Raw genomic sequence first — 55912 nt, forward strand, 5'->3', positions numbered from 1 at the left:
CCGACCTGCGGCGGCGCGGCGAAGCGTGAAACCGACACGATGGACACCTTCGTCGATTCGTCCTGGTACTTCTACCGCTACGCGTCGCCGGATGCGAAGACCATGGTCGACGAGCGCACCGACTACTGGGCGCCGATGGACCAGTACATCGGCGGTATCGAGCACGCGATTCTGCACCTGCTGTACTCGCGTTTCTGGGCGAAAGTGATGCGTGACCTCGGCCTCGTCAAGTTCGGCGAGCCGGCGAAGAACCTGCTCACGCAGGGCATGGTGCTCAACGAAACGTATTACCGCGAAAACGAAGCGGGCAAGAAGACCTGGTACAACCCGGCCGACGTCACCGTGTCTTTCGACGACAAGGGCCGTCCGGTCGGCGCGATCCTGAACGCGGATGGCCAGCCGGTGGTGCTCGGCGGCGTGGAGAAGATGTCGAAGTCGAAGAACAACGGCGTCGATCCGCAATTGCTGATCGATCAGCACGGCGCGGACACCGCGCGTCTGTTCGTGATGTTCGCGGCTCCGCCCGAGCAACAGCTCGAGTGGTCCGGTTCAGGCGTGGAAGGCGCGAGCCGCTTCCTGCGCCGCGTGTGGAATTTCGGTCACACGAACGAAGCCGCGTTGCGTGCGGGCGGCCAGCTCGACGCCGCACAATTCGGCGAGGCCGACAAGCTGCTGTGCCGCGAGATCTACAGCGTGCTGAAGCAGGCCGACTTCGACTATCAGCGTCTGCAATACAACACGGTGGTATCGGCTGCGATGAAGATGCTCAACGCGCTCGACAGCGCGAAGAGCGCCCAGCCGGCCGTGCTGCGCGAAACCTACAGCGTGATGCTGCGCGTGCTGTACCCGGTGGTGCCGCACCTGACGTTCCAACTGTGGCAGGAACTCGGTTACGCCGACGAATTCGGCTCGCTGCTCGACGCGGCATGGCCGAAGGTCGACGAGAAGGCGCTGGAGCAGGCCGAGATCGAACTCGTGCTGCAGGTGAACGGCAAGGTGCGCGGCGCGATCACCGTGGCGAAAGAGGCGACTCGTGAAGCGATCGAGCAGCTCGCGGCCGCGCATGAGATGGTCGCGAAGTTCAGCGAAGGCAAGGCCCCGAAGAAGATCGTTGTGGTGCCGGGTCGTCTCGTGAACGTGGTCGTTTGACGGTCCACGAAAACATGTTGGCAGACAGGACGCCGCCGCGCGCGGCGGCGTTTGTCTGCGCTGCGGAATCTACTGCGAACCGGGAGCCAATGTGACTCGCAGATCGTTTTTGACGCTGGCTTGCAGCGTGATGATGTTGTCGGCCTGCGGCTTCCAGTTGCGCGGCCAGCAGGACTACGCGTTCAAGCGCCTCTATGTTTCGGGCGGTTCCCCGGCCGCCGTCGCGCGGCTCACACGCATGGTGCAGGGCGGTAGCGACACGGTCATGGTCAACTCGCCGGCCAATGCCGACGCGCTGCTGCAGATCACTCAAGGCCGCAGCACGAGCACGCTGACGCTGAACTCGCTGGGCGTCGTCGCGGAGTATCAACTGAATCTGTCGATGGGCTACACGCTGACCGGCAAGGACGGCACCGTGCTGATTCCGCCGAGCGTGATCGCGCTGAATCGCGCGATGACCTATAGCGACCAGTTCTCGCAAGCGAAGGCCGCCGAGTCCGACATCCTCTTCGCCGATATGGAAAACGACGCGATCGACCAGTTGATCCGCCGTCTCGGGGTTGTGCGCTCGCTGCATCCGGCGCCGGGCGAAGGTGTGCCGGCCGTCGCGCCGCGTGCGCCGTTGCCGCCGCCGCCGCTGTGAGCGTGATGCCGTATCCGCTGCTGTGTATGATTCACCGCACCTGTTCAACCTCGCCGACCAGTAGCCATGCAACTGCGACTTGACGCGCTAGACGCGCATCTTGCGAAGGGACTCGCCGGACTGTACGTCGTGTACGGCGACGAGCATCTGCTCGCGCAGGAAGCGTGCGACCGGATTCGCGCGACGGCGCGCGCGGCCGGGTTCACCGACCGCTCGGTGTTCACGGTCGAGCGCGGTTTCGACTGGAGTTCGCTGCTCGGCGCGAGCCAGTCGATGTCGCTGTTCGGCGACCGCCAGCTTGTCGAGTTGCGCATTCCTTCGGGCAAGCCCGGCAAGGAAGGCGCGGATGCGCTGAAGGCGCTCGCCGCGGCCGTCAACGACGACGTGCTGACGATGGTCACGCTGCCGCGGCTCGACGCGGCCACGCAAAAGTCCGGGTGGTTCACGGCGCTCGCCGATGCGGGCGTCGCGTTGAAGATCGACCCGGTCGAGCGCGCGCAGTTGCCGAACTGGGTCGGGCAGCGGCTCGCGGCCCAAGGTCAGCGCGTCGCGGCCGGCGAAGAAGGGCGGCGCGCGCTCGCGTTCATCGCCGAGCGGGTGGAAGGCAATCTGCTCGCCGCCCATCAGGAAATCCAGAAGCTCGGGCTGTTGTATCCGGCCGGCACGCTCAGCTTCGAACAGATTCATGACGCCGTGCTCAACGTCGCGCGTTACGACGTGTTCAAGCTGAACGAAGCGATGCTGGCAGGCGACGTCGGCCGCCTCGCGCGCATGCTCGATGGCCTGCGCGGCGAGGGCGAGGCGTCGGTGCTGGTGTTGTGGGCGGTCGTCGAAGAAGTGCGCACGCTGCTGCGGATCAAGCGCGGTGTCGCCGCCGGCAAGCCGCTCGCGATGCTGGTGCGCGAGAACCGCGTGTGGGGTCCGCGCGAGCGGTTGATCGGGCCGGCGCTGTCGCGCGTCACCGAAGGCGCGCTGGAGAAGGCGCTCGCTTTGGCGGCGCGGCTGGATCGGCAGGTGAAGGGTTTGTCCGGCAGCACGCCGGGCAATCATCGCAACGATCCGCCGCCCGATCCGTGGGACGGTCTCTTCGAACTCGCCATGACGGTGGCCGCGCCGAAAACCGTGCCGGTGCCGCCGCCGCGACCTCGGGCTGGCGCCCTGACGCCGGCGCGAAGGCCGGCGTGAACCGAGGCGTGAAGGTCGCGTAGCGGCATTGGATCGCTTCGCGGAAGCTTGGGCAAATGCGGCGCCGTTAGCGTGTCGCGATGTGCTCCTCGTGTACCGCGTTTGCCGTCCTGTTCGCCACCGTGTCGGCCAGGGCATTTGCCCGTTCAGGCGCGCGCAGGTTCGACGCCGCTTACGCCGCCCACGCCGTTGTGCCGAGCAAAGCACCTGGACCGGACTTACAATCGTTTCTTCTTTCGCCAATCCTGCCAGTCCGCCGCACATCGACGTGCGCGGCACCACGAGAATGACCATGGATATCGACCAGTACATGACCGACCTCGGCCGACGCGCGCGCCAGGCTTCGCGCGCGATGGCGCGAGCCTCGACGGCGGCGAAGAACGCCGCTCTCGCGTCCGTCGCGCAGGCTATCGAGCGCGATGCCGCGCTGCTCAAGGAGGCCAATGCGCGTGACCTCGCGCGCGCCCGCGACAAAGGACACGACGCCGCGTTCATCGACCGTCTCACGCTGTCGGACAAAGCGCTGAGCACGATGGTGGAAGGCTTGCGGCAGGTCGCGTCGCTGGCCGATCCGATCGGCGAGATCAGCAATCTGAAGTACCGGCCGAGCGGCATCCAGGTCGGCCAGATGCGTGTGCCGCTGGGAGTGATTGGCATCATCTACGAATCGCGTCCGAACGTGACGATCGACGCCGCGGCGCTGTGCCTCAAATCCGGCAACGCGACGATTCTGCGCGGCGGCTCGGAAGCGCTCGAATGCAACACCGCGCTGGCCAGGCTGATCGGCGAAGGGCTGCAAGCCGCCGGTTTGCCGCAGGACGCCGTGCAGGTGGTCGCCACGTCGGATCGCGCGGCGGTCGGCAAGCTGATCACGATGACCGAGTATGTCGACGTGATCGTGCCGCGCGGCGGCAAGAGCCTGATCGAGCGATTGATCAAGGAAGCGCGCGTGCCGATGATCAAGCACCTCGATGGCATCTGCCACGTGTATGTCGACGATCGCGCGGATCTCACCAAGGCGCTGAACGTCTGCGACAACGCGAAGACGCACCGCTACGGCACCTGCAATACGATGGAAACGCTGCTGGTCGCGCGCGGCATCGCCGCAGACGTGCTGCCGCCGCTCGGCAAGCTGTATCGCGGCAAGGACGTCGAACTGCGCGTGGACGCGGCGGCGCGCGCGGTGCTCGCGGACGCGGGTGTGGGCCCGCTCGTCGATGCCACCGAGGAAGACTGGCGCACCGAATACCTCGCGCCGGTGCTCGCGATCAAGGTGGTCGACGGTCTCGACGCGGCGATCGATCACATCAACACCTACAGCTCGCACCACACCGACGCGATCGTCACGGAAGACCACGATCGCGCGATGCGCTTCCTGCGCGAAGTGGATTCGGCGAGCGTGATGGTCAACGCGTCGACGCGCTTTGCCGACGGCTTCGAGTTCGGTCTGGGCGCGGAAATCGGCATTTCGAACGACAAGCTGCATGCGCGCGGCCCGGTCGGCCTGGAAGGCCTGACCTCGCTCAAATACGTCGTGCTGGGTCACGGCGAAGGCCGTCAGTAAGGCGGCATCATTTCTGGGCGCGGTCATAGGCAAGTGTGCCTGGCAGCGCCAGCCACCACGTTGCACGAGGACCGCTGATGCTTTGGGTAAAAACGTTTCACATCGTCCTGGTTGCCTCCTGGTTTGCCGGCCTGTTCTATTTGCCGCGCATCTTCGTCAATCTGGCGATGGAAACGGAACCCGCCGCTACCGCGCGCCTGCTGATCATGGGGCGCAAGCTGTTCCGCTTCATGACGCTCATCGCGGTGCCGGCGCTGGTGTGCGGGCTGTGGCTGTGGCTCGTGGTCGGCATCGGCAGCGGGCAGGGCTGGATTCACGCGAAGGTCGGTGTGGTCGCGCTGCTGGTCATCTATCACGCGTATTGCGGCGTGCTGCTGCGGACTTTCGAGCGCGGCGAGAATCGTCGCTCGGACAAGTGGTATCGGATGTTCAATGAGTTGCCGGTGTTGGGGATGCTCGCGGCGGTCGCGTTGGTCGTGATCAAGCCGTTCTGAACCGGCGGTTTTCATACGCGGCAGTGAACAACAAAGAAGGGCGGTTTGCCGGCTGATCGGCAAACCGCCCTTGTCGTTTCTGGCGTGCTGCTTGCGAAGGCACCGCCGCGTTTTACCCGTGCGAATCCACTCTGCGCCGGTGAATCACCTCCTTGGTCTGCGCGAGCTTTTCCAGCAGTTCCGGTCCACGGCTGAGCGCCACGCCCACCGCCAGAATGTCGCCGATCGCCAGATGCGACACGCGCGAAGTCATCGGCGAAAAGATGTCCGTGTCCTCGTCGACGTTCGCGAAGAGGCCGACTGTCGCGAGGCGCGCCAGCGGCGAATTGCCGTGCGTAATCGCGATGACCTTCGCGCCAGCGTTGAGCGCAGCCTTCGCGGCGTCGATGATGTCGCGCGTGCGGCCGGTGTTCGAAATCGCGACCACGACGTCGCCTTCGGCCAATAGCGCCGCCGACATCAGAAACGTGTGCGGGTCCGAATACGCGACGCTCGGCATGCCGAGCCGGAAGAACTTGTGCTGCACGTCGAGCGCGGCGATGCCCGAGCCGCCCGCGCCGTAAAACTCGATGCGCCGCGCTTGCGCCAGCATTTCGATCGCCGCCGCCACGCTGTCCGACGACAGATTATTGCGCACCTGGATCAGCGCGCCGATGGTCCGGTCGAGCACCTTCGCGGCGACGCCCGGCGTCGGCTCGTCGGGGCGCACGTCGCGATAGACGGCGGGCACCTCGGCGGCAATGCCCTGCGCGAGCCGGATCTTGAACTCACGAAATCCCGAAAAACCGAGCGCATGACAGAACCGCGCGATGGTCGGCTGGCTCACGCCCGCACGGGCGGCGACTTCGGTCATCGACAGGTCGAGCACCTCGCGCGGCGCTTCGATCACGTAATCGGCCAGCTTGCGCTCGGAGGGGCGCAACTGCTCCCGCATCTCTTCCACTTGGGACAGCATCATTGGAAAACTCGCACTATGCTGAAGAATGCGTGGACTATATCTGATTGCACGAGAAGGTACAAAAACTACATATCCGGCTCTAGGTGTATTCCCTAGGTTTTTGCCGCTCAGCGCTTACCGGCTTCCAGTAAGGCGCGGTGGGACATGACCCAATGCCGCGGCGCAACAGGAAACGGCGTTGCGATCGTGTAGTTTTTCTACTAAGATGGCGTCGTCGGTTGATCCGACGCCCCCGCGATACCTACCTGGCAAAGTGCGCGCGCGCCTGGCGCCAGCGACGAAGGAGCTCCGATGGTTTCCCCGCATTCGCAATTGTTGAAAGTCACGCGGCGCGTGATCGAGCGCAGCAAGCCCACCCGTGACGCGTATCTGGCCCGCATCCATCATGCGCAAGGCAAGTTCCCGGCGCGCGGCGCGCTCTCGTGCGCCAACCTGGCTCACGGTTTCGCCGGCCTGGAGGGCAACGACAAGCTCGTCATCAAGCAGATCCGCGAACCGAACATCGGCATTGTGTCCTCGTACAACGAGATGCTGTCGGCCCACGCGCCGTACAAAAACTACCCGGACATCATCAAGCAGGCCGCGCGTGAAAACGGCGGCGTCGCGCAATTCGCGGGCGGCGTGCCGGCCATGTGCGACGGCATCACGCAGGGCAATGCGGGCATGGAACTGTCCCTGTTCTCGCGCGAAGTCATCGCGATGAGCACGGCGGTCGCGCTCACGCACAACATGTTCGACGCCGCGCTGTGTCTCGGCATCTGCGACAAGATCGTGCCGGGTCTGCTGATCGGCGCGCTGCAATTCGGCCATCTGCCGACCATCTTCGTGCCGGCCGGCCCGATGGCGAGCGGCCTGTCCAACGACGACAAAGCGAAGACGCGCCAGCAGTTCGCCACCGGCCAATGCGGCCGCGACGCGCTGCTCGAAGCGGAAGCGGCGGCCTACCACAGCCACGGCACCTGCACGTTCTACGGCACCGCGAACAGCAACCAGATGCTGATGGAAGTGATGGGCCTGCATCTGCCGGGTTCGGCCTTCGTGCATCCGCATACGCCGCTGCGCGACGCGCTGACCGCGCAGGCCGCGCGCCGCGTGCTCGATCTGACGGTGGAGCGCGGCAACTACATGCCGATCGGCCACGTGGTCGACGAGAAGGCGGTGGTCAACGGCATCGTCGCGTTGCTCGCGACGGGCGGCTCGACCAATCACACGCTGCATCTGGTCGCGATTGCGCGCGCGGCGGGCATCGTGATCGACTGGGACGACTTCGACACGCTGTCGCAAGTGGTGCCGCTGCTCGCGAAGATCTACCCGAACGGCAAGGCCGACGTGAATCACTTCCACGCGGCCGGCGGCGTCGCGTTCCTCGTGCGCAATCTGCTGGAAGGCGGTTTGCTGCACGACGACGTGAACACGGTCGCGGGCAAGGGACTCGCGCATTACACCGAAGAGCCGAAGCTGCTCGACGGCAAGCTGCAATGGGTGCCGGCCGTCGAGGCGAGCGCCGATACGGCGGTGCTTCGCGGCATCGACGAGCCGTTCCAGCCGGACGGCGGCTTGCGTCTGATGCAGGGCAAGCTCGGCCGCGGCGTAATCAAGATTTCGGCGGTGGCGGCGGCGCATCGCAAGGTGAAGGCGCCGGCGATCGTGTTCGATTCGCAGGAGGCGGTGCAGGAGGCGTTCGACAAAGGCGAGCTGAAGCGCGATTTCATCGCCGTGGTGCGCTTCCAGGGCGCGCGCGCAAACGGTATGCCCGAGCTGCATCGTTTGACGCCGCTGCTCGGTGTGTTGCAGGATCAGGGTTTCCATGTCGCATTGGTGACGGACGGCCGCATGTCCGGCGCGTCGGGCAAGGTGCCGGCGGTGATCCATCTGTCGCCGGAAGCATTGCTGCAAGGCCCCATCGGCAAGGTGCGCACGGGCGACATGCTGGTGATCGACGCCGAAGCGGGCGTGCTCGACATCGAGATCGACGCGGCCGAATGGGCGGCGCGCCCGAACGCCGAGCCGCTGCATCAGGCGGAAAACGAAGTCGGCTTCGGCCGCGAGCTGTTTGGCGTCTTCCGCGCGGCGGCGGCGCCAGCGGAGCAGGGCGCGTCGGTGTTCGGCAAGATGGTGGGTGAAGACGCAATCTCGCAGGCTACCCCGCACGCAGATCGGCATGCAACGCATCACGGTGCCGCGGCCAAAGCGCATACCGACAAACACACAAGCACCACGCAAGCCAGCTAAGTGCTGCAGAAACAAGGAGTCTGACTATGACGTCGAAAACAGTAAGCGATATCGTGCGCCTCGGCCCGGTGATTCCGGTGCTTGCGTTCGACTCGGTCGAACAGGGCGAACACGTGTCGCGCGCGCTGCATGCGGGCGGCGTGAAGGTGCTGGAAATCACCTTGCGCACGGCGGCCGGCCTCGAAGCGATCGAGCGCGCGAGCCAGTTGGCCGAGGACATCGTGGTCGGCGTCGGCACGATCACGAAGCCCGAGCACTGCGCGCAGGCGAAGAAAGCGGGCGCACAGTTCGGCGTGTCGCCGGGTTTGACGAAGGACATGCACAAGGCCGCGCAGGATGCGGGCTTGCCGCTGCTGCCGGGCGTGATGACGCCCACCGACATCATCGCGGCGCTGGAGCTCGGCTACGAGATCGTGAAGTTTTTCCCGGCGCAGCAAGCCGGCGGCGTGCCGATGCTGCAGGCATTCCACGGCCCGTTCCCGACGCTGAAGTTCTGCCCGACCGGTGGCATCACGGCCGAAACGGCGACGCATTTCCTGTCGCTGCCGAACGTGGTGTGCGTCGGCGGTTCGTGGCTCACGCCGAAGGCCGCGCTGGCGGCGCAGAACTGGGACGAAGTCACGCGTCTCGCGCGAGCCGCCAGCCAGCTCGCCGCGCCGGCCCACTAAAAGCCGCGCGCACTTCAAGCCGCCTCATCAAGGTCTGGCGCAAAGGAGCCTCGTCGATACAGCCGCTCGGGCTGTCGCGCCGGGGCTCCTTTGTGATTGCTTACCGGATTCACGCGCGCTTTCCGGAAACAAACAGTAAAATTCAGCGTCCACGCGGTCAGCCGGGTTTTCAGGCGCCGCGCAGGTCGCCACAAGACGAAGTGCTGGCCGTGTTCCGCACTCAGAATCAATAACGCAAAGGAGGAGCTTCATGGAAGCTGTCCACGGCAGCATGCTGCTGGTTTACGCGGTGGTCGCCATCGCATTGCTGATCTTGCTGATCACGCGCTACAAGGTTTATCCGTTCCTCGTTCTCATCATGGTGTCGCTGCTGCTGGGTCTCGTAGCCGGCATGCCTATGGCCACCATCGTCAAATCGTTCGAAACGGGTAACGGCAACACACTTGGGCACATCGCGGTCGTGGTCGGTCTCGGCACGATGCTCGGCAAGATGATGGCCGAATCGGGCGGCGCCGAGCGCATCGCCACCACGTTGATCAACTTCTTTGGCGAGAAGAACATCCACTGGGCGATGATGGTCGTCGCGATCATCGTCGGGTTGCCGGTGTTCTTCGAGGTCGGCTTCGTGCTGCTGATTCCGATCGCGTTCAACGTCGCGAGGCGCACCAACAAATCGCTGCTGCTGGTCGGCTTGCCGATGGTCGCGGGTCTGTCCGTCGTGCACGGACTGCTCCCGCCGCATCCGGCCGCGATGCTCGCCGTACAGGCGTATCACGCGGATATCGGCAGGACGATCGCCTACGGGCTGATCGTCGGCGTGCCGACCGCGATCATCGCCGGTCCGCTGTTCGCGCTGCTGGTCAGCCGCTATATCAAGCTGCCGAAGGAAAATGCGCTCGCCGCGCAATTTCTCGGCCATGACAATGGCGGCAACGGCGCCAACGCGAAAGCCGGCGCGGCGCCGAAGCGCGAATTGCCGAGCTTCGGCATCACGCTGTTCACGATCTTGCTGCCGGTGCTTCTGATGCTGATCGGCAGCTGGGCCGATCTGATCTCCACGCCGAAGACCCTGCCGAACGATCTGCTGCGCTTCTTCGGCAACTCGGACGTCGCGCTGTTGACGGCCGTGCTCGTCAGCTTCTGGACCTTCGGCGCGAGCCGCGGCTTTACGCGTGAACAGATCCAGAAGTTCTGCGGCGAATGTCTCGCGCCGATCGCGGGCATCACGCTGATCGTCGGCGCGGGCGGCGGTTTCGGCCGCGTGCTGATGGATAGCGGCATTTCGAAGGAAATCGTCAATGTGGCAACTTCCGTGCATATGTCGCCGCTGCTGTTCGGCTGGCTGGTCGCGGCGCTGATCCGTCTCGCGACCGGTTCTGCCACGGTGGCGATGACCACCGCCTGCGGCATCGTCGCGCCGATCGCGGCGGCGGGCGCGGTGCAGGTCAAGCCGGAATTGCTGGTGCTCGCCACCGGTTCGGGCTCGCTGATCTTCTCGCACGTGAACGACGGCGGCTTCTGGCTGATCAAGGAGTACTTCGGTATGACGGTGGGGCAGACCTTCAAGACATGGTCGCTCCTCGAGACCATCATCTCGCTGATGGGTTTGGGCTTGACCTTCGCGCTCGCGGCGGTCCTGTAAGGAAGTAAGGAGTCTTTGATGATTTTGATCGCAATGGGCGTGTCGGGCGCCGGCAAGACGAGAATTGGCGAAATGCTGGCGGAGCGCCTGCACTGCGCGTTCACCGACGGCGACGCGTTCCACAGCGCCGCCAATAAGGAGAAGATGCACCACGGCATTGCGCTCACCGACGAAGACCGTTGGCCGTGGCTGAAAACCATCCGCGCCGCGATCGAAGACAAGCAGAAGGCAGGCGAGACGGCGGTGTTCACGTGTTCGTCGCTCAAGCGCTCGTATCGCGACATCCTGCGCGACGGCGACAAGGACGTGTGCTTCGTCTACCTGAAGGGCTCGCGCCAGGTGCTCGAAGAGCGTCTGACCACGCGCACCGGGCACTTCTTCGATCCGTCGCTGCTGCAAAGCCAGCTCGATACGCTCGAAGAGCCGGGCGCGGACGAGGCGATCACGGTGAGCATCGAACTGTCGCCGGAAGAGATCGTCGACGACGTGTTGAAGCAGGTCGAGGCGCGGTGAGCTTGCGCTAGCCCATTCGCTCGTCGTTGTAGAGACGAAAAAAAGCCGCTCCTCGGAGCGGCTTTTTTATGCCCGCCTCGCGCGTCACGAGGCAGGCTTGCATCGAGCGGCGAATCAGCCGATGCGCTTCGCCAGTTCGACCGCTTTGCCGATATACGAACCCGGCGTCATCGCGAGCAGGCGGTCTTTCGCGTCCTGCGCAATCGCGAGGCCGCTCACGAAGGTTTGCAGCGCTTCACGCGTGATGCCCTTGCCGCGCGTCAGTTCCTTCAACTGCTCGTACGGGTTCTCGATGCCGTAGCGGCGCATCACCGTTTGCACCGGCTCGGCCAGCACTTCCCAGCAGTTGTCGAGGTCTTCGTTCAGACGCTGCGCGTTCACTTCGAGCTTGTCGAGGCCGCGAATCAGCGAGTCGTACGCGAGCAGCGAGTAACCGAACGCGACGCCGATGTTGCGCAGCACCGTCGAATCGGTCAAATCGCGCTGCCAGCGCGACACCGGCAGCTTGTCGGCCAGATGGCGCAGCGTGGCGTTCGCGAGACCGAGGTTGCCTTCGGAGTTTTCGAAGTCGATCGGGTTGACCTTGTGCGGCATCGTCGACGAACCGATTTCGCCGGCCTTGGTGCGCTGCTTGAAGTAGCCGACCGAGATGTAGCCCCACACGTCGCGGTCCAGATCCAGCAGGATCGTGTTCGCGCGCGAGACGGCGTCGAACAGTTCGGCCATATAGTCGTGCGGCTCGATCTGGATCGTGTACGGATTGAACGTGAGCTTCAGGCGCTGCTCGACCACTTCGCGCGAGAACGCTTCCCAGTCGAACTCCGGATACGCGGACAGGTGCGCATTGAAGTTGCCGACCGCGCCGTTCATCTTGCCGAGCAGTTCGACCTTCGCGATACGGTCGATCGCACGTTCGAGGCGCGCGGCGACGTTGGCCATTTCCTTGCCGAGCGTGGTCGGGCTGGCCGGCTGGCCGTGCGTGCGCGACAGCATCGGTTGAGCGGCGTGAGCATGTGCCAGCGCGACGAGGCGCTGATGCACCGAACGCAGCGCCGGCAGGATCACGTGTTCGCGCGCGCCGGCCAGCATCAGGCCGTGCGACGTGTTGTTGATGTCTTCCGAGGTGCACGCGAAGTGGATGAACTCGCTCGCGCGTTCCAGTTCTTCCTGACCCTTGACCGATTCCTTCAGCCAGTACTCGACCGCTTTCACGTCGTGATTCGTGACGCGTTCGATGTCCTTGATGCGCGCGGCGTCGTGCGCGGTGAAGCGCTCGGCCAGTTGCAGCAGGAATTGCTCGGACGCTTCGGAAAAGCGCGGCACTTCGGCGAAGCCGGCGCGCGACAGCGCGATCAGCCAGTGAATTTCAACCGTCACGCGATTGCGCATGAAGGCGGCTTCCGAGAGCCAGTCGCGCAGGGCTTCGGTTTTCGACGCATAGCGGCCGTCGAGCGGGGAGAGCGCGTTGAGCGCGAACAGGGTGTCGGGGCGGGTGTCGGACATGATGGGGACCGGGTCGAAGCGTTGAGCGCTCAGAGAGCGGATCGGGAACGGAGGGAACCGCGAATTTTACCACTGTGCGGGTGGCTGGCCGTTGGCGGCCGCGAATTTGCCGCGCGCGAGGCTGTGAGGCGCGGGGCGCGGCGCGCGGCGCCTTTTGCATGCTGGTCGCTATCTTCCGCTGTGTGAGCGCGGCATGCCGCCCCGCGACCTGGCTCGTCACGCTAGAGGCAGACCCGAAGCAAAAGCCAATGCCGCGCCTCGCCCCCCGCAGCGCCACGCTGCGCCCGCGCCGCTAGAATGCTGTCTTCTTCCTCCCGCCCGGCAGCACACTTCGCATGGAACTGAAATGGCTCGAAGACTTCGTTTCGCTCGCGGAAACGCGTAGTTTCAGCCGCTCGGCCGAACTGCGCCACGTCACGCAACCGGCGTTTTCACGGCGCATCCAGGCGCTCGAAGGCTGGCTCGGCACGGAACTGATCGACCGTTCGGTTTATCCGACGCGGCTCACGGCGGCCGGCCAGGTGTTCAATGAGCAGGCGCTCGCGATGCTGTCGCAATTCCACGAGGCGCGCGCACTGCTGCGCGGCCATACGGCGACGCCTCAGGCGACCATCGAGTTTGCCGTGCCGCATACGCTGTCGCTCACCTATTTCCCGCGCTGGCTGCAACGCATCGAAGCGCAGATGGGCCCGATCCATACGCGGCTGCGGGCGTTGAACGTGCACGACGCGGCGTTGTCGCTGGTGGAAGGCGGCTGCGATCTGATGATGGGTTACCACCATCCGAGCCATCCGGTCGCGCTCGATCCGGCCCGCTACGACATGCTCACGCTCGGCAACGAGCCGATCAGCCCGTTCTCGGCGCCGGGCCGCGCCGGCCGGCCGCGGCACACGTTGCCGGGCACGGCCGAGGCGCCTGCGCCGTATCTGTCCTACACACCGAACGCGTATCTGGGACGCATGACCGAAGTGATCCTCGCGAACGCGCCCGAGCGTCTCTATCTGGACCGGCTGTACGAGACCGACATGGCCGAAGGGCTCAAGGCGATGGCGTTGGCCGGCCACGGCATCGCGTTTCTGCCGCACAGCGCGGTGGAAGACGCGGTCGCCGACGGCAAGCTGATTCGCCTCGATCGTGCGACACGCGGCACGCCGGAAGGGCAGCTCACGCTGAGCATGGAGATTCGCCTGTACCGCGACAAGCTCGCGGCGAAAAGCGACGATGCGCGGCAGATACTCGTGCGGCAATTGTGGGAGGTGGTGTCGGCGGAACTGGAGCGGCACGCAGCATAAAAGGGAACCGCGGGGAACCGCGAAACCTGCGCCGCCACGACGTGAATTTGCCCGCTTCCGAAGGTTATGCAAAAAAAACATAATCGGATAAGGAAACGGCATTGGATTTCATAACGACGTTTTTCGACAATGCACGCATTCGATCAACGCCGGAGCGTTCATGTCTTCCCAGCAGCAAGCCGCCCAAGCAGCCCAATCCGCAGCATCGTTGCAGTCCGTTCCCTCCTACCTCAACAGCGAAGACCTCGGCCCCTGGGGCAACTATCTGCGCCAGGTCGACCGCGTCGCGCCGTACCTCGGCTCGCTGTCGCGCTGGCTCGAAACCCTCAAGCGCCCGAAGCGCATCCTGATCGTCGACGTGCCCATCGAACTCGATAACGGCACCGTCGCGCACTTCGAAGGTTATCGCGTGCAGCACAACGTGTCGCGCGGTCCGGGCAAAGGTGGCGTGCGTTATCACCAGGACGTGACGCTGTCGGAAGTGATGGCGCTGTCCGCGTGGATGTCGGTCAAGAACGCGGCCGTGAACGTGCCGTACGGCGGCGCGAAGGGCGGCATCCGCGTCGATCCGCGCACGCTCTCGCGGGGCGAACTGGAGCGCATGACGCGCCGCTACACGAGCGAAATCGGCATCATCATCGGACCGAATACCGACATTCCCGCGCCGGACGTGAACACGAACGAGCAGATCATGGCGTGGATGATGGACACGTACTCGATGAACCAGGGCCAAACCGCCACGGGTGTGGTGACCGGCAAGCCGATCACGCTCGGCGGTTCGCTGGGCCGCCGCGAGGCGACGGGCCGCGGCGTGTTCGTGGTGGGCTGCGAAGCGGCACGCCGCATCGGCTTCGATATCGAAGGCGCGCGCATCGCCGTGCAGGGCTTCGGCAACGTCGGCGGGATCGCCGCGCGGCTGTTTCAGGAAGCGGGCGCGAAGGTGGTCGCGGTGCAGGATCACACCGGTTCGCTGTACAAATCGACCGGCATCGATGCGGGCGCATTGCTCGAACACGTCGCGAAGACGGGCGGCGTGGGTGGTTTCGCTGAAGCGGACGCCGTGACCGACGAGGAATTCTGGACCATCGAATCGGACATCCTGATTCCGGCTGCATTGGAAAACCAGATCACCGAGAAAAACGCCGGCAAGATCAGGACCAGAATCGTCGTGGAAGGCGCCAATGGCCCGACCACCACGGCGGCCGACGACATCCTGCACGATCGCGGCATCCTCGTGATTCCGGACGTGGTGGCCAACGCGGGCGGCGTGACGGTGTCCTATTTCGAATGGGTGCAAGACTTCTCGAGCTTCTTCTGGACCGAGGACGAGATCAACCAGCGTCTGGAGCGCGTGATGCGTGAGGCATTTGCGGCGGTATGGCAGGTGTCGAGCGAACAGAACGTGTCGGTGCGGACCGCGGCGTTTATCGTCGCTTGTAAGCGGATTCTGCAAGCACGCGAAATGCGCGGCCTGTATCCCTGATTTACGTTTGAACGGCGAGTGCGCTACCCTGCGGATTCGCCGGCAATTTTTGCTTTAACGCGGTCCACGAGACGGCGTGTCGTGCCCGGCGGGCGGCATCGGATCGATGCCGCCCGCCTTTGCATATCCCGAGCCGGTCCGCGAATCGGTCCAAGGCGTCCCGCGCCTTAGCGGCGCGCGCGCAACAACATGGTTTATAGCCATACTTTCAGAATAATTACTTTGCTAAACTGGCGCCGGTTCTTGCCAAGGAGATCACCACATGAAGGTTAAAAAAGCTGCGCTGCTGCTCGCGACTCTCGGACTATTTACGGTTGGCGCACAGGCGCAAGACGCAGGTACGCTGAAGAAGATCAAGGACACGGGCGTCATTTCGCTGGGTCATCGCGAATCGTCCATCCCGTTTTCGTACTACGACGACAAGCAGAATGTCATCGGCTACTCGCAGGAATTCGCCATGAAAGTGGTGGAGGCGGTCAAGCAGAAGCTGAACATGCCTAACCTCAAGGTGAAGCTGATTCCGGTGACGTCGCAAAACCGTATTCCGCTGGTGCAGAACGGCACGGTTGACATCGAATGCGGCTCGACCACGAATAACCTCGAGCGCCAGCAACAGGCCGCGTTTTCGAACACGATCTTCGTGATCGGCACGCGCATGATGACCAAGAAGGACTCCGGCATCAAGGACTGGGCGGACCTGAAGGGCAAGACGGTCGTCACGACCGCCGGCACCACCTCCGAGCGCCTGCTTCGCAAGATGAACCAGGACAAGAGCATGGGCATGAACATCATCAGCGCGAAGGACCACGGCGAGTCGTTCCTGACGCTGTCGACGGGCCGCGCCGCGGCGTTCATGATGGACGACGCACTGCTCGCGGGCGAACGCGCGAAGTCGAACAACCCGGGCGATTTCGTGATCGTCGGCACGCCGCAATCGCGTGAAGCGTACGGCTGCATGATGCGCAAGAACGATCCGGAGTTCAAGAAGGTCGCCGACGACGCGATCGCCAAGGTCCAGACTTCGGGCGAAGCCGATGCGATCTACAAGAAGTGGTTCGAATCGCCGATTCCGCCGAAGGGCCTGAACCTGAACTTCCCGCAAAGCGACGATATGCGGGCGCTGTTCAAGAATCCGAATGACAAGGCAATCGATTAACCTCAGGTGTTTTTGAAACGCTGAACGAAACGGAAGGAGCCACGCGCTTCTTCCGTTTCTTTTTGCTGGAGTCTTGGTCATGTCATATCACTGGAACTGGGGCATTCTGCTGAGTCCGGTCTCCACCGGCGAGCCGACCACCTATCTGGGCTGGTTGTTCTCGGGCCTCTGGGTGACGATCACCGTGTCGCTGGCGGCATGGGTGATCGCGCTGATCGTCGGCTCGCTGTTTGGCGTGCTGCGCACGGTGCCGAACAAGTGGGCGTCGGGCATCGGCACGGTCTACGTCGCGATTTTCCGTAACATTCCGCTGATCGTGCAGTTCTTCATCTGGTATCTGGTGATACCGGAGCTGCTGCCCGTGTCGATCGGCAACTGGTTCAAGCAACTGCCGCCAGGCGCGCAGTTCTTCTCGTCGTCGATCATCTGCCTCGGGCTGTTCACTTCCGCGCGCGTGTGCGAGCAGGTGCGCTCGGGCATCAACGCGTTACCGCGCGGCCAGCGCGCCGCGGGTCTCGCGGTGGGCTTCACGCAATGGCAGACGTATCGCTATGTGCTGCTGCCGGTCGCGTACCGGATCATCGTGCCGCCGCTCACGTCCGAATTTCTGAACATTTTCAAGAACTCGGCAGTGGCTTCGACGATCGGTCTGCTGGATCTGTCCGCGCAGGCGCGTCAACTGGTCGACTACACGTCACAGACCTATGAGTCGTTCATCGCGGTCACGGTGGCGTACATGCTGATCAACCTGGTCGTGATGCAACTGATGCGCTGGGTCGAAGCCAGAGCCCGGTTGCCCGGCTATATCGGAGGCAAGTGATGCACCATTTCGACTGGAGCGGTATTCCGGGCGCACTGCCTACGCTGTGGACCGGCGCCATCGTCACCTTGAAGATCACGTTGATTGCGATCGTGTTCGGCATCGTCTGGGGCACCATTCTCGCGATGCTGCGGTTGTCGTCGTTCAAACCCTTCGAGTGGTTCGCGAAGGGGTACGTGACGATCTTCCGTTCGATCCCGCTGGTGATGGTGCTGCTGTGGTTCTTCCTGATCGTGCCGCAAGTGCTGCAGAACGTGCTGGGGCTGTCGCCGGATATCGACATTCGCCTTGCCTCGGCCATGGTTGCGTTCTCGCTGTTCGAGGCCGCGTACTATTCGGAGATCATCCGCGCCGGCATTCAGGCGGTGCCGCGCGGCCAGGTCAACGCGGCGTTCGCGCTCGGCATGAACTACGCGCAGGCGATGCGCCTGATCGTGCTGCCGCAGGCGTTCCGTGCGATGGTGCCGCTGCTGCTCACGCAAGGTATCGTGCTGTTTCAGGATACGTCGCTCGTCTACGTGATCAGCCTCGCCGACTTCTTCCGCACCGCCACGAATATTGGCGACCGTGACGGTACGAATGTCGAGATGGTACTGTTCGCGGGCGCGTGTTATTTCGTGATCTGTGTGGTCGCGTCGAGCCTCGTCAAAGGTCTTCAGAAAAAGGTCGCAAGATGATCTCTATCAAGAATGTTTCGAAGTGGTACGGTCAGTTCCAAGTGCTGACCGACTGCACGACGGAAGTCAAAAAGGGTGAAGTGGTGGTGGTGTGCGGGCCGTCTGGCTCGGGCAAGTCCACGCTGATCAAAACCGTGAACGGCCTGGAACCGTTCCAGAAGGGCGAGATCGTCATCAACGGCCAGTCGCTGACCGACAAGAAAACCAATCTGTCCAAGCTGCGTTCGAAGGTCGGCATGGTGTTCCAGCACTTCGAGCTGTTCCCGCATCTGTCGATCGTGCAGAACCTCACGCTCGCGCAGGTGAAGGTGCTCGGCCGCTCGAACGATGAAGCCACCGCGAAGGGGCTGAAGCTGCTCGATCGAGTCGGCTTGCGTGCGCATGCGGACAAGTTCCCGGGGCAATTGTCGGGCGGGCAGCAGCAGCGTGTGGCGATTGCGCGCGCGTTGTCGATGGACCCGATCGCGATGCTGTTCGACGAACCGACTTCGGCGCTCGATCCTGAGATGATCAACGAAGTGCTCGACGTGATGGTCGAACTCGCGCAGGAAGGCATGACCATGATGTGCGTCACGCACGAAATGGGCTTCGCGAAGAAGGTCGCGCACCGCGTGATCTTCATGGACCAGGGCTTGATCGTCGAGGACGACCGCAAGGAAGACTTCTTCGCCAATCCGAAGTCGGATCGTGCGAAGGATTTTCTGGCGAAGATCCTGCACTGAGGTTCGTCTGCGGCCCGGCCGGCGCAGGCTGGCTCGTGTGGACCGAAAAAAAGCCGCTCTTTGGAGGCGGCTTTTTTTTGCTGGTGCGCGTGCGATCAGTGGTTCAAGACCCGAAGGCCGCGGCGTCGTCTGCCGCTTCGAGGTCGGCTTCGCTGTCGTCGGCCATGATGCCGGTCTCAGCGGTTGAGGCTGCAATCGTGGTGGCGGAGGCCGACGCATCCAGCGCGGGATTGCGCAGCTTCTCCAGCACCGATGCCGGCACCGGCACGTTGATGTGGCCGATCACATCGCCATGCTGGAACATCATCAGATCGCCCGGCTCGAATGCGCTCCAGACTTCGTTGTCGGTCAGCGGCTTGGTGGCAATCACCGCGACGCGGTCTTCGGGCGTCGTGTACTTGGCGAAGTCGATCGACACGTCTGCGTCGACCAGATGCGCGGTGGAAAACGGCCAGCGCCGCACGATGTAGTGCAGATGCGTCGAGCAATGCGCGAACAGCGCCTGGCCGTTAGACATCAGAAAATTGAACACGCCGAACTGCGTGATTTCACGCGTGAGCGTTTCGAGCGTGACGAACAGTTCGTCGAGCGGCGGCTGCTGCGCGCCCGGAAACGCCTTGCGCAACCCTTCGAGCAACGCGCAGAAAGCGAGCTCGCTGTCGGTCGTGCCGACCGGCTGATACACGCCCGACAGTTGCGGCGCATAGTCTTTCAGATCGCCGTTGTGCGCGAAGATCCAGTGACGCCCCCACAGTTCTCGCATGAACGGGTGGCAGTTTTCGAGCAGGATGTGCCCTTGCGTCGCCTTGCGGATATGGGCGATGGTGTTCTTCGATTTGATCGGATAACGCTTGACCATCTCGGCGATCGGCGAGGTGGCCGACGATTGATGGTCGATGAACAGGCGGCAGGCTTTGTCCTCGAAGAAGGCGATGCCCCAGCCGTCGGCATGGTGATCGGTGACGCCGCCGCGCGCCGCAAAGCCGGTGAACGAGAACGTGACGTCCGTCGGCGCGGCGCAGTTCATTCCGAGAAGTTGGCACATGTTGCGGGTAAGCCTGTGAACGGGGCGAGCCGTTACAATGATGATTTTCCAAGCATATCACCGAGCCAGAAACGCCAAATAGCGAAATTGACGTGTGTTTGGGCCGCAACAGGGCGGTTTGACCGGGTCGATTGGCTTTTGTCGCCGAGTCTCGTTGCCCTTTTCGCCATGACCGCTTCCAACGTTTCCCTCGATTCCATCACGCTCGCCCGTCCCGACGACTGGCACCTGCACGTTCGCGACGGCGCGATGCTGGCCGCCGTCCTGCCGGACACCGCGCGCCAGTTCGGTCGCGCGATCATCATGCCGAACCTCAAGCCGCCGGTCACGACCACCGCGATGGCGCAGGCGTACCGCGAGCGGATCGTCGCCGCGATCCCCGCAGGCGCGAAGTTCGAACCGCTAATGACGCTGTACCTGACCGACAACACGCCGCCTGACGAAATCCGCCGGGCGCGCGAGAGCGGCTTCGTGCATGGTGTGAAGTTGTATCCGGCGGGTGCGACCACCAACTCGGACGCGGGCGTCACCGACATCATGAAGTGCGCGAAAACGCTCGACGCGATGCAGGAAGTGGGCATGCCGCTGCTGGTGCACGGCGAAGTGACGGATTCGTCGATCGACCTGTTCGACCGCGAGAAGGTGTTCATCGACCGTGTGATGACGCCGCTGCGCCGCGCGTTTCCGGCGCTGAAGGTCGTGTTCGAGCACATCACGACGAAGGACGCGGTCGACTACATCCGTGAGGCCGGCGTCGCGCCGGAGCTGCTGGGTGCGACGATCACCGCGCACCATCTGCTGTACAACCGCAACGCGATCTTCCAGGGCGGCATTCGTCCGCATTACTACTGCTTGCCGGTGTTGAAGCGCGAGACGCACCGGGTGGCGCTGGTCGAAGCGGCGACATCCGGCAATCCGCGCTTCTTCCTCGGCACAGATAGCGCACCGCATCCGAAGGGTTTGAAGGAGCACGCGTGCGGTTGCGCGGGCTGCTATACGGCGCTGCATGCGCTGGAGCTATACACGGAAGCATTCGACAAAGCCGGCGCGCTGGACAAGCTCGAAGGCTTTGCGAGCTTCTTCGGCGCGGATTTCTATGGCCTGCCGCGCAATGCGGAGCAGGTCACGCTGCGTCGCGAGGAATGGACGTTGCCGGCCGAACTGCCGGTCGGCGATACGCCGGTCGTGCCGCTGCGCGGTGGGGAGTCGATCGGTTGGCGTCTGGTTTGAGGTTGAGCTAGATGCAGGTGCAAGACGCGGGTCAGGGAGAAGGGCAGCAGGCGGGGCCGCAAGCCGGCTTCGCCGTGATCGACTGGTCGAAGCCCTGGTTCGCGCCCTTCGCCGGCCGCGGCCGACGCTGGCAGCAGGCCGCGCTGACGAGCTACGCCGCGTTGCTCGCCGAAATGAACGCCGATGCCGCCGTAATGCGGCAGACCACGGGGCGCGGCCAGCGCCTCGCGTTCATCGCGCAGGACGATCTGCCGCCCGGCGCAGCGTACGAAGCGCACATCGCGTCGACCGGCTGCGTGCCGACGCGCCATAACCTGCACGACTTCTTCAACGGCTCGATGTGGTTTGCGTTTCCGCGCATCAAGGCGGCGCTGAACGCGCGGCAGTCGGCGGCCATCGACGTGTTGGGCGTCGGCCCGACCCGTGGTGGCGTGCGCGACGCGCTGACCTTGTTCGATGAGAACGCATTGCTGTTCGCGTGTGCCGATCCCGCTTTGAGCGCTGCGCTGCGCGGCTTCGACTGGCGGACCCTGCTCGTGACCCGGCGCGAGGCGTGGGGTTCGAGCTGCGAGGTGCGCTGCTTCGGCCATGCGTTGCTCGAAAAATTGATCGCCCCGTTCAAAGCCTGCACGGGGCATGCGTGGATCGTCGACGTGCCGCCCTCGTACTTCGAATGGAACGCCGCGGCGCGCGATGCATGGCTCGATGAATCGGTCAGCGCAGCGCTGCTCGACACCGACGCGCTGGCGAGCCGCATGTTCGCACCGCTGCCGGTGTTGGGCATTCCGGGCTGGTGGCCCGAGAACGACGCGCCCGTGTTTTACGACGACGCGTCCGTGTTTCGCGCGGGGCGGCGCAGCCGTCTGGCCTAGGCCTCCGAAGGTTTCGTGCGGGTCGTGCCGCACGGCCTACCCTCGCTACGGCGGCCTGTCCGAATCCCACTCTGCCCTTTTTCTTGGCCATTCGGCTATTTCAACCGTCGAAACGGCTCGTCTGCCGCGCAGGTGTTAAAATCCGCCGCAGCAAAGCAGGCCAGGCAGTCGCGGCCTTGGCGGCTTCGGCCAAAGAGGGCGAGGAAAGTCCGGACTCCACAGGGCAGGGTGATGGCTAACGGCCATCCGTGGCAACACGCGGAACAGGGCAACAGAAAGCAAACCGCCGATGGCCCGGCGCAAATCGGGATCAGGTAAGGGTGAAACGGTGCGGTAAGAGCGCACCGCGGCTGCTGCAAGGCAGACCGGCACGGTAACCTCCACCCGGAGCAATTCCAAGTAGGCAGGCGCGCATCTTCGAGATGCAGGACGGGGCCCCCGTCTCGTCTGCGGGTAGGAAGCTTGAGCGCGTCAGTAATGGCGCGCCTAGAGGAATGGCTGCCACGCGCGTCGCGTTTTCGGACGTTGCGCGTGCACAGAATCCGGCTTATCGGCCTGCTTTGCCACCCAACAAGAAATGCCGGCGTCCGTGAGGACGCCGGCATTTTCATTTGCTGCGCGCAATTCGTGCGTAAGGCGGCCGCAGCGGCGCCGGGCCTGGCAGTCCGCTGCCGCGCTCAGTTCGCGACGATGTCGAACGAGTGCGTGAGTTCGGCGGTCTTGGCGATCATGATCGACGCCGAGCAGTATTTGTCGTGCGACAGATTGATCGCGCGCTCGACGGTAGCGGGGTTCAGGTTCTTGCCCGTCACGGTGAAATGGAAATGGATTTTGGTGAACACCTTCGGATCTTCACTGGCGCGCTCGGCCTTCAGCGTGACCGAGCAGCCGGCGATTTCCTGGCGGCTCTTCTTCAGAATCATCACGACGTCGTAGGCGGTGCAGCCGCCCGTGCCGAGGAGAACCATCTCCATCGGACGCGGCGCGAGATTGCGGCCGCCGCCTTCAGGCGCGCCGTCCATCGCAACCAGATGACCGCTGCCCGTCTCGGCCGCAAACGCCATCCCGTCCTGCCCCATCCAGCTTACTTTGCATTCCATGCTGTGCTCCACCGCGCTTCGCTAATATCGAGAGGGCATTGTAGCCCGCGCTCTGCGGATCCGCCCGAGGCGACTTGCGTCGAAACTTATGCGGCATGGCGGCTTGTGTGTTGCAGCGCGGCATGCTCAGCCGGCTCGGGAATTCCCTGACGTGTTTAGGGGTTTTACTCTAGAAGCTGTTCGCCGGCTGTGGCCGGTAGGACGGCATTAGTATTTGATCTAAAAGGGAATTTGCGAGCGATGAAGGTAGTCGCAGAAAATGTCACAATGTGAAATCGCATTTCGCAATGCAAATGTTCTTGCGTCGCACAAGGGTGGCTCATATAATCCATTCCATCGTTGCAGCAGTTCTGCAACTCCGCTGTCTCCTCCACCTCCTCCTTTGGTGGATTAAACCCGAACCAATCGTTCGGGTTTTTTTTCGCCTGCGGCAAGCGCGGACCTATCTCGCGCCAAGGCCAATTCCGGGCGGCAAAGGCTCGAGATAACCACTGTCGCTGAACGGATCGGCCGCCCGGTTTCGTCAAACTCCGGTACGTTTTGACTTGCCGTACGAAATTCCTTTATAATTCAGGGCTTTTCCGCATCCGCGCCCGCGGAGGAAGAACCAGGGAGAGCCTGCACGCGCCTCGATGCGCACATTACAAGCAGGAAAAAAACACATTGGGCGCAGCAATTTTTTTGGATCGATCATGAAGACGTTTTCCGCAAAAGCCCATGAGGTGACGCGCGAATGGTACGTGATTGACGCGACGGATAAGGTTCTCGGGCGTGTCGCCAGCGAAGTGGCACACCGTCTTCGCGGCAAGCACAAGCCTGAATTCACTCCGCACGTCGACACCGGTGATTTCATCATCGTTATCAACGCCGGCAAGCTGAAGGTCACGGGCAACAAGGCTACTGACAAGAAGTACTATCGCCACTCGGGTTACCCGGGCGGTATCTATGAAACGACGTTCGGCAAGATGCAGGAACGCTTCCCGGGCCGCGCGCTCGAGAAAGCGGTCAAGGGCATGCTGCCGAAGGGCCCGCTCGGCTACGCGATGATCAAGAAGCTGAAGGTCTACGCTGAAGCAACGCACCCGCATTCGGCGCAACAGCCGAAAGCGCTCGAGATCTAAGGGGAGCCCACATGATCGGTAACTGGAATTACGGCACGGGCCGCCGCAAGAGCGCCGTCGCACGCGTGTTCATCAAGGCAGGCAAGGGCGACATCGTTGTGAACGGCAAGCCTATCGCCGATTACTTCTCGCGCGAAACGTCGCTGATGATCGTGCGTCAGCCGCTGGAACTCACGAACCACGGCGTTACGTTCGACATCAAGGTCAACGTGACGGGTGGCGGTGAAACGGGTCAAGCCGGTGCGGTTCGCCACGGCATCACCCGCGCGCTGATGGACTATGACGCAACGCTGAAGCCGGAACTGTCGAAGGCAGGCTTCGTGACGCGTGATGCTCGTGAAGTCGAACGTAAGAAGGTCGGCTTCCACAAGGCACGTCGCAGGAAGCAATTCTCGAAGCGTTAATCGTTTCGAGTGCGAGCCGGCTGCAAGGCCGGTGCGCAGCAAAAGCCGCCAACGCTTTCGCGAAGGCGGCTTTTTTTATGTTTTTTTATGGTTATGCGGTCCGGTCTCGTGACAACGGCGTGGCCGCTGGAGCGGAGATTTTCGCCGTTCGGGCTGGCTGGTGGCGGCAATCGCGCCGGCTGTGCGTGTGCCGCGATGAACCCATTGATTCTGTGGGCTTCAGCACGATATCGAGATCGGCCCTACAATAGCGGCTAGAAGCTTTTTGGAGAGTTCGAATGAACGCAGTCACCGAAACACCCGTGACCGAGATGCCCGCCCCCTTCGTTTTCACCGACGCAGCGGCTGACAAGGTCAAGCAACTGATCGAAGAAGAAGGCAATGCGGACCTCAAACTGCGCGTTTTCGTGCAGGGCGGCGGCTGCTCGGGCTTTCAGTACGGTTTTACGTTCGACGAAGCCGTCAACGAAGACGACACCGTCATGAACAAGAGCGGCGTCCAGCTGCTGATCGATTCGATGAGCTACCAGTACCTGGTCGGCGCTGAGATCGACTATAAGGACGATATCAACGGCGCGCAGTTCGTCATCAAGAACCCGAACGCCACCACCACGTGTGGTTGCGGCTCGTCGTTCTCGGTTTGATCGCCCTCAGGCAACAGGTTGTGTAAAAGACGGGGCCTCGCGGCCCCGTTTTTGATTGTCGGCGCTCCGCACCGCGCTTTACTCATCGCGGATAAGCCGCTCCGAGCACGCGTTCAGCAGTCGCGCCCGTGACGGCCGGCAAGTTGCCCGGCGCCCGCGCGATGCAGCGCATCGCCAGCCACGCGAAGGCCAGCGCCTCGACCTGGCTCGGCGGCACGCCGAGCGCGTCGGTCGTCATGACCGGCACGCCGCTCGCGCCGCTGTCCTCCAGCGCCTGCTGCAACGCCTTCAGGATCTCGGGATTGCGCGCGCCGCCGCCGCAAACATAGACCGCTCTCGCATCCGACGCGTGCCGCTCGATTTCGCGAGCAATCGTCACCGCCGTCAGCGCGACGAGCGTCGCCTGCACATCGGCTGGTTCGAGTGTGGAGAACGGCTGGAGTTTCGCGTCGAGCCATTCGGCATTGAACAGATCGCGGCCGGTGCTTTTCGGCGGCTGCTGCGAGAAAAACGGTTCGTCGAGCAAGGCGTTCAGCAGCTTGCGATCCACCTGGCCGCCGGCCGCGAAATGGCCGTTCTCGTCGAACGGCTTGCCGAGGTGGCGCTGCGCCCATTCGTCGAGCAGCGCGTTCGCCGGTCCGCAGTCGAAGCCGCGCACGCTGCCGGTCGCGTTCAGGATCGTGATGTTGCTGATACCGCCGAGATTGCACACCACGCGCGTTTCATTTTCCGCCCCGAACACCGTCGCGTGAAAAGCCGGCACGAGCGGCGCGCCCTGGCCGCCGGCCGCGACATCGCGGCTGCGGAAATCGGCGATCACATCGATGCCCATCAGCTCCGCGAGCAGCGCGGGGTTGTTGATCTGTCGCGTATAGCCCTTTTCCGGCCGATGCCGCACGGTCTGCCCATGCACCCCGATCGCACGCACTTCGGCGGCCGAGATGTGGCTGTTGCGCAGCAGTTCATGGCAGCACACCGTGTAACGCGTGGCGAGCGCATTGGCGGCCAGCGCTTCGCGCTCGATCTCGTTGTCGCCCGGCTGCTGCAGCGCGAAGAGCGCCTCGCGGATGCCCGCGGAGAAGCCGACGAACGCCTCGGCCAGCACCTGCGGCGGCTTTCCTGCGGCAAACCGGACGGCCACGCCGTCCACACCGTCCATGCTCGTGCCGGACATCAAGCCAAAGTAGATGCCGTCTGCGGGGTCTTGCGCCACGTTGCTGCTCCTGTCGAGGGTTCGATGCGATCCGTTTTAGCAGATTATCGGCGCGAGCGCGGTCCAAATATGAGCGCCACGGCGCTGCCTGTGCGCCGCACCGCGCACACATCATGCGCTGCGGCCACGTTCCGGGGCTGCTTATGGCCGCGTCGGTGGGCGCGGCGGTCCGTATGTATGGGACAATCTCCCTTTTTCGCGACTTCACGTTTCCAGCATGAGCACCGAGTCCACCAAGCCCAATCCCGTTGCCGCCTTCCCGATCACCGACGAAGTCCGTCACGCGCTCGCCGTCACCAAGCGCGGTGTCGACGAATTATTGATCGAAGACGAATTCGCGCAAAAGCTCGCGAAAAGCGCGGCGACCGGCAAGCCGTTGCGCATCAAGCTCGGGCTCGATCCGACCGCGCCCGACATCCATATCGGCCACACGGTTGTGCTGAACAAGATGCGCCAGTTGCAGGATCTCGGCCACACGGTGATCTTCCTGATCGGCGATTTCACTTCGCTGATCGGCGATCCGTCGGGCCGCAACGCGACCCGTCCGCCGCTCACGCGTGAGCAGATCGAGTCGAACGCGAAGACCTATTTCGAGCAGGCCGCGCTCGTGCTCGACCGCGACAAGACGGAGATCCGCTACAACAGCGAGTGGTCGATGCCGCTCGGCGCCGACGGCATGATCAAGCTCGCGTCGCGCTACACGGTGGCGCGGATTCTCGAGCGCGAAGATTTCACCAAGCGTTTTCAGGGCGGCGTGCCGATCTCGATCCACGAGTTCCTGTACCCGCTGATGCAAGGCTACGATTCGGTCGCGCTGAACGCCGACCTCGAGCTCGGCGGCACCGACCAGAAGTTCAACCTGCTGGTGGGTCGCGAGTTGCAGAAGCAGTACGGCCAGGAGCAGCAGTGCATCCTGACGATGCCGCTGCTCGAAGGGCTCGACGGCGTCGAAAAGATGTCGAAGTCGAAGAACAACTACATCGGCATCAGCGAAAAGCCGACCGACATGTTCGGCAAGCTGATGAGCATTTCCGACGTGCTGATGTGGCGTTACTTCGAACTGCTGTCGTTCCGTCCGATGGACGAAATCGCCGGCTTCAAAAAAGCGATCGAAGCGGGCCGCAATCCGCGCGATTTCAAGGTGCTGCTCGGCCAGGAAATCGTCGCGCGCTTCCACTCGCAAGCCGACGCCGAGCGTGCGCTCGAAGACTTCAACCATCGCGCGAAGGGCGGCGTGCCGGACGATATCCCGGCGGTGACGCTCGCGGGCGCGCCGCTCGCAATCGGCCAGTTGCTCAAGCAGGCCAATCTCGTGCCGTCCACCAGCGAAGCGCTGCGCAACATCGAGCAGGGCGGCGTCAAGATCGACGGCGCGACCGTGTCCGACAAGGGCCTGAAGGTCGAGGCGGGCGAGTACGTGGTGCAGGTCGGCAAGCGCCGCTTCGCGCGCGTCACGCTGACGGCCTGATCGTCCGCTGATGCGTCGAACCCTGCCCCCTTCGAAGGCGAGCCGCCGATGATCGCGCTGATCCAACGCGTGCGGCGCGCCGAAGTGCGCGTGGCCGACCGGGTGACCGGCGCGATCGACGCGGGTCTGCTCGCGCTCGTGTGCGCCGAACGGGGCGACACGGAGGCGGCCGCCGACCGGCTGCTTGCCAAGGTGCTCGGCTACCGCGTGTTCAGCGACGCGGCGGGCAAGATGAACCTCTGCGTGCAGAATCTCGACGGCGCGGGGCGCGCGGGCGGCCTGCTGCTCGTATCGCAATTCACGTTGGCCGCGGATACCAACAGCGGCCTGCGTCCGAGCTTCACGCCGGCCGCACCGCCGGACGAAGGCAAGCGGTTGTTCGACTACTTCGTGTCTGCCGCGCGCGGGAAGCATCCGATTGTCGAGACCGGCGAGTTCGGCGCGGATATGCAGGTCTCGCTCGTCAACGACGGGCCGGTCACGTTCTGGCTGCAGACGAACGCCTGAACCGGGCATCGTCTCTCCGTCCCGATGCGCGCCACCGCGCGCGTCATACCCTCCAGCCGTTTTTGCGACAATAGCGGCTCGGCAAAACCGGCGAACGGCGCCCACTTCCATCTCATGACTACGCAGATCCTGTTCATCCGGCACGGCGAGACCGACTGGAACCGCATCAAGCGCATTCAAGGCCACATCGACATTCCGCTCGCGACGACCGGGCTCGACCAGGCACAACGTCTCGCGCGCCGCATCGCCACCGAAGCGAAGCAGGGCGCGCGGCTCGACGCGATCTACTCGAGCGACCTGCAACGCGCGCAGCAAACCGCCCAGCCTATCGCCGCCGCGCTCGGCTTGCCGCTGCAATTGCGCGAGGGTCTGCGCGAGCGCTCCTACGGCGCGTTCCAGGGCCATGACAGCGAGGAGATCGCACAACGTTTCCCCGACGAATATGCGCACTGGCAAACCCGCGATCCCGGTTTCGCACCGCCTGAGGGCGAGTCGCAGCGCGTGTTCTACCATCGCGTAGTGCACGCCATAGAGCCGCTGGTTGCCGCGCATCCCGGTGGTCGGATCGCCTGTGTCGCGCATGGCGGCGTGCTCGACTGCGTGCGCCGGTTCGCGAGCGGTTTGCCGCTCGATGCGCCGCGTGACTATCCGTTGCTGAACACGAGTGTGAACGTGGTGAATTTCGACAATGGCGCGGCCGCCATTGTGTCGTGGGCGGACGTCGCGCATCTCGACGCGCCTGCCGAGGACGATGGTTTCAGAAAGGCAATGCCGCAACCGGGACGGTAATTGATGTGACGCGCCGCGGTTTGGGCGGAGCCGTCCGCCGCAGGCATATTGAGCGGCGCGGTGGCGTACGGATCAGCACGCGCGGGCGCGCGGTGAGGGCGCCGAACTTGCATCAATCAAGCTCGGGCGTGGCAGCCGCACGACGGCGCGCGCGTTTCGACACGCCATTCACCAGCGCCCAACGGATAACCGGCGCGACGACACGCACACCAGGCCGCGCGAACGTACGGCGCAGTGCGGCATAGCGTTCGAATCCCAGCATCGACTGCGCCCAGTCCGGCAGAAGATCGACCCCGGCGTTGAGCATCAACGTACCGGCGGGCCGCATCGCGATGCTCGGGGCGGGCGCGCTCATCAGAATCTTCACGACTTCGCGGGTGCGCTCGCTGGCCACCAGCGCAGGCCGCATCGCCTGCAAGTAGGTGTCGATCTCAGCGCGCGAGCGCGGAATGTTTTCCGCGCCAAGCATCTCGGCGATGCGCGCGGCTTCCGCAAAATACTGATCTTGCGCGGCGACCGACAGCAGCGGATCCACGTAGCGCAAGTGCGCGGTCATGAAACTCGACACCTCGGCGACATGCACCCACGTCAGCAGCGCGGGCTCGCTCGCGCGATACGGCTGCCCGTCCGGCGCAATGCCGCTTACGCCGAGGTGAATGCGCTTCACGCGTTCGATCAGCGCTAGCGCATCGTGCCGGTTGCCGTAGGTCGTGCCGGCGATGAAAGTCGCGGTGCGGCGCAAGCGCCCGAGAATATCGGTGCGGAAGGTCGAATGGTCCCATACCCCGGCGAGCGCCAACGGGTGCAAAGCCTGGAGCAGTAGCGCGCTGATGCCGCCAGTCATCATCGAGGTGAAATCCGCGTGGACTTTCCAGCAGACGGAGTCCGGCCCGAAGAGGCCCGGGTCGCCCGGTGGCGACGAATAGTCGAGCATGGGGCCGCTGCCGCTCGTCAGATGCGTGACGCCGGCAGCCAGTTTCGAACGGAGTCTGCGCGTGAGCAACTGGGCGATTCCACCTGATGAGCCGGAGCGCCGCGTCGTCTGGTCGGACATGCTCGGCGGCCTCGTTACGCGCGGCTCAGGGTGCGGCTCACGACGTGCCTCACGACGTGCGTCACTGCGCGGCCGAATCCCACAGACCGGGCAGCGCGCTCGACGCGTCCGGGGCCGCGAGGCCGAAATGCCGGTAGGTGAGCAGCGTGGCGACGCGGCCGCGCGGCGTGCGCTGCAGGAAGCCTTGCTGGATCAGATAGGGTTCGAGCACGTCTTCGATCGTGTCGCGTTCTTCGCCGATGGCCGCCGCCAGATTGTCGACACCGACCGGGCCGCCGTCGAACTTGTACAGGATTGCTTCGAGCAGCTTGCGGTCCATCAGGTCGAAGCCGACCGCGTCAACGTCGAGCATCTTGAGCGCGGCGTCGGCCACTTGCGCGGTGATGTTGCCGTCCGCTTTGACCTCGGCGAAGTCGCGCACGCGCCGCAGCAGACGATTCGCGATACGCGGCGTGCCACGCGCGCGTTTAGCGATTTCGAAAGCGCCGTCCGGATGAATCTGTGCGTTCAGCAGCGATGCCGAACGCGTGACGATGCGCGCCAACTCCTCGGCGTTGTAGAACTCGAGCCGAGCGACGATGCCGAAGCGGTCGCGCAGCGGATTGGTCAGCATGCCCGCGCGCGTGGTCGCGCCGACCAGCGTGAACGGCTGCAGATCCAGCTTCACGCTGCGCGCGGCGGGCCCTTCGCCGATCATGATGTCGATCTGATAATCCTCCAACGCCGGGTACAGAATTTCTTCGACGACCGGCGAGAGCCGGTGGATTTCGTCGATAAAAAGGACGTCGTTGGCTTCGAGATTGGTCAGGAGCGCGGCGAGGTCACCGGCGCGTTCGAGCACCGGTCCCGACGTTTGCCGCAGATTGACCCCCATCTCGCGCGCGATAATGTGCGCGAGCGTGGTCTTGCCGAGGCCAGGCGGGCCGAACAGCAGCACGTGGTCGAGCGATTCGGCGCGGCGCTTGGCGGCCTCGATGAAGATTTCCAGCTGGCCGCGGACTTTTTCCTGCCCGACATATTCTTCGAGCTGGCGCGGGCGCAACGCGCGCTCGAACGCTTCTTCGTTCGGCGAGACGGGCGTGGCCGCGATGATGCGCTCGGCGGCGAGTTTGTCGGTTTCGATCATGCGGGCATTGTACCGCGCGTGGTTCGGTGGAAGGCTGCTGGGGGCGCCGAAGGAAGTCCGTTTGAAGGGGCCGCTGCAAAACGGGCCCGGAATGGTCAGGCGGCCCGGCTAGCCGTCGATGCTGCCATCTTCGGGGCGAGCCCCCAAGTGCGCTTTGATCGGAGCGCGAGCGTGCGAAGCCTTACTCATCGAGAGCAGGCCAGGCGCCCGACGCGAAGGCCGTCCATCACCCCTTCGACAACGCCTTCAACGCGAGCTTGATTCCCTCGGAAACACCGGTGCCGGCCGGCACGTTCTTGACGGCCGCCAGCGCTTCTTTTTCGGAGTAGCCCAGGGCGACCAGCGCGTTCAGGATGTCGGACGCGTGGTCGGATGCCGAGGCCGCGCCCGCCATCGCGCCGAGGTCGGCGCCGAGCTTGCCCTTCAATTCGAGGAGCAGCCGCTCCGCCGTCTTCTTGCCGATGCCCGGCACACGCGTGAGACGGGCCGCGTCCTGCACCGTGACGGTCTGGGCGAGTTCGTGCACGCTCATGCCCGACAGCACCGCGAGCGCCATGCGTGCGCCGATGCCGGAAATTTTCAGCAGTTCGCGAAAGGTCGAGCGCTCTTCGGCGGTGCCGAAGCCGTACAGCAGATGCGCGTCCTCGCGCACGATCATCTGCGTGAGCAACACGACGCGCTCACCGTTCGAGGGCAGGTTGTAGAACGTGCTCATCGGCACATCGACTTCGTACCCGACGCCGTTGCAGTCGACGAGCAGATGCGGCGGGTTTTTTTCCAGCAGAACGCCGGCAATGCGACCGATCATGGCGAATTCAATCTTGAGAGAAAGGGCGAGTGTAGCGCAGCGAGTGAGCGGCGCGTGATGCGCAATCGCGTCGACCGGCGTCGACCGGCGTCGACCAGCATTGGCCGCCGTTGACTCGCGCGAGCGGCGTGTCTGGACTGAGATCCCTTTCGCGGGATCTCCACCCATTCACCCACAAGGAATTTCCATGCTGAGCCTGACCACGCTCGCGCTATTTGCCGGCGCGTGTCTCGCGTTGACCGCCACGCCCGGCCACCTCTTACCCCACCAATCGCCCACGCCTCACCCTCAGCCCCTTCTTCGCCAGCGCAGGGGCGATGCCGCCCAGCGTGCTCAGCGTCGTGCCGCCATGCGCATGACAGATCGCCATGCCGAGCGCGTCGGCGGCATCGGTGCCGGGCACGCCTGACAGGTTGAGCAGCCGCACCACCATCTGTTGCATCTGCTCCTTGGTCGCGCGGCCGTAACCCACCACGGCCTGCTTCAATTGCAGCGCCGTGTATTCGGCGACCGGCACGCCGCCCGCCACCAGTCCGCAGATCGCCGCGCCGCGTGCCTGGCCGAGCAGCAGTGTGGATTGCGGATTGACGTTGACGAACACTTTTTCGATCGCGGACTGATCCGGTGAATGCTGGCGGATCAGCGTCGAGATGCCTTCGAAGATGGTGCCCAGACGCGAGGGCAGATCAGCGTCGGCGGTTTTGATGACGCCGCTCGCGACATAGCTGAGGGTATGACCGCTTTGGTCGATCACGCCGAAGCCGGTGACGCGCAGGCCGGGGTCGATGCCGAGAATTCTCATGAGATGCCGCAGATGCGTCAAAAACCAGGTGCTTGCGATACTACAACACGCACGCCGTATGGCGGTCGGCAGGCGGCGCTGCCGGCGGAATAAAAACTGCTGCAGCCACGGCGAGGAGGCTTTTCGCAGATGGAGCGCTATCGGAATGTCAGCGGCGACTCGGGCGTCGATGCGTATGAAGTCGGCGACGATTTCATCAAGGTTCGCTTCAGGCCCGGCGTCGTGTATTGGTACACGACGGCGAGCGTCGGGGCGCGGCATCTCGGTGTGCTGAAGCGTCTTGCGCGACGCGGGCGGGGGCTTGGCACTTACATCAGCCAGCATCCTGATGTGAAGGGCGGCTACGCGAAAAAAGAAGCGGACGACTGAGCGGCGCAAAGAGAGTGCGAAGCGTATGCACCTGGCCGGCCTGACAAGCGGCGACTCCGCAGCGCCACGGCAAAGGGACGACCCCCAACACGAAGCGAAGGCGGTCCAAAAAACAAAACGGCCCGGTGGAAAATCCACGAGGCCGTTTTCTGAACTTCAACACCTCAACCTTCATCCGGCAACTTGCGCCGCATGAGGAACGAGGACGGGGACGAGGCAGCAAACACCGCCGGTCACCCCGCATTACTCAATGACGGAAGTGACGCACGCCCGTCAACGCCATCGCGATGTTGTGCTCGTCGGCGGCGTTGACCACTTCGTCGTCGCGCATCGAGCCGCCCGGTTGAATCACGCAGCTCGCGCCTGCCGCCACGACCACGTCGAGGCCGTCGCGGAACGGGAAGAACGCGTCCGACGCCACTGCCGAACCCGTCAACGTCAAACCGGCGTTCTGCGCCTTGATGCTGGCGATGCGCGCCGAGTCCACGCGGCTCATCTGGCCCGCGCCGACGCCGAGCGTCATGCCGTTCGCGCAGAACACGATCGCGTTCGACTTCACGTATTTCGCGACGCGCCATGCGAACAACAGATCGTCCATTTCCTTCGGTGTCGGATGACGCTTGGTCACCACGCGCAATTCGTGCGGCTGCACGTTCTTCGAATCGAGCGATTGCACGAGCAGCCCGCCCCCGACGCGCTTCAGATCGAACGCGTTATGACCTTCGCCCAGCGCGATTTCGAGCAGACGCACGTTCTGCTTCGCCGCGAACACCTGGCGTGCTTCGGCGCTGAACGACGGCGCGATCAGCACTTCGACGAACTGCTTGGCCACCGCTTGCGCCGCCGCTTCGTCCACTTCGCGGTTGAACGCGATGATGCCGCCGAACGCCGAGGTCGGATCGGTCTGGAACGCCTTCGAATACGCTTCGTGCGCGTTTGCGCCGACCGCCACGCCGCACGGATTCGCGTGTTTGACGATCACGCAGGCCGGCACGTCGAAGGTCTTCACGCATTCCCACGCCGCGTCGGAATCCGCGATGTTGTTGTAAGACAGTTCCTTGCCTTGCAGCTGGTTGTAGTTCGCCAGTGCGCCGGCCGGCACGCTCAGGTCGCGGTAGAACGCGGCGCTCTGGTGCGGGTTTTCACCGTAGCGCAGGTCCTGCACCTTGTCGAACGCCAGGTTGAACGTGGCCGGGTACGTGTTGCGCGAGGCGTGTTGCAGCTCGTCGGTCAGGCTCGTCAGGTAGTTCGTGATCGCGCCGTCGTATTGCGCGGTGTGCGCGTACACCTTGGTGGCGAGACGGAAATTCGTCTTGTACGACACCGCGTTGCCGTTCGCGCGCATTTCTTCGAGCACGACTGAGTAGTCGGCCGGATCCACCACCACCGTCACGTCGCGGTGATTCTTCGCGGCCGAGCGCAGCATGGTCGGGCCGCCGATGTCGATGTTCTCGATCGCGTCTTCCAGCGAGCATTCTTCCTTCGACACCGTCTGCACGAACGGGTACAGGTTCACGACCAGCAGATCGATGGTCGGAATGTCGTGCTTCTCAAGCGCCGCCATGTGTTCCGGCAAGTCGCGGCGCGCGAGGATGCCGCCGTGCACCTTCGGATGGAGCGTTTTCACGCGCCCGTCGAGCATTTCCGGGAAGCCCGTGTAATCGGCGACTTCGGTGACGGAGAGGCCCGCGTCCGCGAGCAGTTTCGCGGTGCCACCGGTCGACAGGATCTTGATGCCGAGGTCCGACAGCGACTTAGCGAAGTCGACGATGCCCGACTTGTCGGAAACGGAGATGAGCGCTTGCTTGATCATGATGAAGACGAAAAGCCGAAGAGAAACGTGGCGGGGCGCCCGAAAATTACAACAAACCGTGCTGTTGCAGTTTCTTGCGCAGCGTATTGCGGTTGATGCCGAGATACTCGGCGGCCAGCGACTGATTGCCGCCGGCCTGCTCGAGCACCACTTCGAGCAGGGGTTTTTCCACGCATGAAATGACCATGTCGTAGACGTCGTGCGGATTGGAGCCGTCGAGATCCTGGAAGTACATACCCAGGCTGTCGCGGACGGATTGTTCGATATTGTTCTTGCTCATGCTGCCAGTCGGTCGGTGTGATCCTCGCCCTTGTTGTCGAGCCCGGGGTTGCCGGGTGATTCGTCGACGTAGACGAGGCGGTCGGAGATCGCCTTTTGTGCGTCAAAGAATTCGTTGACGGCGAGGAGTTGTTCGCGCGTGGTGTCCAGCGTATTCATGCGATGCCGGAACACGTTGGCGCCAGAAAGGCCGCGAGTGTACCAGCCGATGTGCTTGCGCGCAGTGCGGACACCCGTAAATTCCCCGTAGAACGCGTAGTGATCTTCGAGGTGCTCGTTCATTACCTGCTGGATTTCGTCGATGCGCGGCGGCGGCAGCAATTCGCCCGTTTGCAGGAAATGCTCGATCTCGCGAAACAGCCAGGGACGCCCCTGCGCCGCGCGGCCGATCATGATCGCGTCGGCGCCGGTGAGGGCCAGCACCTCGCGCGCCTTGTGCGGCGAGGTGATGTCGCCGTTGGCGACCACCGGAATGCGCACCGACGCCTTGACTGCGGCAATGGTCTCGTATTCCGCGTCGCCGTGGTACAGGTCGGCGCGCGTGCGGCCGTGCACGGTCAGCATCGAAATGCCGGCGTGCTCGGCCAGATGCGCGACGCTCAACGCATTTTTGTTGTCGCGGTCCCAGCCGGTGCGGATCTTCAGTGTGACGGGCACCGCGTCCGGGCCGACGCCCACCGCGCCCACCACCGCCTCGACGATCCGCTGCACCAGCGGTTCGTTCTGCAACAGAGCCGAACCTGCGGCCACGTTGCACACCTTCTTGGCCGGGCAGCCCATGTTGATGTCGATGATCTGCGCGCCGTTCGCCACGTTGTAGCGGGCCGCTTCGGCCATCATGGCCGGATCGGCGCCGGCGATCTGCACGGCGATCGGCTCGACTTCGCCCGCGTGGTTGGCGCGGCGCATGGTCTTTTCGCTCTTCCACAACTGCGCGTTCGAGGCGACCATTTCCGACACCGCATAGCCCGCACCCAGCCGTTTGCACAGTTGCCGGAACGGCCGGTCGGTCACGCCGGCCATGGGGGCGACGAACAGGTTGTTACGCAGATTGTGGGAGCCGAGAGTGGGCATGACGTGGACGCGCGCCTCGCCGATCGTTCCATATTTGACAATCGGCGCAACGCGAAATGCGAGGGAAAAGCGCTATTTTAGCGTTAACAGGTAAGCGGCACCCGACATGTCCGTGTCGTAACCCGTTAAATCTTCTATGAAAGTGCGCCGGTTCATAGAACCGGCGGCGCTCGCGCGGCTTTCCCGAAGCTGCTCAAAAAAGCCGTAGCGCGTGACCCAACGGCACGTCTAGCGACGCTGTCCGAACATCATCTGGCGCGCCAGCGCGGTTTTCACCGGCGGCGCGAACTCGAGCGCGGTGAGCGCGAGGCCGCGCATGATCGCGAGCGGCGCGAAGTCGACGGTGAACAGGCGCGCGAGCGTGTCGGTGGCGCCGATCGTCATGCGCCGGTCGAGCGCGCGGCGTTGTGCGAAGGTCGCCAGCGCAAGCGGAGTCGGGCCTTCCGCCGACAGCGCATCGGCGAGCGCGTGCGCATCGCGCAGGCCGAGATTCAAGCCCTGGCCCGCGACGGGATGCAATGTCTGCGCCGCATTGCCGATGGCAACGACGTGGCCGTTCACGAGCGTCTCGACCGCATTCAGTCCCAACGGGAACGACGCGCGGCCCTTGATGTGCGTAAAGCGTCCCATGCGCTCGCCGAAGGCGGCGCCGAGTTCGCGCAGGAACGCGTCGTCGGAAAGTTGCGCGCGGCGGGCGGCTTCGTCGGGCGCGCAGCACCAGACCATCGCGTAGTCGGCGCCGCGCACGCCGCCCATCGGCAGCAACGCAATCGGACCTTGCGACGTGAAGCGTTCCCATGCCACGTGCGGCTGCGGCGCGGACACGCTGACGGTGCCGACCAGCGCGGTTTGGCCGTAGTCGCGCGAGCCTTTGCCGGCCCTGCTTCCGCTTGCGGCCGCGCCTGTATCGGCTTCAGCTTTGGCGTCGCTGCCGCCGTCCTCGGTCGCATTCTTGCCATCCTCTCGCTTGCGCGTTTTCTGATCACCGAACAACCCGCCTTCGGCATTCACCAGAATGCGCGTGCGCAGCCGGCGCGTGACGCCCGCGGTTTCTATCGGCAGCGTCACGCCGTCGAGTTCCTGGACCGGTTCGGCGGCGGCCGTGGAGCGGAACCAGTGCACGGGCGTGGCGCGCACCGCGTCGGCGAGACTGTGCACGATCGAGCCGTAGCGCAGCACGTAACCGAGCGCGGGCAAGCCGTGCTCGCCGTGATCGATCAGCGTGCGGCCGAAGTGGCCGCGCTGTGACACATGGATGCGCTGGATCGCGGTGGCGTCGGCGGGCCAGCGCAGCGGCTCGAGAATCATGCGGCTGCCGTGCGACACGGCGATCGCGCGCGGATCGGCGATCGAGTCTTCCGGCTCCCGTGCGTCGATCAGCGCGATCTTCAGCGCGCGCGTCACGCTGCGGCGCGCGAGCCAGCCGGCGAGCGCGAGCCCGACCGGGCCGGCGCCGACGATCGTCACGTCGAAATCGAAGGAATGAGCGGCCGGCTTCAGAATCACCGTCGACGGAGAGGCGTCGTGCATGGCGGGTTACGTCCTTGTTCCGTGAGCCGCGCTATGAGCCGCGCGGGCTTCCTGCATCAGCGCCTCGATTTCGTCGGCGGCGACCGGCACGTCGCGCGTGATCAGCTCGCAGCCGTCCGGGGTGACGATCGCGTCGTCCTCGATGCGGATGCCGATGTTCCAGTAGCGCTCGGGCACCCCTTCGGCGGGCCGGATGTACAGGCCGGGCTCGATGGTCAGCGTCATCGACGGCCGCAGCGTGCGCCATGGCAACGCGCCTGCTTCGTCGCGCGGCGCGCCGCGTTCCCGATAGTCGCCGACGTCGTGCACGTCCATGCCGAGCCAGTGGCCGGTGCGGTGCATGTAGAACGGCGCGTAGGCGCGCTCGGCGATCACGTCGTCGACCGACGCGAACTTCGCGCGCCCGATGATGCCCGTGTCGAGCAGCCCTTGCGCCAACACGCGGACGGCGGCCTGGTGCGGATCGTCGAAGGTCGCGCCGGCGCGGGTCGCGTCGACGGCGGCCTGCTGCGCGGCCAGCACGATGTCGTACAGCTCGCGCTGCGCGGGCGTGAAGCGGCCGCTCGCCGGGAAGGTGCGGGTGATGTCCGACGCGTAGCCGTCGAGCTCGCAGGCTGCGTCGATCAGGATCAGGTCGCCGTCCTGCGCGATCGCGCTGCCGGCCGGGTAGTGCAGCACGCAGGCGTTTGCCCCCGCCGCGACGATCGACGTATAAGCCGGCGCCTGCGCACCGAATTTGCGGAACGTGTAGAGCAGTTCCGCTTCGAGTTCGTACTCGCGCACGCCGGGGTGGCACGCAGCCATCGCGCGCCGATGCGCGACGGCGGAAATCTGCCCGGCCCGACGCATGATGGCGAGTTCGTGATCGTCCTTGACGAGCCGCATCTCGTCGAGCAGGGGCAGCAGGTCGCGTGCAGCCATAGGCGCGGCGATGCCGCCGCGGCCTTGCGCGCGCACCGCGTCGAGCCAGCCGCGTACCTGTTCGTCGAGTTGCGCCGAGCTGCCGAGCGCATAGTGCAGCGCTGGTTTGTCGGCGAGCAGTCGCGGCACTTGCGTGCCGATTTCGCTTACCGGGAACGCGGCGTCGAAGCCGAACGCCGTGCGTGCGCCGTCGGGACCGAAACGGAAGCCTTCCCACGTTTCGCGCTCGACGTTCTTCTCGCGGCAGAACAGCACCGACGCCGGCTCGCCGGGTGCGGCGCTGGCGTCGAGCACCAGCAGCGCCTCGGGTTCGGTGAAGCCGGTCAGATAGTAGAAGTAGCTGTCGTGCCGGTACGGATAGTCGGCGTCGCGGTTGCGCAGCGCTTCCGGCGCGGTGGGAACGATGGCGACGCCGCCGCCCGCGGCGCGCAGCGCGGCGAGTACGCGCTCGCGGCGCGTGCGATAAACGTCGATGGCGATGGTGGGTTCGGTCGGCTGGTTCATCGTGCGATTGTAGCGCCCAACGAGCGGACTTATTTTGTGCGCGCACCGGTGGCGGGACGGCCGCCGGCATGTTGCAATCCGTCCACAGCGCCCCGGCGCACCGCTTGCGAAGACAGGGCGTGACACTCGTGAAGGCCCCGGAGCACTTATACTTTCGCCGGATTCAGTTAAAGGCAGATGGTCATGATGAAACTCATCGGTTCGCTCGGCAGCCCCTTCGTGCGTAAAGCGCGGATCGTGCTGGCCGACAAGAAGATCGACTACGAACTGGTGCCCGAGAACGTCTGGGCGCCGGACACCCGGATTCACACGTTCAATCCGATCGGCAAAGTGCCGTGCCTCGTGATGGAAGATGGCGAAGCCGTGTTCGACTCGCGGGTCATCTGCGAATACGTCGATATGCTGTCGCCGGTCGGCAAGCTGATTCCGCAGTCGGGGCGCGAACGCGTCGAAGTGCGCTGCTGGGAAGCGCTCGCCGACGGCGTGCTGGACGCGGCGGTGCTGATTCGTCTCGAAGGCACGCAGCGCACGCCCGAGCAGCGTGTCGAGGCATGGGTCGCGCGGCAGCAACGCAAGATCGACGAAGGTCTGATCGCGATGTCGCAGGGGCTGGGCAGCAAGTCGTGGTGCGCGGGCAATCACTACACGCTCGCGGACATCGCGGTGGGCTGCGCGCTGGGTTATCTGGACTTCCGCATGCCGGGGCTCAACTGGCGCGAAGCGCATCCGAATCTGGACAAGCATTTTCAAAAGCTTTCGCTGCGGCAGTCTTTCATCGACACGGTGCCGGCGGACTGAGCGGAGCGCTCAGTCGCGGCAAGATTGCGTTCAGGCGAGCTGAAAGAGGTCGTTCAAACTCCTGAAAGCCCGAACGAAACGTGCGTGCGAGTTGAAAAGTTGAAAATGCGCCTGCTTGTCAGGCGCATTTTTTTGCGCCGGAGATTCGTCGCGGCGTTCGCCGCGCGGTCCGGTGCCGGAACCGCGCACATGAACCGCGCGCGAGAGCGGCGGTGCATATGATTTTGCGCCGGTGATTCGCCGCGGCGCTCGATGCCGCAAGCCGCACGCATGACCGCTCTGCCCAAGCGGCCGGGCGCACGAATGCGGCCTGTCGCGACGCGCGGCCGCTTACTGCTTGCCGTTGCGGCGCCGTGTAATCCCCGGTCCGAACGCGAAACCGAACGCCAGCATCAGCAGCGACACCGCCAGCACCGTGTTGTTGCCGCTCGTCACATAGGGCGTGTTGCCCGACGTGCCTTGCACTTTCAGGTCGAGCGAGCCGACCGTGTACGGCGTCAGGCGGCCGAGCACCCGGCCGTTCGCGTCGATCGCGGCGGTCATGCCGGTGTTGGTCGCGCGCAGCATCGGCCGGCCGGTTTCCAGCGTACGCATGCGCGCAATCTGCAGATGCTGGTCCAGCGCGATCGTGTCGCCGAACCACGCGAGGTTGGTCGAGTTGACCAGCACGCCGGCGGGCGTCGTGCTCTCGCGGATGGTCCGCGCAATCTCTTCGCCGAAGATGTCCTCGTAGCAGATATTCACCGCAACCGGCTGGTTGTGCACCATGAACGGCTTCTGCACCGGCGCGCCACGGAAGAAATCGCCGAGCGGAATGTTCATCAGATTGACGAACCAGCGGAAGCCCCACGGTACGAATTCGCCGAACGGCACGAGGTGATGCTTGTCGTAGCGGTACACGTCGCGCGAGCCGGGCGTGACGCCGAACAGGCTGTTCGTATAGTCGACCACCCGACCCTCCGGGGTGATCGTGCCGCCGATCGCGCCGAACAGGATCGCGCTGCCGGTCGAGTCGGAGAACTCGCGGATCGATGCCGCGAACGGCGCCGGCAATTGCTGCGCGAGCACGGGAATGGCGGTTTCCGGCGTCACGATCAGATCGGCCGGCTTCGACGTGATCATCTGCTGATACTGGTCGATCGCCGCGCGCATGCCGGCTTCCTCGAACTTCATCTCCTGCTTGACGTCGCCTTGCAGCAGGCGCACGGTCAGTGGCGCGTTGGCCGGCACGGTCCATTGGACGAGCGGCAGCAGCAGGCCGGCCGCAATCAGCGCCAGCGCGACGCCGCCCGGCACCGCGCTGCGCGCCATGCTTCGTGGCGCCGCCTGACTGCCGTGCGCGACGTCATTGCGGCTGATGTCCGCCGCCGCGCCGCGCGGCTCGCGTGAAGACCTCGAAGACCGTTGCGGCAACAGCGGCAGTAACGCCTGCGCGATCAATGCGGCAGCCAGCGCCAGCATCCAGCCGACGCCATAGACCCCCACCACCGGCGCAAATCCCGCGAACGGGCCGTCCACTTGCGCGTAACCGCTCGCGAGCCACGGAAAGCCGGTGAATACCGTGCCGCGCAACCATTCGCCGATTGCCCAGGCACTCGCGAAGGCCAACGCGCCGTGCCAGGTGGGGCAGAACGGTGCGTCGTCGGCCGCCGCGCCGTTGCGCGCATGACCCGCGCAGAACGACCAGATGCCCGCGGCCAGCGCCGGATAGAGCGCGAGATAGAGCGAAAACAGCACGACCGCCGCGCCTGCGAGGGGCGCGGCCATGCCGCCGTAGTCATGCATGCTGACGTAGAGCCACCACACGCCGGTCATGAAATTGCCGAAGCCGAACGCGCCGCCCGTCAGCGCGGCGCTTTTCCAGCCGGTGGCGCGGGTGAGCCACCCGAAGAAGAACACGAAGATCGCGAGTTGCAGCCAGCCGCCGTGCGGCGTCGGCGCGAACGACAGCGTGTTGGCCGCGCCCACGGCCAGCGCGACCAGGTAATGCCAGCGCGGCAGCGTGCGGCCACGCGGTTCGTCGGCGGCGGCAGCAGGGGAAGTGCTCACGCCGCGGCGCGAACGGGAAGTCATCGGGTCGGCCATTGTTGCGCGGTCGGCGTGAGAAGTTGAAAAAGCAGGTTGGAAACTGAAGACGTGCGGGCAGCGAGGCTCAGGTCTGCACGTGCTGCGCGTCGCGCTCGCGTTGGCCGGCCAGCGGATCGCGGCGCACCAGCAGCATGTGAATCTGGCGGGCGTCGCCGCGCAGAATCTCGAAGATCAGATCGTCGAGGCGGACCTTTTCGCCGCGATGCGGCACCCGCCCGAAGTGATGCGTGACGAGCCCGCCGATGGTATCGACTTCCTCGTCCGAGTAGTGCGTGCCGAAGGCCTCGTTGAACTGCTCGATCTCGGTCAGCGCGCGTACGCGGAAGCGCCCGTCCGGCGAGGCGATGATGTTGCCGCTTTCCTCGTCGAAATCGTATTCGTCCTCGATGTCGCCGACGATCTGCTCCAGCACGTCTTCGATCGTGATCAGGCCGGCCACGCCGCCGTATTCGTCGACCACCACCGCGAGGTGATTGCGATTCACGCGGAAGTCGTGCAGCAGCACGTTCAGCCGCTTCGATTCGGGGATGAACACCGCGGGGCGCAGCATGCCGCGCACGTCGAATTCTTCTTCGGCGTAGTAGCGCAGCAGGTCTTTGGCCAGCAGCACGCCGATGATGTTGTCGCGATTGCCCTCAAAGACCGGATAGCGCGAGTGCGCTTTCTCCAGCACGTACGGGATGAATTCGGCGGGATTGTCCGCGATGTTGATCGCGTCCATTTGGGCGCGCGGCACCATGATGTCGCGCGCGCTGAGTTCGGTCACCTGGAACACGCCTTCGATCATCGACAGCGAGTCGGCGTCGATGAGGTTGCGCTCGTGCGCGTCCTGCAGAATTTCCAGAAGCTCGGCGCGCGAGTCGGGCTCGGGCGAGATGAAGTCGGTCAGACGCTCGAGCAGCGAGCGCTTTTCCTGCGGTTTGTCGGTTTGGCGTCGACTGGGATACGTGTCGTTCATGGTAGTGCGCCCGGCAAGACTGGGCGCGCTGTTGCAGAGCATTAAGGATACACCAGGCACATGGCAGGACCGTGTCCCGCCGGGCTGGGCGATGGGTGAAGCGGCTCCGTCGCGAGCGGCGGGGCGTGGGTCCATCCTAACTGATTACGCGCGGAAAAGCGGTGTTGGGCAAAAAAGTGGTGGTTGTGGCGGGAGGAACGGGCGGATGCGGGGGCCGCGCGTTCTTTGCGGTTTGAGGGCAAACGGGCGCGTGGCCAAGGCCAGAGGTTCGGAGTCGGGGGCGAGACGCTGGAGGCTGCGCTCCTGCGGGCTGCAACGGTTTTGCGCGTCTGGCGCGCAAGCACGCGTGGACGGCAGGACTGCCGGCTAACAGCGCATCGGCCGCAAAAATTCAGCGAACGTACCGCGCTCGCCAGCCTCAACACCCTCATTGCGCCGATTCTTATCCGGACACCTGCCCGGATTGCCGAGCGGCGTCGCGTTCGCGGCCTTCCGCCTGGCAACGTTCCAGCAGCGCTTCGAGCGCGCGGTCGGGCATGCCGCTTTCGCGCAGCGCGTGGACGGTGCGGCTGACGTAATCGAGTGTGGTGCCATAGCGGCCGCATGCACAGCCGAACACGGTCTTGACGACCTCGTCGCGCAGCTTGCCGGTGTAGCTCGGCACGTCGCGGCGCATCACGAACGCCAGCGCGTCGACGCGCCGGCCGTCGGCGAGCACGCACGGCAGCCAGGCGGGGCGATACGACCCCATCGCCATTTCACGGCGCCACAATGCTTCGAGATGCGGTGCCGAACCCTCGGCGGCGAGCCGGAACGCGATGCCGGTGCAGGAGCCGCCGCGATCGAGCGCGAGCACGAGGCCCGGCTGTTCGGGTGTGCCGCGATTCACGCGCGACCATAGATATAGCCCGCGGTGATAGCCGTGCACCTTCGAGCGACTCGCCTCGACGGTGGGCAGGCCGGGATTCCAGATCAGCGAGCCATAGCCGAATAGCCACAGGTCGCTCTTGCGGTCCCAGTCGCGCAGCGTGCATTCGAGCGACGCGCGCAATTCCTCGTCGCTCAGAAGCCGCGACTCGCCGAGCGCTGGCGGATAGTCCGGGCAGGGCGTGCGGGTGTCGGCTTCAGGGGAGGTGCTCACGGTGTGGGTTCGAACGTGGATGGACGTTGGCGAGAGGCGGGCGGCGCGGCGATGAACGACGCCTACTGATACGGATCGGGAAACCCCAGCTTACCGAGGATCTCGGTTTCGAGCGCTTCCATCTCTTCGGCTTCTTCTTCGACTTCGTGATCGTAACCCTGCGCGTGCAGCGTGCCGTGCACGAGCAGGTGCGCGTAGTGCGCGATCAGCGGCTTGCCCTGCTCGGCGGCTTCCTTCTCCACCACCGGGCAGCACAGGATCAGATCGCCCGTCACCGGGTCGTCTTCCGATTCGGCGTACGCGAAGGTCAGCACGTTGGTCGAGTAGTCCTTGCCGCGATAGGTGCGGTTCAGCGTGCGGCCTTCTTCGGCATCGACGAAACGCACCGTCAGCTCGCCGTCCGCGAACAGCGCCGCCTTGATCCAGCCGGCCACGGCGGCGCGCGGCAGCAGCGCCTTGTGTTCCGGCCAGGCTTTGGCGGCGGGGAATTGCAGATTCAACGTCAGTTTCGGGGCGCGGCTCATGCGGTGTCGGTGTGGTGCGTGGTTGGCGTGTCTTGCACTCGTGACGGCGGCAGCTCCAGCGCGCGCGGATTCGCGTCAATCACCGCGAATCCGCCGGACTGGCGGTTTTCTGCGAATGCGCATCGTACGCTTCCACAATTCGCGCGACCAGCGGATGCCGCACCACGTCCGCGCTCGTGAAGCGCGTGAGCGCGATGCCGCGCACGTCCGCGAGCACCTGCTGCGCTTCGATCAGCCCGCTCTTGTGGCCGCGCGGCAAGTCGACCTGGGTCGTGTCGCCGGTGACGACCGCCTTCGAGCCGAAGCCGATCCGCGTGAGGAACATCTTCATCTGCTCGGGCGTGGTGTTCTGCGCCTCGTCGAGGATGATGAACGCATGGTTCAGCGTGCGCCCGCGCATGTACGCGAGCGGCGCGATTTCGATCATCTGCCGCTCGAACATTTTCGCGGTCTTGTCGAAGCCGAGCAGGTCGTACAGCGCGTCGTACAAGGGGCGCAGATACGGATCGACCTTCTGCGCCAGATCGCCCGGCAGGAAGCCGAGGCGCTCGCCCGCTTCGACCGCGGGCCGTGTCAGCACGATGCGTTTGACCTGGTCGCGCTCGAGCGCGTCGACCGCGCAGGCCACCGCGAGATAGGTCTTGCCGGTGCCGGCCGGGCCCACGCCGAAGGTCACGTCGTGCGAGATGATTTGCTTCAGATACTCGCGCTGCGCCGGCGTACGGCCGCGCAGATCCGCGCGCCGCGTGTACAGCTTCGGACCGAGTTCTTCGAGGTCGTCGTCGGCTGCGTCGGCGGGCTGATCGAACGGATGGTCCGGATTGCCGGGGAAACGCGGATCGCCGGCTGCGTCGCCATTGCCGTTCGGGCGATGGCGCGCCGGATGACGCACTTCGACGAGCGCAAGCTGGATGTCGTCGACCGACAGCGGCTCGCGCGCGTTGTTATAGAAATTTTCGAGCGCGGTGAGCGCGAGTTTCGAGCCGCGCCCGCGGATCGTGATGCGGTGGCCACGGCGCTGCAAGGTCACGTCGAGCGCCTGCTCGATCTGCCGCAGATTTTCGTCGAGCGGTCCGCAGAGGTTGGCGAGCCGCGCGTTGTCATCGCGCGGAGCGGTGAATTCCAGATGCTGCTGAGCGGTCTTCAAGGCGGTGGGTCGATCCTGTCGGTTTCAGTACAGCTTAGTGAGTGATGGTGGCGTCGTCATGCACCAGCACGAGCTCGCCACGCAGCGAATGTGGGTACGCGTGAACGATTTTCACGTCGACCATCTGGCCGATCAGCCGCGCGTGCGAGGCGACCGGCGCCGGGAAATTCACCACGCGGTTGTTCTCGGTGCGTCCCGCGAGTTCGTTAGGGTCCTTGCGCGCAGGGCGCTCGACCAGAATGCGCTCGATCTTGCCGACCATCGACTCGCTGATGCGTTGCACGTTCTCTTCGATGGTCGCCTGCAGGTGTTGCAGACGCTTGAGCTTCACTTCGCGCGGCGTGTCGTCGTGCAGATTCGCGGCCGGCGTGCCGGGACGCGGGCTGTAGATGAACGAGAAGCTGGTGTCGTACTTCATCTCGTGCACCAAAGCCATCATCTTGTCGAAGTCTTCTTCGGTCTCGCCGGGGAAGCCGACGATCATGTCCGTGGACAGCGACAAGTCCGGGCGGATCGCGCGCAGCTTACGGATCACGGACTTGTATTCGAGCACCGTGTAGCCGCGCTTCATCGCCATCAGGATGCGGTCGGAGCCGTGCTGCACCGGCAGATGCAGGTGGCTGACGAGCTTCGGCACCTTCGCGTAGGTGTCGATCAGACGCTGCGTGAATTCCTTCGGATGCGACGTGGTGTAGCGAATCCGTTCGATGCCAGGAATGTCGGCGACGTATTCGATCAGCGTCGCGAAGTCGGCGATCTCCGATGAGCCTAGCGTAAGGCCGCCACGATATGCGTTGACGTTCTGGCCGAGCAGCGTGACTTCGCGCACGCCCTGGTCGGCGAGACCGGCGATTTCAGTCAGCACGTCGTCCAGAGGACGCGACACTTCCTCGCCGCGCGTGTACGGCACGACGCAATAGCTGCAGTACTTGCTGCAGCCTTCCATGATCGACACGAACGCGCTCGGGCCGTCGACGCGCGCCGGCGGCAGGTGATCGAACTTCTCGATTTCGGGGAACGTGATGTCGACTTGCGCACGGCCGCTTTCGCGGCGCTTGTCGATCATTTGCGGCAGACGGTGCAGCGTTTGCGGACCGAACACCAGATCGACGTACGGTGCGCGCGCGACGATCGACGCGCCTTCCTGGCTCGCCACGCAGCCGCCCACGCCGATGATCAGATTGGGATTTGCTTCCTTCAGCTCGCGCACGCGGCCGAGGTCGGAGAAAACTTTCTCCTGCGCTTTTTCGCGCACCGAGCAGGTGTTGAACAGGATCACGTCGGCGTCTTCCGGCGTGTCGGTCTTGACGAGCCCTTGCACCGCGCCGAGTACGTCGACCATTTTGTCGGAGTCGTACTCGTTCATCTGGCAGCCAAAGGTCTTTACATAAACTTTCTTGGTCATCGAATTTTCGCCGGTCGCAGTGGTTGATCTGGGGGCGTCGTTTAAGAGGTGATGGGGCCGAACGTGCGGGCGGCGGGCGTGGCAGGCCGCTGGGCGGCGCTTAGGGCGCTTAGAAGCTGCCTGACGCCTGTTCGAGCCCGACTCGCGGCCCGATGCGTTGTGCCTGCACGATCCGCATGCACGCGTGCGGCGTAGCGCAACATTATAGCCCTTCACGGCGAGCGGGTTTCGCTGCCCGCACCGCTGCCCGACCGCTCCGGCGGCAAGCCCAGCAGGCTTTCCAGTTCGCCCGACACCTGCGCGAAGCGCTCGCTCAGGAAATCCAGCAGCACCCGCACGCGCGGCGCCATGAAGCGGTTGCGGTGGTAGAGCGCGTGCAACGGTGCATCCGGGTAACGCCACTGCGGCAGCAGGATTTTCAGGCCGTCGGCGCGCAGGTCCGCTTCGACGTCCCACATCGACTTGATCACGATGCCGTAGCCGCGCAGCGCCCATTCGCGGGCCACTGCGCCGTCGTTGGTCTCGCGGGCCGACTCGGACGGCACGGTGTAGTTTTGCTCCTCGTCGCCGCGCGTGAAGCGCCACTCGTTCGCGAGCCCCGAGGCGGTGCTCAGCACGATGCAGTCGAAGTTGGCGAGGTCGTGCGGGTCTTTCGGCTCGCCCTTGCGCGCGATGTAGTCCGGCGACGCGCACAGCACGCGCCGGTTCGGCGCGAGCTTGCGGGCGACCAGCGAGCTGTCCTGCGGCACGCCGAAGCGGATCGCCAGGTCGATGTCCTCCGCCACCAGATTCGCCAGCGAGTCCGACAGCGTCAGTGCGAACGTCACTTGCGGATAGAGCGCGTTGAACTCGTCGAGCCAGTGCATCAGCAGATTGCGGCCGAAGTCCGAGGTCGCCGACACCCGCAGCTTGCCGCGCACCACCCCCTGACCGGCTTGCAGCGCGGCTTCGGCGTCGTCGAGCGATTGCAGCGCCTGGCGGCAGCAGTTCAGGTAGAGGCGGCCTTCGTCGGTGAGCCGCAACTGACGCGTGGTGCGCTCGAAGAGGCGCGCCTTCAGCCCGGTTTCGAGCTTGGCGAGCCGCGCGCTCGCGGCGGCCGGGGTGAGCCCCATCTTGCGGCCCGCGGCCGAGAGGCTGCCTTGCTGCGCCGCTTCAACGAACAGGCGAATGTCACCGAGGTTGTCCATCGTTGGGTCTTTCAAAAAATATTTGAAAATGCTTCAAATACTACGCCAATTATCAAATCGCCTTTGGCCCGTGACAATGCACTCTCGAAAACCCTTAATTCCGCGCGCACAGCAGCGCGCGCCGCCGCGCCCATGCAACTCGATCACGCAACGATCGTCACCGCCGATCTCGATACCGCCCGGCATTTCTTCGTCGAGATCGCTGGACTGACTGAAGGCGCGCGGCCGCCGTTTCCGGCGGCCGGCTACTGGCTGTATGCGAACGGCCGGCCGGTGCTGCATCTGCTCGACGCAACCGCGACAGCGCCTCGCGCGGCCGGCCGGTCAGCGCCACGCATCGACCATCTCGCTTTCCGGCTGGACAGCGCCGCCGAATGGCAGGCCTTGCTCGCGCGCCTGCACGCGGCCGGCGTCGATCACCACACCGCGCAGGTCCCGCAGATGGGCGCGCAAGCCGCCGAACAGCAACTGTTCGTCGCGCTGGCGCCCGGCGTCGTCATCGAATTCGTGACGGCGTTGCCGCACGGCCAACTTCACGCACAACGTTAAAACCGGAGTAGAAAAAATGCCTATCCCATTACTGGCGCTGGCGATCAGCGCATTCGCGATCGGCACGACCGAGTTCGTCATCATGGGCCTGCTGCCCGAGGTCGCGCACGATCTGGCGGTGTCGATTCCGTCGGCGGGTTTGCTGGTGAGCGGCTATGCGCTCGGCGTCGCGGTCGGCGCGCCGCTGCTCGCGGTGGTCACCAGCAAGATGCCGCGCAAGCTTGCGCTGCAATTGCTGATGGGTGTGTTCATCGTCGGCAATACGCTGTGCGCGGTGGCGTCGAGCTATTCGGTGCTGATGATCGCGCGTGTGGTCACTTCGTTCGCGCACGGTTCGTTCTTCGGTATCGGCGCGGTGGTGGCGGCGTCTCTCGTGCCGGCCGAGAAGCGAGCGAGCGCGATTGCGCTGATGTTCACGGGCTTGACGCTCGCGAACGTGCTCGGCGTGCCGTTCGGCACGTTCGTCGGGCAGCAGTTCGGATGGCGCATGGCGTTCTGGATCGTCAGCGCGCTCGGCGTGGTGTCGCTGCTGGGTGTCACGGCGCTGGTGCCGAATCGTCACGATGCGGGCCCGGTCGGGCTCGGTCACGAAGTGCGCGTGCTGAAAGACCCGCAAGTGTGGACCGCGCTCGCGATGACGGTGCTCGGCTTTGGCGGCGTGTTCGTCGTGTTCACCTATATCGCGCCGATTCTCGAACAGGTGAGCGGCTTCTCGCCGCGCGGCGTGACGCTGATCCTGGTGCTGTTCGGCGTGGGGCTGACGATCGGCAACATGCTCGGCGGCAAACTGGCGGATCGCGCGCTGATGCCTTCGCTGATGGGCATTCTCGCCGCGCTCGCGGTGGTGATGGCGCTGTTCGCGCGCACCAGTCATTCGCAGGTAGCCGCAGCGCTGACGATCTTTGTATGGGGCATTGCCGCGTTTGCCACCGTGCCGCCGCTGCAGATGCGCGTGGTCGAGAAAGCGGCGGCGGCGCCGAATCTGGCGTCGACGCTGAACATCGGCGCGTTCAATGTCGGCAATGCGGGCGGCGCGTGGCTCGGCGGGCTGGTGATCGATCACGGCCATTCGCTCGATACGCTGCCGTGGGTTGCGGCGGCGGTCAGCGTCGTGGCGTTGCTGCTGACGTGGTTCGCGGCGCGTATGGATGCAACGCCCGCGAGCGTGGCGCGGCGTGTAGGTGTGCACGAGCAGGTGTGATTGGCCGGGCGGGCGGATGAGCGCGTGGCTCGGGCGGCATGCTCGCGACGGGGGGCGGCGTCGTCGTCGACGGCGAAGGCAACGCCTTGGGCTGAGGAGGAAGTGTGGCGGTGGCTGCTGACGTGGTTCGCGGCGCGCGCGATTCCAACGATCTCGATCCTGGTCGAGCGTGGTCGTGTGCATGAACGGTAGCCGGCCGGTGCGCGGCTCGGACAAGGGTACAGAACAGAAGCCGCGAACGCCCGCGTGACAGTTCGCCATGCGCGTGAATCGCCACCCGAACGCTCCACGAAAATGCCCGCACGTCCGCACAACGCCGTGCAACCGCCCGAACCAGCGGCCACCGCCGCCCATATGAAAAATGCGCACAAGCTTTGCGGGAATCGTCCTCCGCAATGCTGATAACAGTGTGAAGATAACTTCGTTGGGCGCGGCGGGGCGCGATGCTATCTTGCTTCCACTAACCGCTTGCGCGCCGTCAGGTGGCGCTTTGGAGGCAATCATGCATTCCCCGCTCGCGCTGGTCCGCGACCCCTCGGCCGACCTCGATGCGTTGCCGCGTGCCGCCGAACCCTTCGATGCGCTGGAACATCTGGTCGGCGTCAACCTCGCCCGCTTGCGCGCCGAACGGCAACTGTCGCTCGATGCGCTGGCCCGCGCGTCCGGCGTGTCGCGTGCGATGCTCGCGCAGATCGAATCGGCGCGCAGCGTGCCGTCCATCAAGGTGCTGTGCAAGGTGGCGGCGGCGTTGAAGGTGTCGGTGGCAGCGTTCTTGCGGCGTCACGCGACCAACGGCTTCGAGCATCTGCCCGCGGAGCGCTCGACGCGCGTCGTCAGTGCGAACGGGCGCTATTCGGCCCGGCCGCTTTATCCCGATGCCGAACCGGCTGCCGCCGAGTTTCACGAGTTGCGTATCGCACCGTTGCACACCGAAGCCGGCACCCGCCGTGCGCCGGGCACGACGGTCAACCTGGTGGTTAGCGAAGGCACGCTGGAAGTCAGCGTGCACGACCAGCGCCAGTTGCTCGCGACCGGCGACGCGATCGTATTCGACGCCGACCAGCCGCATAGTCTGCGCAATCCGGGCGACACCGAAGCGCGCGCGTTTCGCGTGACGCTGAACGCGGAGACGCCGCCGCGCTGGGACGTCCCGGCGCAGCACGAAGCGCGGCACGAAGCACGCCACGCCACCCCGCGCGAAACCGCGCCGGTCTGATTGCATTTCCCCGATGCAGGCGCCTCGCGTTGGAGCCTCCATCGGACCAGTAGGGTTGCGCTGCAGGTCTCGCGCGACTGTTGTATGCTTCGCCAGCCGGTCGATCCGGCAATCAGTGCGTCTTCAGGGCGGGGCGAAATTCCCCACCGGCGGTAGGCCGGCACAGCGCGAGAGCGTGAGCCGGTGAGCCCGCGAGCGCCCGCGTCGTGCGTCTTCGGAGTATCGGAGCGCCCAGCGGGGTCAGCAGATCTGGTGAGAAGCCAGAGCCGACGGTCAGAGTCCGGATGGAAGAAGATGTGCAGATAGTCATGTGCGTGTCCGTGGCGCCGCCCTTGGTTGGGGCGAGCGTGAGCGTCGCTTAGCGCGGCGCCCGACGGCGCGTCGTTGTCTGTTTGCAATGCCCTGAAACGTTTTTCGCCCCACTTTTGCGATGAGCGTTTCAACTATGTCCTTTGCTGCCTTTCCTGCTCCGTCGACGTTTGCGCCCGACGCGTCCGCCGATCTCCCGCTGCTCGACGCCGAAGTTCCGCCGCGTATCGCCGCCGCATTGCAAGCGATGCGCGATGGCCGCGCCGTCGTTCTGCAAGACGACCACGACCGCGAGAACGAAGCCGATCTGATCGTGTCGGCCGAGCGTCTTTCCGTCGAAACCATGGCCTTGCTGATCCGCGAATGCAGCGGCATCGTTTGCCTGTGCCTGCCCGACGACAAGATCCGCGCGCTCGAACTGCCGCCGATGGCCGTCAACAACGAAAGCCGTCACGGCACCGCGTTCACGGTGTCGATCGAAGCACGCGAGGGCGTCACCACCGGCGTGTCCGCGCTCGATCGCGTGACGACGATTAGCGCGGCGATCGCCGATCACGCGAAGCCCGCCGACATCGTGCGTCCGGGCCACGTGTTTCCGTTGCGGGCGATGCCCGGCGGCGTGCTGGCGCGCCGCGGCCACACCGAAGGCACGGTGGACCTCGCGATTCTCGCGGGTCTGAAGCCGGCCGGCGTGCTGTGCGAACTGATGAACGCGGACGGCACGATGACGCGCGGCGCGGACGTCGAGCGCTTCGCCGCGCAACACAATCTGCCGATGCTGACGATTGCCGAACTCGTCGAGTTTCGTGAGGCGCTGGCGCAGGCGCGCGAATGCGTCGCCGACGAAGCGTGAGATGCGACGCGCGTCGCGTCGTGTTGGTGTGACGTGACGAGTGCTGCAAAAACGAAAGGCCGGTTCTGTCCCGAACCGGCCTTTTTTGTCGGCGCCGCTTGAGTCGAAGCTGGCGGCGCCTGCACCACGCTACATGACGCGTTCTGTCACGCCAGTCCGCTACGACTGCACGTCGGCGAACTCTCCGCGCACTCCAGCTTCGATCAGCGCAGGCAGTTCATCCATGTGCCTCATGATGCGCGTCATGCCCATCTTGCGCAGCGCGTCCGCATAGCCGTCGGGGATATGGCTCGCGCCGACGAAGGCGATCGTCTTCATGCCCGCCGAGCGCGCCGCGTTCAGACCGGCGATGCTGTCCTCGACGACGACGCAGCGCGACGGCTCCACGCCGAGCGTTTGCGCCGCGAACAGATAGACGTCCGGATAGGGCTTCGGCCGCGCCACCTGTTCGGCGCTGAAAATCCGCTCGCCGAAAATCTGTTGCAGACCCGCGCGCCGCACCGACGCGCTCACACGCGTCATGCGGCTGTTCGACACGACCGCGGCGGGCAGCGTCACGCGTTGCAAAGCCTCGCGCACGCCGTTGATCGGACTCAGCGACGCCGCCAGTTCCAGCTCGACATTGTGTTCGATGGTGTCGAGAAAATTGGCGGGCAGCGTGATGTCGAAGGACTTCTCGATGCCTTCGAGAAAGCGTGACGTCTGCTGGCCAAACGCGGTTTTGACGACGGGCTCGAAGTCGAGGCCGGGAAAGGCCACGGTGAGCGTTTCGAACATCACGCGGTCGGCGATGACTTCGCTATCGACGAGCACGCCGTCGCAATCACAGATGAGGTGGTCGATCATGCCTGGAAACGGAAAGCGGGGAACGCGGGAGCAGGATGGTGGCAAGCTCGGGCGCGCAGAGTGAAAGCGTCATGATACGTGCTTTCAATCTCTGCGCAGCAGGATGCCGCGGGTGATCGGTGAAGCCGCCGAATGGGCGGCGTCGCGCTGGCGAGCGCGGGTTGGCGGCGAAACAACGGGCGGGATACTGGCGTACTCAGGTGCTCAGACCACTCGGGTGCTGACGCTTGCGAGGGGCACTCAGCTGCCCGCGCCAGCGCACTCAGTGCATATCCGCCCACGCCTTTGCGGCGCGGACCGCGCGTTGCCAGCCGTCGAGACAGGCCTTGACTTCAGTGTGCGGCAACGCCGGTGTGAAGCGGCGCTCGAGCTTCCACTGCTGCTGCAGTTCGTCGACGTCCTTCCAGTAGCCGACCGCGAGACCGGCGAGATACGCCGCGCCCAAGGCGGTCGTTTCCGGCACCTTCGGGCGCACCGCGTCGACGCCGAGAATGTCCGCCTGGAATTGCATCAGCAGATTGTTCGCGCAGGCGCCGCCGTCCACGCGCAATTCGCCGATGCGAATGCCGGAGTCCGCTTCCATCGCCTGCAGCACGTCGAGCGACTGGTAGGCGATCGAGTCGAGCGCGGCGCGTGCGATATGCGCCGAGCTCGTGCCGCGCGTCACGCCGAACAGCGTGCCGCGTGCATGCGCGTTCCAGTGCGGCGCGCCAAGGCCGGCGAAGGCGGGCACCAGATACACGCCGTCGCAATGCGGCACGCCGCGCGCGAGCGTTTCGATCTCGGCGGCGTTCTTGATGATGCCCAGGCCGTCGCGCAGCCATTGCACCACCGCGCCGCCGATGAAAATGCTGCCTTCGAGCGCGTAGTTGATCTTGTCGCCGATCTGCCACGCGATCGTGGTCACGAGATTGTTCTTCGATTCGATCGGCTTGTCGCCGGTGTTCATCACGAGAAAACAGCCGGTGCCGTAGGTGTTCTTCACCATGCCCGACTCCGTGCACATCTGGCCGAACAGCGCGGCGTGCTGATCGCCGGCGATGCCCGCGAGCGGAATCTTCGACGCGAATACGGTGGTCTTGGTCGGCCCATACACTTCCGACGACGGCCGCACTTCCGGCAGCATGCTGCGCGGAATGTCGAGCGCGTCGAGCAGTTCGTCGTCCCATTGCAGCGTGTGGATGTTGAACAGCATCGTGCGCGACGCGTTGGTCACGTCGGTGACGTGCAGGCTGCCCTTGGTGAAGTTCCACACGAGCCAGCTGTCGACCGTGCCGAACGCGAGGCGCCCTTGCCGCGCTTTTTCGCGCGCGCCTTCGACGTTGTCGAGAATCCAGCGGATCTTGGTCGCCGAGAAATACGAGTCGATCGGCAGGCCGGTTTTCGCGCGGACCTTGTCTGCGAGCCCTTGCTCCTTGAGCTGGTCGCAGAAATCGGCGGTGCGCCGGTCCTGCCATACGATCGCGTTGTAGACCGGGTGGCCGGTTTCGCGATCCCACACGATGGTGGTTTCGCGTTGATTGGTGATGCCGATCGCGGCGATCGAGGTGCCGTTCATGCCGGCGCGCGTCACGGCTTCGGCGGCGACGCCGGCCTGGGTCGACCAGATTTCCTGCGGGTCGTGCTCGACCCAGCCGGGGTGCGGATAGATTTGCTGGAATTCTTTCTGGGCGATCGACACGACATTGCCGAGCCGGTCGAACAGCATTGCACGCGAGCTGGTGGTGCCCTGGTCAAGCGCGAGGATGTACTGATCCTGCATTGTCTCTTCTCCATGCGTGGGCGATTCCCCGGCCTGCCTGCCGACGCCGGGAGCCGCCTGTTGTTTTAGCCGGGCTGCAATCGTGGATGAGATTGTGCGGCCCGCGCCGGTCCAGCCGAAAGGGGGGAGTTGACCGCAGGCCGAGCCGGTCTTCGCAGACTATGCGTGCAGTCTATGCGCTTTGCCGCGCGGGTTCGCGGGCGAACCAGGCGTCGATGTCGTGCGTGATCGACGCGAGCGTGCCCGGCTCGACGTGCAGCCCGAGTTTCGAACGGCGCCACAGCACGTCCTGGGCGCTGCGCGCCCATTCGGTGTCGCACAGGTACGTCAGTTCGGCTTCGAAGAGACCCGGCGCGAACGCCCGGCCGAGATCGGCCACCGAGCGCGCTTCGCCGATCACCCGTGTGGCGCGCGTGCCATAGGCGCGCGCGAGCCGGTGCGCCAGCTCGGCCGGCAACCACGCATGCTGCTGCCTGAAGCCGGCGAGGAAGCGGTCGAAGTCCGCGCGCGGAATATCGCCGCCCGGCAACGTCGCGCCGACGGTCCACGCGGGC

Annotated in this window: 54 protein-coding genes, 1 other RNA gene and 1 riboswitch (2 of these 56 only partly in view); of the genes, 30 read left to right on the forward strand and 25 right to left on the reverse strand. The window is 64.7% G+C overall.

The genetic code is table 11. The annotated features are described in order from the left end of the window. The 5 genes from leuS to HV770_RS03510 all read left to right on the forward strand — a co-directional run. Positions 1-1149, forward strand: partial view of a leucine--tRNA ligase gene (gene leuS / locus HV770_RS03490; RefSeq protein WP_175158114.1) — the 3' portion only. It extends 1443 nt beyond the left edge of the window; only the last 1149 of its 2592 coding nucleotides appear in the window; the start codon falls outside the window, past its left edge; its stop codon occupies positions 1147-1149. A 91-nt stretch (positions 1150-1240) separates the two neighbouring features. Then, positions 1241-1792, forward strand: coding sequence for an LPS-assembly lipoprotein LptE (locus tag HV770_RS03495; RefSeq protein WP_246290703.1), 552 nt, complete (start codon positions 1241-1243; stop codon positions 1790-1792). Between the two features lie 66 nt (positions 1793-1858). Continuing rightward, entirely contained in the window at positions 1859-2977 is a 1119-nt protein-coding gene (holA, locus tag HV770_RS03500) for a DNA polymerase III subunit delta (protein WP_175158115.1), read from the forward strand. A gap of 292 nt (positions 2978-3269) precedes the next feature. Continuing rightward, on the forward strand, positions 3270-4541 hold the full coding sequence (locus HV770_RS03505; RefSeq protein WP_175158116.1) for a glutamate-5-semialdehyde dehydrogenase: 1272 nt from the start codon (positions 3270-3272) through the stop codon (positions 4539-4541). Between the two features lie 77 nt (positions 4542-4618). Then, entirely contained in the window at positions 4619-5035 is a 417-nt protein-coding gene (locus HV770_RS03510; protein ID WP_175158117.1) for a CopD family protein, read from the forward strand. Between the two features lie 112 nt (positions 5036-5147). Here HV770_RS03510 and HV770_RS03515 read toward each other — a convergent pair whose 3' ends face one another. Next, positions 5148-5993, reverse strand: coding sequence for a MurR/RpiR family transcriptional regulator (locus HV770_RS03515; RefSeq protein WP_175158118.1), 846 nt, complete (start codon positions 5991-5993; stop codon positions 5148-5150). A gap of 291 nt (positions 5994-6284) precedes the next feature. On the opposite strand from HV770_RS03515, the gene edd reads away from it, so the two are divergent. The 4 genes from edd (at position 6285) to HV770_RS03535 (ending at position 11048) form a co-directional block, all read left to right on the forward strand. Next, positions 6285-8225 carry a phosphogluconate dehydratase gene (gene edd, locus HV770_RS03520; protein WP_175158119.1) on the forward strand — a complete coding sequence of 647 codons (1941 nt, stop codon included), beginning with the start codon at positions 6285-6287 and terminating at the stop codon, positions 8223-8225. Between the two features lie 26 nt (positions 8226-8251). Further along, a complete protein-coding gene (eda, locus tag HV770_RS03525; RefSeq protein ID WP_175158120.1) occupies positions 8252-8893 on the forward strand; it encodes a bifunctional 4-hydroxy-2-oxoglutarate aldolase/2-dehydro-3-deoxy-phosphogluconate aldolase in 642 nt (213 codons plus the stop codon). A gap of 250 nt (positions 8894-9143) precedes the next feature. Next, positions 9144-10535 (forward strand): GntP family permease, encoded by a 1392-nt coding sequence (locus HV770_RS03530; protein ID WP_175158121.1) that lies wholly within the window; start codon positions 9144-9146, stop codon positions 10533-10535. 18 nt (positions 10536-10553) lie between these two features. Further along, positions 10554-11048, forward strand: a complete 495-nt coding sequence (locus tag HV770_RS03535; protein WP_175158122.1) for a gluconokinase — start codon at positions 10554-10556, stop codon at positions 11046-11048. A gap of 114 nt (positions 11049-11162) precedes the next feature. Here HV770_RS03535 and purB read toward each other — a convergent pair whose 3' ends face one another. After that, the gene (purB, locus tag HV770_RS03540) at positions 11163-12551 is read right to left on the reverse strand and encodes an adenylosuccinate lyase (protein ID WP_175158123.1); all 1389 of its coding nucleotides are present in this window, start codon (positions 12549-12551) and stop codon (positions 11163-11165) included. Between the two features lie 335 nt (positions 12552-12886). On the opposite strand from purB, the gene HV770_RS03545 reads away from it, so the two are divergent. The 6 genes from HV770_RS03545 (at position 12887) to HV770_RS03570 (ending at position 18701) form a co-directional block, all read left to right on the forward strand. Continuing rightward, positions 12887-13843, forward strand: a complete 957-nt coding sequence (locus tag HV770_RS03545; protein WP_175158124.1) for a LysR family transcriptional regulator — start codon at positions 12887-12889, stop codon at positions 13841-13843. A 160-nt stretch (positions 13844-14003) separates the two neighbouring features. Further along, the gene (locus tag HV770_RS03550) at positions 14004-15326 is read left to right on the forward strand and encodes a Glu/Leu/Phe/Val family dehydrogenase (protein ID WP_175158125.1); all 1323 of its coding nucleotides are present in this window, start codon (positions 14004-14006) and stop codon (positions 15324-15326) included. 262 nt (positions 15327-15588) lie between these two features. Beyond that, positions 15589-16482 carry a glutamate/aspartate ABC transporter substrate-binding protein gene (locus HV770_RS03555; protein WP_121315681.1) on the forward strand — a complete coding sequence of 298 codons (894 nt, stop codon included), beginning with the start codon at positions 15589-15591 and terminating at the stop codon, positions 16480-16482. 79 nt (positions 16483-16561) lie between these two features. Next, positions 16562-17302 (forward strand): amino acid ABC transporter permease, encoded by a 741-nt coding sequence (locus HV770_RS03560; protein ID WP_175158126.1) that lies wholly within the window; start codon positions 16562-16564, stop codon positions 17300-17302. Continuing rightward, a complete protein-coding gene (gltK, locus tag HV770_RS03565; RefSeq protein ID WP_175158127.1) occupies positions 17302-17979 on the forward strand; it encodes a glutamate/aspartate ABC transporter permease GltK in 678 nt (225 codons plus the stop codon). The genes HV770_RS03560 and gltK overlap by 1 nt, the downstream gene beginning before the upstream one ends. Further along, positions 17976-18701 (forward strand): amino acid ABC transporter ATP-binding protein, encoded by a 726-nt coding sequence (locus HV770_RS03570; RefSeq protein ID WP_175158128.1) that lies wholly within the window; start codon positions 17976-17978, stop codon positions 18699-18701. The genes gltK and HV770_RS03570 overlap by 4 nt, the downstream gene beginning before the upstream one ends. A gap of 103 nt (positions 18702-18804) precedes the next feature. On the opposite strand, the gene HV770_RS03575 is transcribed toward HV770_RS03570, so the two are convergent. Further along, entirely contained in the window at positions 18805-19746 is a 942-nt protein-coding gene (locus tag HV770_RS03575) for a class II glutamine amidotransferase (protein ID WP_175158129.1), read from the reverse strand. A gap of 168 nt (positions 19747-19914) precedes the next feature. Here HV770_RS03575 and pyrC point away from each other — a divergent pair, with 168 nt between their 5' ends. The 3 genes from pyrC (at position 19915) to rnpB (ending at position 22414) form a co-directional block, all read left to right on the forward strand. After that, complete coding sequence (gene pyrC / locus HV770_RS03580) at positions 19915-20976, forward strand: dihydroorotase (protein ID WP_175158130.1); 1062 nt, start codon at positions 19915-19917, stop codon at positions 20974-20976. 11 nt (positions 20977-20987) lie between these two features. Further along, entirely contained in the window at positions 20988-21848 is an 861-nt protein-coding gene (locus HV770_RS03585; protein ID WP_175158131.1) for a DUF3025 domain-containing protein, read from the forward strand. A gap of 152 nt (positions 21849-22000) precedes the next feature. Further along, positions 22001-22414: RNase P RNA component class A (rnpB, locus tag HV770_RS03590), an RNA gene on the forward strand. Positions 22415-22525: 111 nt separating this feature from the next. On the opposite strand, the gene HV770_RS03595 is transcribed toward rnpB, so the two are convergent. Both HV770_RS03595 and HV770_RS03600 read right to left on the reverse strand, forming a co-directional pair. Further along, positions 22526-22948 (reverse strand): OsmC family protein, encoded by a 423-nt coding sequence (locus HV770_RS03595; RefSeq protein WP_025602559.1) that lies wholly within the window; start codon positions 22946-22948, stop codon positions 22526-22528. 523 nt (positions 22949-23471) lie between these two features. After that, entirely contained in the window at positions 23472-23642 is a 171-nt protein-coding gene (locus HV770_RS03600) for a hypothetical protein (RefSeq protein ID WP_175158132.1), read from the reverse strand. Here HV770_RS03600 and rplM point away from each other — a divergent pair. The 3 genes from rplM to erpA all read left to right on the forward strand — a co-directional run bounded on the left by rplM (position 23641) and on the right by erpA (position 25117). Beyond that, a complete protein-coding gene (gene rplM, locus HV770_RS03605; protein ID WP_020069304.1) occupies positions 23641-24069 on the forward strand; it encodes a 50S ribosomal protein L13 in 429 nt (142 codons plus the stop codon). The two genes, HV770_RS03600 and rplM, sit on opposite strands and share 2 nt — an antisense overlap. An 11-nt stretch (positions 24070-24080) precedes the next feature. After that, entirely contained in the window at positions 24081-24473 is a 393-nt protein-coding gene (gene rpsI, locus HV770_RS03610; protein ID WP_011489810.1) for a 30S ribosomal protein S9, read from the forward strand. Between the two features lie 278 nt (positions 24474-24751). Next, positions 24752-25117: an iron-sulfur cluster insertion protein ErpA gene (gene erpA / locus HV770_RS03615; protein ID WP_013340463.1), complete on the forward strand. Its 366-nt coding sequence runs from the start codon at positions 24752-24754 to the stop codon at positions 25115-25117. Positions 25118-25199: 82 nt separating this feature from the next. Here the strand turns inward: erpA and HV770_RS03620 are convergent, their stop codons facing one another. Beyond that, positions 25200-26330 carry an anhydro-N-acetylmuramic acid kinase gene (locus tag HV770_RS03620; protein WP_175158133.1) on the reverse strand — a complete coding sequence of 377 codons (1131 nt, stop codon included), beginning with the start codon at positions 26328-26330 and terminating at the stop codon, positions 25200-25202. 217 nt (positions 26331-26547) lie between these two features. On the opposite strand from HV770_RS03620, the gene tyrS reads away from it, so the two are divergent. The 3 genes from tyrS (at position 26548) to HV770_RS03635 (ending at position 29094) form a co-directional block, all read left to right on the forward strand. Next, positions 26548-27798, forward strand: a complete 1251-nt coding sequence (tyrS, locus tag HV770_RS03625) for a tyrosine--tRNA ligase (RefSeq protein WP_175158134.1) — start codon at positions 26548-26550, stop codon at positions 27796-27798. A gap of 48 nt (positions 27799-27846) precedes the next feature. After that, the gene (gene dtd / locus HV770_RS03630) at positions 27847-28305 is read left to right on the forward strand and encodes a D-aminoacyl-tRNA deacylase (RefSeq protein ID WP_175158135.1); all 459 of its coding nucleotides are present in this window, start codon (positions 27847-27849) and stop codon (positions 28303-28305) included. 114 nt (positions 28306-28419) lie between these two features. After that, positions 28420-29094: a histidine phosphatase family protein gene (locus HV770_RS03635; RefSeq protein WP_175158136.1), complete on the forward strand. Its 675-nt coding sequence runs from the start codon at positions 28420-28422 to the stop codon at positions 29092-29094. 112 nt (positions 29095-29206) lie between these two features. On the opposite strand, the gene HV770_RS03640 is transcribed toward HV770_RS03635, so the two are convergent. The 4 genes from HV770_RS03640 to ruvC form a co-directional block, all read right to left on the reverse strand. Beyond that, positions 29207-30148, reverse strand: coding sequence for an oxygenase MpaB family protein (locus tag HV770_RS03640; RefSeq protein ID WP_175158137.1), 942 nt, complete (start codon positions 30146-30148; stop codon positions 29207-29209). A 61-nt stretch (positions 30149-30209) separates the two neighbouring features. Then, positions 30210-31274 carry a Holliday junction branch migration DNA helicase RuvB gene (gene ruvB, locus HV770_RS03645; RefSeq protein ID WP_168665261.1) on the reverse strand — a complete coding sequence of 355 codons (1065 nt, stop codon included), beginning with the start codon at positions 31272-31274 and terminating at the stop codon, positions 30210-30212. A 226-nt stretch (positions 31275-31500) separates the two neighbouring features. After that, the gene (gene ruvA / locus HV770_RS03650; protein WP_175158138.1) at positions 31501-32082 is read right to left on the reverse strand and encodes a Holliday junction branch migration protein RuvA; all 582 of its coding nucleotides are present in this window, start codon (positions 32080-32082) and stop codon (positions 31501-31503) included. A gap of 259 nt (positions 32083-32341) precedes the next feature. After that, entirely contained in the window at positions 32342-32884 is a 543-nt protein-coding gene (gene ruvC, locus HV770_RS03655; RefSeq protein WP_042321028.1) for a crossover junction endodeoxyribonuclease RuvC, read from the reverse strand. 129 nt (positions 32885-33013) lie between these two features. Between ruvC and HV770_RS03660 the strand changes: the two genes are divergently transcribed. Beyond that, positions 33014-33253, forward strand: a complete 240-nt coding sequence (locus HV770_RS03660) for a hypothetical protein (RefSeq protein ID WP_175158139.1) — start codon at positions 33014-33016, stop codon at positions 33251-33253. Positions 33254-33500: 247 nt separating this feature from the next. On the opposite strand, the gene purH is transcribed toward HV770_RS03660, so the two are convergent. From purH to HV770_RS03685, 5 genes are all read right to left on the reverse strand, one after another. After that, a complete protein-coding gene (gene purH, locus HV770_RS03665; protein ID WP_175158140.1) occupies positions 33501-35066 on the reverse strand; it encodes a bifunctional phosphoribosylaminoimidazolecarboxamide formyltransferase/IMP cyclohydrolase in 1566 nt (521 codons plus the stop codon). 46 nt (positions 35067-35112) lie between these two features. Next, positions 35113-35346 (reverse strand): Fis family transcriptional regulator, encoded by a 234-nt coding sequence (locus tag HV770_RS03670; RefSeq protein ID WP_007180440.1) that lies wholly within the window; start codon positions 35344-35346, stop codon positions 35113-35115. Further along, positions 35343-36419: a tRNA dihydrouridine synthase DusB gene (dusB, locus tag HV770_RS03675; protein WP_175158141.1), complete on the reverse strand. Its 1077-nt coding sequence runs from the start codon at positions 36417-36419 to the stop codon at positions 35343-35345. The genes HV770_RS03670 and dusB overlap by 4 nt, the downstream gene beginning before the upstream one ends. A 228-nt stretch (positions 36420-36647) precedes the next feature. Next, positions 36648-37949: a UbiH/UbiF/VisC/COQ6 family ubiquinone biosynthesis hydroxylase gene (locus HV770_RS03680; RefSeq protein WP_175158142.1), complete on the reverse strand. Its 1302-nt coding sequence runs from the start codon at positions 37947-37949 to the stop codon at positions 36648-36650. Between the two features lie 6 nt (positions 37950-37955). After that, positions 37956-39374 (reverse strand): aminopeptidase P N-terminal domain-containing protein, encoded by a 1419-nt coding sequence (locus tag HV770_RS03685; protein ID WP_175158143.1) that lies wholly within the window; start codon positions 39372-39374, stop codon positions 37956-37958. A 183-nt stretch (positions 39375-39557) separates the two neighbouring features. Here HV770_RS03685 and HV770_RS03690 point away from each other — a divergent pair, with 183 nt between their 5' ends. Continuing rightward, positions 39558-40172: a glutathione S-transferase C-terminal domain-containing protein gene (locus HV770_RS03690; RefSeq protein WP_175158144.1), complete on the forward strand. Its 615-nt coding sequence runs from the start codon at positions 39558-39560 to the stop codon at positions 40170-40172. A gap of 330 nt (positions 40173-40502) precedes the next feature. Here the strand turns inward: HV770_RS03690 and lnt are convergent, their stop codons facing one another. The 7 genes from lnt to HV770_RS03725 all read right to left on the reverse strand — a co-directional run bounded on the left by lnt (position 40503) and on the right by HV770_RS03725 (position 48622). Continuing rightward, positions 40503-42257, reverse strand: a complete 1755-nt coding sequence (gene lnt / locus HV770_RS03695) for an apolipoprotein N-acyltransferase (protein ID WP_175158145.1) — start codon at positions 42255-42257, stop codon at positions 40503-40505. Between the two features lie 67 nt (positions 42258-42324). Continuing rightward, positions 42325-43218 (reverse strand): CorC family transporter, encoded by an 894-nt coding sequence (locus tag HV770_RS03700; RefSeq protein ID WP_168662812.1) that lies wholly within the window; start codon positions 43216-43218, stop codon positions 42325-42327. 442 nt (positions 43219-43660) lie between these two features. Beyond that, a complete protein-coding gene (locus tag HV770_RS03705) occupies positions 43661-44359 on the reverse strand; it encodes a gamma-glutamylcyclotransferase (protein ID WP_175158146.1) in 699 nt (232 codons plus the stop codon). A 62-nt stretch (positions 44360-44421) separates the two neighbouring features. Then, positions 44422-44883, reverse strand: a complete 462-nt coding sequence (ybeY, locus tag HV770_RS03710; RefSeq protein ID WP_121315661.1) for an rRNA maturation RNase YbeY — start codon at positions 44881-44883, stop codon at positions 44422-44424. 79 nt (positions 44884-44962) lie between these two features. After that, positions 44963-46030, reverse strand: coding sequence for a PhoH family protein (locus HV770_RS03715; RefSeq protein WP_175158147.1), 1068 nt, complete (start codon positions 46028-46030; stop codon positions 44963-44965). A gap of 34 nt (positions 46031-46064) precedes the next feature. Then, positions 46065-47435, reverse strand: a complete 1371-nt coding sequence (miaB, locus tag HV770_RS03720) for a tRNA (N6-isopentenyl adenosine(37)-C2)-methylthiotransferase MiaB (protein ID WP_175158148.1) — start codon at positions 47433-47435, stop codon at positions 46065-46067. Between the two features lie 212 nt (positions 47436-47647). Next, complete coding sequence (locus HV770_RS03725; RefSeq protein WP_175158149.1) at positions 47648-48622, reverse strand: LysR family transcriptional regulator; 975 nt, start codon at positions 48620-48622, stop codon at positions 47648-47650. 132 nt (positions 48623-48754) lie between these two features. Between HV770_RS03725 and HV770_RS03730 the strand changes: the two genes are divergently transcribed. The 4 genes from HV770_RS03730 (at position 48755) to ribB (ending at position 52750) form a co-directional block, all read left to right on the forward strand. Further along, positions 48755-49171: a VOC family protein gene (locus HV770_RS03730; protein WP_175158150.1), complete on the forward strand. Its 417-nt coding sequence runs from the start codon at positions 48755-48757 to the stop codon at positions 49169-49171. A 16-nt stretch (positions 49172-49187) separates the two neighbouring features. Beyond that, entirely contained in the window at positions 49188-50372 is a 1185-nt protein-coding gene (locus HV770_RS03735) for an MFS transporter (RefSeq protein WP_175158151.1), read from the forward strand. A 502-nt stretch (positions 50373-50874) separates the two neighbouring features. Further along, positions 50875-51588, forward strand: coding sequence for a helix-turn-helix domain-containing protein (locus HV770_RS03740; protein ID WP_175158152.1), 714 nt, complete (start codon positions 50875-50877; stop codon positions 51586-51588). 115 nt (positions 51589-51703) lie between these two features. Continuing rightward, positions 51704-51888: riboswitch (FMN riboswitch) on the forward strand. A gap of 145 nt (positions 51889-52033) precedes the next feature. Next, on the forward strand, positions 52034-52750 hold the full coding sequence (gene ribB / locus HV770_RS03745) for a 3,4-dihydroxy-2-butanone-4-phosphate synthase (RefSeq protein WP_175158153.1): 717 nt from the start codon (positions 52034-52036) through the stop codon (positions 52748-52750). Between the two features lie 159 nt (positions 52751-52909). On the opposite strand, the gene HV770_RS03750 is transcribed toward ribB, so the two are convergent. From HV770_RS03750 to glpD, 3 genes are all read right to left on the reverse strand, one after another. Beyond that, complete coding sequence (locus HV770_RS03750) at positions 52910-53596, reverse strand: HAD family hydrolase (RefSeq protein ID WP_175158154.1); 687 nt, start codon at positions 53594-53596, stop codon at positions 52910-52912. 262 nt (positions 53597-53858) lie between these two features. After that, positions 53859-55358: a glycerol kinase GlpK gene (glpK, locus tag HV770_RS03755; RefSeq protein ID WP_175158155.1), complete on the reverse strand. Its 1500-nt coding sequence runs from the start codon at positions 55356-55358 to the stop codon at positions 53859-53861. 172 nt (positions 55359-55530) lie between these two features. Continuing rightward, positions 55531-55912 carry the 3' end of a glycerol-3-phosphate dehydrogenase gene (gene glpD / locus HV770_RS03760; RefSeq protein WP_175158156.1) on the reverse strand. Its footprint extends 1148 nt past the window's final position, so 382 of the gene's 1530 nt are visible here — the last part of the coding sequence; the start codon falls outside the window, past its right edge; the stop codon is at positions 55531-55533.

It is taken from the genome of Paraburkholderia fynbosensis (assembly GCF_902859935.1).
Lineage (GTDB): Bacteria > Pseudomonadota > Gammaproteobacteria > Burkholderiales > Burkholderiaceae > Paraburkholderia > Paraburkholderia fynbosensis.

What these genes read in the sequence shown, in the direction of transcription:
- holA (WP_175158115.1), top strand. Translation starts at nt 1,859, where the DNA reads ATGCAACTGCGACTTGACGCGCTAGACGCGCATCTTGCGAAGGGACTC.
- HV770_RS03505 (WP_175158116.1), top strand. Translation starts at nt 3,270, where the DNA reads ATGGATATCGACCAGTACATGACCGACCTCGGCCGACGCGCGCGCCAG.
- HV770_RS03510 (WP_175158117.1), top strand. Translation starts at nt 4,619, where the DNA reads ATGCTTTGGGTAAAAACGTTTCACATCGTCCTGGTTGCCTCCTGGTTT.
- HV770_RS03515 (WP_175158118.1), bottom strand. Translation starts at nt 5,993, where the DNA reads ATGATGCTGTCCCAAGTGGAAGAGATGCGGGAGCAGTTGCGCCCCTCC.
- edd (WP_175158119.1), top strand. Translation starts at nt 6,285, where the DNA reads ATGGTTTCCCCGCATTCGCAATTGTTGAAAGTCACGCGGCGCGTGATC.
- eda (WP_175158120.1), top strand. Translation starts at nt 8,252, where the DNA reads ATGACGTCGAAAACAGTAAGCGATATCGTGCGCCTCGGCCCGGTGATT.
- HV770_RS03530 (WP_175158121.1), top strand. Translation starts at nt 9,144, where the DNA reads ATGGAAGCTGTCCACGGCAGCATGCTGCTGGTTTACGCGGTGGTCGCC.
- HV770_RS03535 (WP_175158122.1), top strand. Translation starts at nt 10,554, where the DNA reads ATGATTTTGATCGCAATGGGCGTGTCGGGCGCCGGCAAGACGAGAATT.
- purB (WP_175158123.1), bottom strand. Translation starts at nt 12,551, where the DNA reads ATGTCCGACACCCGCCCCGACACCCTGTTCGCGCTCAACGCGCTCTCC.
- HV770_RS03545 (WP_175158124.1), top strand. Translation starts at nt 12,887, where the DNA reads ATGGAACTGAAATGGCTCGAAGACTTCGTTTCGCTCGCGGAAACGCGT.
- HV770_RS03550 (WP_175158125.1), top strand. Translation starts at nt 14,004, where the DNA reads ATGTCTTCCCAGCAGCAAGCCGCCCAAGCAGCCCAATCCGCAGCATCG.
- HV770_RS03555 (WP_121315681.1), top strand. Translation starts at nt 15,589, where the DNA reads ATGAAGGTTAAAAAAGCTGCGCTGCTGCTCGCGACTCTCGGACTATTT.
- HV770_RS03560 (WP_175158126.1), top strand. Translation starts at nt 16,562, where the DNA reads ATGTCATATCACTGGAACTGGGGCATTCTGCTGAGTCCGGTCTCCACC.
- gltK (WP_175158127.1), top strand. Translation starts at nt 17,302, where the DNA reads ATGCACCATTTCGACTGGAGCGGTATTCCGGGCGCACTGCCTACGCTG.
- HV770_RS03570 (WP_175158128.1), top strand. Translation starts at nt 17,976, where the DNA reads ATGATCTCTATCAAGAATGTTTCGAAGTGGTACGGTCAGTTCCAAGTG.
- HV770_RS03575 (WP_175158129.1), bottom strand. Translation starts at nt 19,746, where the DNA reads ATGTGCCAACTTCTCGGAATGAACTGCGCCGCGCCGACGGACGTCACG.
- pyrC (WP_175158130.1), top strand. Translation starts at nt 19,915, where the DNA reads ATGACCGCTTCCAACGTTTCCCTCGATTCCATCACGCTCGCCCGTCCC.
- HV770_RS03585 (WP_175158131.1), top strand. Translation starts at nt 20,988, where the DNA reads ATGCAGGTGCAAGACGCGGGTCAGGGAGAAGGGCAGCAGGCGGGGCCG.
- HV770_RS03595 (WP_025602559.1), bottom strand. Translation starts at nt 22,948, where the DNA reads ATGGAATGCAAAGTAAGCTGGATGGGGCAGGACGGGATGGCGTTTGCG.
- rplM (WP_020069304.1), top strand. Translation starts at nt 23,641, where the DNA reads ATGAAGACGTTTTCCGCAAAAGCCCATGAGGTGACGCGCGAATGGTAC.
- HV770_RS03600 (WP_175158132.1), bottom strand. Translation starts at nt 23,642, where the DNA reads ATGATCGATCCAAAAAAATTGCTGCGCCCAATGTGTTTTTTTCCTGCT.
- rpsI (WP_011489810.1), top strand. Translation starts at nt 24,081, where the DNA reads ATGATCGGTAACTGGAATTACGGCACGGGCCGCCGCAAGAGCGCCGTC.
- erpA (WP_013340463.1), top strand. Translation starts at nt 24,752, where the DNA reads ATGAACGCAGTCACCGAAACACCCGTGACCGAGATGCCCGCCCCCTTC.
- tyrS (WP_175158134.1), top strand. Translation starts at nt 26,548, where the DNA reads ATGAGCACCGAGTCCACCAAGCCCAATCCCGTTGCCGCCTTCCCGATC.
- dtd (WP_175158135.1), top strand. Translation starts at nt 27,847, where the DNA reads ATGATCGCGCTGATCCAACGCGTGCGGCGCGCCGAAGTGCGCGTGGCC.
- HV770_RS03635 (WP_175158136.1), top strand. Translation starts at nt 28,420, where the DNA reads ATGACTACGCAGATCCTGTTCATCCGGCACGGCGAGACCGACTGGAAC.
- HV770_RS03640 (WP_175158137.1), bottom strand. Translation starts at nt 30,148, where the DNA reads ATGTCCGACCAGACGACGCGGCGCTCCGGCTCATCAGGTGGAATCGCC.
- ruvB (WP_168665261.1), bottom strand. Translation starts at nt 31,274, where the DNA reads ATGATCGAAACCGACAAACTCGCCGCCGAGCGCATCATCGCGGCCACG.
- ruvA (WP_175158138.1), bottom strand. Translation starts at nt 32,082, where the DNA reads ATGATCGGTCGCATTGCCGGCGTTCTGCTGGAAAAAAACCCGCCGCAT.
- ruvC (WP_042321028.1), bottom strand. Translation starts at nt 32,884, where the DNA reads ATGAGAATTCTCGGCATCGACCCCGGCCTGCGCGTCACCGGCTTCGGC.
- HV770_RS03660 (WP_175158139.1), top strand. Translation starts at nt 33,014, where the DNA reads ATGGAGCGCTATCGGAATGTCAGCGGCGACTCGGGCGTCGATGCGTAT.
- purH (WP_175158140.1), bottom strand. Translation starts at nt 35,066, where the DNA reads ATGATCAAGCAAGCGCTCATCTCCGTTTCCGACAAGTCGGGCATCGTC.
- HV770_RS03670 (WP_007180440.1), bottom strand. Translation starts at nt 35,346, where the DNA reads ATGAGCAAGAACAATATCGAACAATCCGTCCGCGACAGCCTGGGTATG.
- dusB (WP_175158141.1), bottom strand. Translation starts at nt 36,419, where the DNA reads ATGCCCACTCTCGGCTCCCACAATCTGCGTAACAACCTGTTCGTCGCC.
- HV770_RS03680 (WP_175158142.1), bottom strand. Translation starts at nt 37,949, where the DNA reads ATGCACGACGCCTCTCCGTCGACGGTGATTCTGAAGCCGGCCGCTCAT.
- HV770_RS03685 (WP_175158143.1), bottom strand. Translation starts at nt 39,374, where the DNA reads ATGAACCAGCCGACCGAACCCACCATCGCCATCGACGTTTATCGCACG.
- HV770_RS03690 (WP_175158144.1), top strand. Translation starts at nt 39,558, where the DNA reads ATGATGAAACTCATCGGTTCGCTCGGCAGCCCCTTCGTGCGTAAAGCG.
- lnt (WP_175158145.1), bottom strand. Translation starts at nt 42,257, where the DNA reads ATGGCCGACCCGATGACTTCCCGTTCGCGCCGCGGCGTGAGCACTTCC.
- HV770_RS03700 (WP_168662812.1), bottom strand. Translation starts at nt 43,218, where the DNA reads ATGAACGACACGTATCCCAGTCGACGCCAAACCGACAAACCGCAGGAA.
- ybeY (WP_121315661.1), bottom strand. Translation starts at nt 44,883, where the DNA reads ATGAGCCGCGCCCCGAAACTGACGTTGAATCTGCAATTCCCCGCCGCC.
- miaB (WP_175158148.1), bottom strand. Translation starts at nt 47,435, where the DNA reads ATGACCAAGAAAGTTTATGTAAAGACCTTTGGCTGCCAGATGAACGAG.
- HV770_RS03725 (WP_175158149.1), bottom strand. Translation starts at nt 48,622, where the DNA reads ATGGACAACCTCGGTGACATTCGCCTGTTCGTTGAAGCGGCGCAGCAA.
- HV770_RS03730 (WP_175158150.1), top strand. Translation starts at nt 48,755, where the DNA reads ATGCAACTCGATCACGCAACGATCGTCACCGCCGATCTCGATACCGCC.
- HV770_RS03735 (WP_175158151.1), top strand. Translation starts at nt 49,188, where the DNA reads ATGCCTATCCCATTACTGGCGCTGGCGATCAGCGCATTCGCGATCGGC.
- HV770_RS03740 (WP_175158152.1), top strand. Translation starts at nt 50,875, where the DNA reads ATGCATTCCCCGCTCGCGCTGGTCCGCGACCCCTCGGCCGACCTCGAT.
- ribB (WP_175158153.1), top strand. Translation starts at nt 52,034, where the DNA reads ATGTCCTTTGCTGCCTTTCCTGCTCCGTCGACGTTTGCGCCCGACGCG.
- HV770_RS03750 (WP_175158154.1), bottom strand. Translation starts at nt 53,596, where the DNA reads ATGATCGACCACCTCATCTGTGATTGCGACGGCGTGCTCGTCGATAGC.
- glpK (WP_175158155.1), bottom strand. Translation starts at nt 55,358, where the DNA reads ATGCAGGATCAGTACATCCTCGCGCTTGACCAGGGCACCACCAGCTCG.